At 68.5% G+C, this 57,421-nt stretch carries 57 protein-coding genes (1 of these 57 cut by a window edge); 20 read left to right on the top strand and 37 right to left on the bottom strand.

The genetic code is table 11. The features are described 5' to 3' along the window. From N4R40_RS06420 to nusA, 3 genes are all read right to left on the bottom strand, one after another. Nucleotides 1-249, bottom strand: a 249-nt coding sequence (locus N4R40_RS06420) for a translation initiation factor IF-2 N-terminal domain-containing protein (protein ID WP_261606725.1), incomplete at its 3' end; no start/stop codon positions are given. A 113-nt stretch (nt 250-362) separates the two neighbouring features. Then, entirely contained in the window at nt 363-614 is a 252-nt protein-coding gene (locus tag N4R40_RS06425) for a YlxR family protein (RefSeq protein ID WP_261606542.1), read from the bottom strand. Nucleotides 615-623: 9 nt separating this feature from the next. Beyond that, the gene (gene nusA / locus N4R40_RS06430) at nt 624-1,613 is read right to left on the bottom strand and encodes a transcription termination factor NusA (protein ID WP_261606543.1); all 990 of its coding nucleotides are present in this window, start codon (nt 1,611-1,613) and stop codon (nt 624-626) included. A 123-nt stretch (nt 1,614-1,736) separates the two neighbouring features. Between nusA and N4R40_RS06435 the strand changes: the two genes are divergently transcribed. Continuing rightward, nucleotides 1,737-2,378 (top strand): acetate uptake transporter family protein, encoded by a 642-nt coding sequence (locus N4R40_RS06435; protein WP_261606544.1) that lies wholly within the window; start codon nt 1,737-1,739, stop codon nt 2,376-2,378. 1 nt (nt 2,379) lies between these two features. Beyond that, nucleotides 2,380-3,186: a DUF1206 domain-containing protein gene (locus N4R40_RS06440; RefSeq protein ID WP_261606545.1), complete on the top strand. Its 807-nt coding sequence runs from the start codon at nt 2,380-2,382 to the stop codon at nt 3,184-3,186. A gap of 2 nt (nt 3,187-3,188) precedes the next feature. Here N4R40_RS06440 and N4R40_RS06445 read toward each other — a convergent pair whose 3' ends face one another. Then, nucleotides 3,189-4,253, bottom strand: a complete 1,065-nt coding sequence (locus N4R40_RS06445) for an LOG family protein (protein WP_261606546.1) — start codon at nt 4,251-4,253, stop codon at nt 3,189-3,191. A gap of 102 nt (nt 4,254-4,355) precedes the next feature. Between N4R40_RS06445 and N4R40_RS06450 the strand changes: the two genes are divergently transcribed. Continuing rightward, the gene (locus N4R40_RS06450) at nt 4,356-4,859 is read left to right on the top strand and encodes a pyridoxamine 5'-phosphate oxidase family protein (RefSeq protein ID WP_261606547.1); all 504 of its coding nucleotides are present in this window, start codon (nt 4,356-4,358) and stop codon (nt 4,857-4,859) included. A 236-nt stretch (nt 4,860-5,095) separates the two neighbouring features. Beyond that, nucleotides 5,096-5,713 (top strand): glycosyltransferase, encoded by a 618-nt coding sequence (locus N4R40_RS06455; RefSeq protein WP_261606548.1) that lies wholly within the window; start codon nt 5,096-5,098, stop codon nt 5,711-5,713. A 25-nt stretch (nt 5,714-5,738) separates the two neighbouring features. On the opposite strand, the gene N4R40_RS06460 is transcribed toward N4R40_RS06455, so the two are convergent. Further along, nucleotides 5,739-6,191, bottom strand: coding sequence for a DUF1622 domain-containing protein (locus N4R40_RS06460; RefSeq protein ID WP_261606549.1), 453 nt, complete (start codon nt 6,189-6,191; stop codon nt 5,739-5,741). 10 nt (nt 6,192-6,201) lie between these two features. After that, entirely contained in the window at nt 6,202-7,962 is a 1,761-nt protein-coding gene (locus N4R40_RS06465) for a proline--tRNA ligase (protein ID WP_261606550.1), read from the bottom strand. 61 nt (nt 7,963-8,023) lie between these two features. Between N4R40_RS06465 and N4R40_RS06470 the strand changes: the two genes are divergently transcribed. The 3 genes from N4R40_RS06470 (at nt 8,024) to N4R40_RS06480 (ending at nt 11,321) form a co-directional block, all read left to right on the top strand. Next, nucleotides 8,024-9,460: an RNB domain-containing ribonuclease gene (locus N4R40_RS06470; protein ID WP_261606551.1), complete on the top strand. Its 1,437-nt coding sequence runs from the start codon at nt 8,024-8,026 to the stop codon at nt 9,458-9,460. 167 nt (nt 9,461-9,627) lie between these two features. After that, nucleotides 9,628-10,305, top strand: coding sequence for a GntR family transcriptional regulator (locus N4R40_RS06475; protein ID WP_261606552.1), 678 nt, complete (start codon nt 9,628-9,630; stop codon nt 10,303-10,305). Beyond that, complete coding sequence (locus N4R40_RS06480) at nt 10,302-11,321, top strand: 1-aminocyclopropane-1-carboxylate deaminase (protein ID WP_261606553.1); 1,020 nt, start codon at nt 10,302-10,304, stop codon at nt 11,319-11,321. The genes N4R40_RS06475 and N4R40_RS06480 overlap by 4 nt, the downstream gene beginning before the upstream one ends. 55 nt (nt 11,322-11,376) lie before the next feature. On the opposite strand, the gene N4R40_RS06485 is transcribed toward N4R40_RS06480, so the two are convergent. Together N4R40_RS06485 and ispG are read right to left on the bottom strand one after the other, a co-directional pair. After that, the gene (locus tag N4R40_RS06485) at nt 11,377-11,763 is read right to left on the bottom strand and encodes a hypothetical protein (RefSeq protein ID WP_261606554.1); all 387 of its coding nucleotides are present in this window, start codon (nt 11,761-11,763) and stop codon (nt 11,377-11,379) included. A 426-nt stretch (nt 11,764-12,189) separates the two neighbouring features. Further along, nucleotides 12,190-13,341 (bottom strand): flavodoxin-dependent (E)-4-hydroxy-3-methylbut-2-enyl-diphosphate synthase, encoded by a 1,152-nt coding sequence (ispG, locus tag N4R40_RS06490; protein WP_261606555.1) that lies wholly within the window; start codon nt 13,339-13,341, stop codon nt 12,190-12,192. A 236-nt stretch (nt 13,342-13,577) separates the two neighbouring features. Between ispG and N4R40_RS06495 the strand changes: the two genes are divergently transcribed. Further along, complete coding sequence (locus N4R40_RS06495; protein WP_261606556.1) at nt 13,578-15,461, top strand: chorismate-binding protein; 1,884 nt, start codon at nt 13,578-13,580, stop codon at nt 15,459-15,461. A 10-nt stretch (nt 15,462-15,471) separates the two neighbouring features. Here N4R40_RS06495 and N4R40_RS06500 read toward each other — a convergent pair whose 3' ends face one another. Then, a complete protein-coding gene (locus N4R40_RS06500) occupies nt 15,472-16,776 on the bottom strand; it encodes a M50 family metallopeptidase (RefSeq protein ID WP_261606557.1) in 1,305 nt (434 codons plus the stop codon). Between the two features lie 75 nt (nt 16,777-16,851). Here N4R40_RS06500 and N4R40_RS06505 point away from each other — a divergent pair, with 75 nt between their 5' ends. The 5 genes from N4R40_RS06505 (at nt 16,852) to pflA (ending at nt 23,267) form a co-directional block, all read left to right on the top strand. Further along, the gene (locus N4R40_RS06505; RefSeq protein WP_261606558.1) at nt 16,852-17,424 is read left to right on the top strand and encodes a hypothetical protein; all 573 of its coding nucleotides are present in this window, start codon (nt 16,852-16,854) and stop codon (nt 17,422-17,424) included. A 49-nt stretch (nt 17,425-17,473) separates the two neighbouring features. Continuing rightward, nucleotides 17,474-18,166: a DUF1775 domain-containing protein gene (locus N4R40_RS06510; RefSeq protein ID WP_261606559.1), complete on the top strand. Its 693-nt coding sequence runs from the start codon at nt 17,474-17,476 to the stop codon at nt 18,164-18,166. Nucleotides 18,167-18,229: 63 nt separating this feature from the next. After that, nucleotides 18,230-19,873: a Mur ligase family protein gene (locus N4R40_RS06515; RefSeq protein ID WP_261606560.1), complete on the top strand. Its 1,644-nt coding sequence runs from the start codon at nt 18,230-18,232 to the stop codon at nt 19,871-19,873. 169 nt (nt 19,874-20,042) lie between these two features. Further along, nucleotides 20,043-22,304, top strand: a complete 2,262-nt coding sequence (gene pflB, locus N4R40_RS06520; RefSeq protein WP_261606561.1) for a formate C-acetyltransferase — start codon at nt 20,043-20,045, stop codon at nt 22,302-22,304. 30 nt (nt 22,305-22,334) lie between these two features. Then, nucleotides 22,335-23,267: a pyruvate formate-lyase-activating protein gene (gene pflA / locus N4R40_RS06525; protein ID WP_261606562.1), complete on the top strand. Its 933-nt coding sequence runs from the start codon at nt 22,335-22,337 to the stop codon at nt 23,265-23,267. A gap of 103 nt (nt 23,268-23,370) precedes the next feature. Here the strand turns inward: pflA and dxr are convergent, their stop codons facing one another. After that, nucleotides 23,371-24,453: a 1-deoxy-D-xylulose-5-phosphate reductoisomerase gene (gene dxr / locus N4R40_RS06530; protein ID WP_261606563.1), complete on the bottom strand. Its 1,083-nt coding sequence runs from the start codon at nt 24,451-24,453 to the stop codon at nt 23,371-23,373. 22 nt (nt 24,454-24,475) lie between these two features. Continuing rightward, nucleotides 24,476-25,459: an FKBP-type peptidyl-prolyl cis-trans isomerase gene (locus N4R40_RS06535; protein ID WP_261606564.1), complete on the bottom strand. Its 984-nt coding sequence runs from the start codon at nt 25,457-25,459 to the stop codon at nt 24,476-24,478. Nucleotides 25,460-25,563: 104 nt separating this feature from the next. Between N4R40_RS06535 and N4R40_RS06540 the strand changes: the two genes are divergently transcribed. Next, entirely contained in the window at nt 25,564-26,343 is a 780-nt protein-coding gene (locus tag N4R40_RS06540) for a lysophospholipid acyltransferase family protein (RefSeq protein ID WP_407665841.1), read from the top strand. Here the strand turns inward: N4R40_RS06540 and N4R40_RS06545 are convergent. Then, nucleotides 26,312-26,800, bottom strand: coding sequence for an OsmC family protein (locus N4R40_RS06545; RefSeq protein ID WP_261606565.1), 489 nt, complete (start codon nt 26,798-26,800; stop codon nt 26,312-26,314). The two genes, N4R40_RS06540 and N4R40_RS06545, sit on opposite strands and share 32 nt — an antisense overlap. Before the next feature lie 78 nt (nt 26,801-26,878). On the opposite strand from N4R40_RS06545, the gene N4R40_RS06550 reads away from it, so the two are divergent. Further along, a complete protein-coding gene (locus tag N4R40_RS06550) occupies nt 26,879-27,868 on the top strand; it encodes an asparaginase (RefSeq protein ID WP_261606727.1) in 990 nt (329 codons plus the stop codon). A 46-nt stretch (nt 27,869-27,914) separates the two neighbouring features. Next, nucleotides 27,915-29,030, top strand: coding sequence for an alanine dehydrogenase (gene ald / locus N4R40_RS06555; RefSeq protein ID WP_261606566.1), 1,116 nt, complete (start codon nt 27,915-27,917; stop codon nt 29,028-29,030). A 91-nt stretch (nt 29,031-29,121) separates the two neighbouring features. Here ald and N4R40_RS06560 read toward each other — a convergent pair whose 3' ends face one another. The 3 genes from N4R40_RS06560 to N4R40_RS06570 form a co-directional block, all read right to left on the bottom strand. Further along, nucleotides 29,122-31,848 carry an FtsK/SpoIIIE domain-containing protein gene (locus tag N4R40_RS06560; RefSeq protein WP_261606567.1) on the bottom strand — a complete coding sequence of 909 codons (2,727 nt, stop codon included), beginning with the start codon at nt 31,846-31,848 and terminating at the stop codon, nt 29,122-29,124. 66 nt (nt 31,849-31,914) lie between these two features. Next, entirely contained in the window at nt 31,915-32,703 is a 789-nt protein-coding gene (locus N4R40_RS06565; RefSeq protein ID WP_261606568.1) for a PP2C family protein-serine/threonine phosphatase, read from the bottom strand. A gap of 73 nt (nt 32,704-32,776) precedes the next feature. Further along, the gene (locus tag N4R40_RS06570) at nt 32,777-33,559 is read right to left on the bottom strand and encodes a large exoprotein (protein ID WP_261606569.1); all 783 of its coding nucleotides are present in this window, start codon (nt 33,557-33,559) and stop codon (nt 32,777-32,779) included. Nucleotides 33,560-33,737: 178 nt separating this feature from the next. Between N4R40_RS06570 and N4R40_RS06575 the strand changes: the two genes are divergently transcribed. Continuing rightward, nucleotides 33,738-34,193, top strand: coding sequence for a DUF4282 domain-containing protein (locus N4R40_RS06575; protein WP_261606570.1), 456 nt, complete (start codon nt 33,738-33,740; stop codon nt 34,191-34,193). 2 nt (nt 34,194-34,195) lie between these two features. Here N4R40_RS06575 and N4R40_RS06580 read toward each other — a convergent pair whose 3' ends face one another. The 13 genes from N4R40_RS06580 to prmC form a co-directional block, all read right to left on the bottom strand. Continuing rightward, nucleotides 34,196-34,945: a YaaA family protein gene (locus N4R40_RS06580; RefSeq protein ID WP_261606571.1), complete on the bottom strand. Its 750-nt coding sequence runs from the start codon at nt 34,943-34,945 to the stop codon at nt 34,196-34,198. A 96-nt stretch (nt 34,946-35,041) separates the two neighbouring features. Beyond that, entirely contained in the window at nt 35,042-35,302 is a 261-nt protein-coding gene (locus N4R40_RS06585; protein ID WP_261606572.1) for a F0F1 ATP synthase subunit epsilon, read from the bottom strand. A 1-nt stretch (nt 35,303) separates the two neighbouring features. Then, nucleotides 35,304-36,752 carry a F0F1 ATP synthase subunit beta gene (gene atpD / locus N4R40_RS06590; protein WP_261606573.1) on the bottom strand — a complete coding sequence of 483 codons (1,449 nt, stop codon included), beginning with the start codon at nt 36,750-36,752 and terminating at the stop codon, nt 35,304-35,306. Between the two features lie 22 nt (nt 36,753-36,774). Further along, nucleotides 36,775-37,689 (bottom strand): F0F1 ATP synthase subunit gamma, encoded by a 915-nt coding sequence (locus tag N4R40_RS06595; RefSeq protein WP_261606574.1) that lies wholly within the window; start codon nt 37,687-37,689, stop codon nt 36,775-36,777. A gap of 18 nt (nt 37,690-37,707) precedes the next feature. Then, a complete protein-coding gene (gene atpA, locus N4R40_RS06600) occupies nt 37,708-39,348 on the bottom strand; it encodes a F0F1 ATP synthase subunit alpha (RefSeq protein WP_261606575.1) in 1,641 nt (546 codons plus the stop codon). A gap of 74 nt (nt 39,349-39,422) precedes the next feature. Then, nucleotides 39,423-40,211: a F0F1 ATP synthase subunit delta gene (locus N4R40_RS06605; protein ID WP_261606576.1), complete on the bottom strand. Its 789-nt coding sequence runs from the start codon at nt 40,209-40,211 to the stop codon at nt 39,423-39,425. Beyond that, nucleotides 40,211-40,759 (bottom strand): F0F1 ATP synthase subunit B, encoded by a 549-nt coding sequence (locus N4R40_RS06610; protein ID WP_261606577.1) that lies wholly within the window; start codon nt 40,757-40,759, stop codon nt 40,211-40,213. Before N4R40_RS06610 ends, N4R40_RS06605 begins: the two co-directional genes overlap by 1 nt. A 28-nt stretch (nt 40,760-40,787) precedes the next feature. Continuing rightward, a complete protein-coding gene (gene atpE / locus N4R40_RS06615; protein ID WP_067226465.1) occupies nt 40,788-41,024 on the bottom strand; it encodes an ATP synthase F0 subunit C in 237 nt (78 codons plus the stop codon). A gap of 46 nt (nt 41,025-41,070) precedes the next feature. Further along, entirely contained in the window at nt 41,071-41,859 is a 789-nt protein-coding gene (gene atpB, locus N4R40_RS06620) for a F0F1 ATP synthase subunit A (RefSeq protein WP_315902489.1), read from the bottom strand. Nucleotides 41,860-41,987: 128 nt separating this feature from the next. Beyond that, nucleotides 41,988-42,491: a hypothetical protein gene (locus N4R40_RS06625; protein ID WP_261606578.1), complete on the bottom strand. Its 504-nt coding sequence runs from the start codon at nt 42,489-42,491 to the stop codon at nt 41,988-41,990. Then, nucleotides 42,491-43,663 carry an MraY family glycosyltransferase gene (locus N4R40_RS06630; RefSeq protein WP_261606579.1) on the bottom strand — a complete coding sequence of 391 codons (1,173 nt, stop codon included), beginning with the start codon at nt 43,661-43,663 and terminating at the stop codon, nt 42,491-42,493. The genes N4R40_RS06625 and N4R40_RS06630 overlap by 1 nt, the downstream gene beginning before the upstream one ends. Next, nucleotides 43,660-44,388, bottom strand: coding sequence for an L-threonylcarbamoyladenylate synthase (locus tag N4R40_RS06635; protein ID WP_261606580.1), 729 nt, complete (start codon nt 44,386-44,388; stop codon nt 43,660-43,662). Before N4R40_RS06635 ends, N4R40_RS06630 begins: the two co-directional genes overlap by 4 nt. 50 nt (nt 44,389-44,438) lie before the next feature. Continuing rightward, nucleotides 44,439-45,320: a peptide chain release factor N(5)-glutamine methyltransferase gene (prmC, locus tag N4R40_RS06640; protein ID WP_261606581.1), complete on the bottom strand. Its 882-nt coding sequence runs from the start codon at nt 45,318-45,320 to the stop codon at nt 44,439-44,441. Nucleotides 45,321-45,416: 96 nt separating this feature from the next. Between prmC and cysK (N4R40_RS06645) the strand changes: the two genes are divergently transcribed. The 3 genes from cysK (N4R40_RS06645) to epsC are packed head-to-tail and all read left to right on the top strand — an operon-like array spanning nt 45,417 to nt 47,870. Then, nucleotides 45,417-46,352, top strand: a complete 936-nt coding sequence (gene cysK / locus N4R40_RS06645; RefSeq protein ID WP_261606582.1) for a cysteine synthase A — start codon at nt 45,417-45,419, stop codon at nt 46,350-46,352. 1 nt (nt 46,353) lies between these two features. Next, nucleotides 46,354-47,304 carry a cysteine synthase A gene (gene cysK, locus N4R40_RS06650; RefSeq protein WP_261606583.1) on the top strand — a complete coding sequence of 317 codons (951 nt, stop codon included), beginning with the start codon at nt 46,354-46,356 and terminating at the stop codon, nt 47,302-47,304. Between the two features lie 14 nt (nt 47,305-47,318). Further along, on the top strand, nt 47,319-47,870 hold the full coding sequence (gene epsC, locus N4R40_RS06655; RefSeq protein WP_261606729.1) for a serine O-acetyltransferase EpsC: 552 nt from the start codon (nt 47,319-47,321) through the stop codon (nt 47,868-47,870). Nucleotides 47,871-47,954: 84 nt separating this feature from the next. Here the strand turns inward: epsC and N4R40_RS06660 are convergent, their stop codons facing one another. The 9 genes from N4R40_RS06660 to N4R40_RS06700 form a co-directional block, all read right to left on the bottom strand. Continuing rightward, the gene (locus N4R40_RS06660; protein WP_261606584.1) at nt 47,955-48,356 is read right to left on the bottom strand and encodes a hypothetical protein; all 402 of its coding nucleotides are present in this window, start codon (nt 48,354-48,356) and stop codon (nt 47,955-47,957) included. A gap of 42 nt (nt 48,357-48,398) precedes the next feature. Beyond that, complete coding sequence (gene prfA, locus N4R40_RS06665; protein WP_261606585.1) at nt 48,399-49,475, bottom strand: peptide chain release factor 1; 1,077 nt, start codon at nt 49,473-49,475, stop codon at nt 48,399-48,401. A gap of 5 nt (nt 49,476-49,480) precedes the next feature. Next, entirely contained in the window at nt 49,481-51,490 is a 2,010-nt protein-coding gene (gene rho / locus N4R40_RS06670) for a transcription termination factor Rho (RefSeq protein WP_261606586.1), read from the bottom strand. Nucleotides 51,491-51,650: 160 nt separating this feature from the next. Further along, complete coding sequence (thrB, locus tag N4R40_RS06675) at nt 51,651-52,583, bottom strand: homoserine kinase (RefSeq protein WP_261606587.1); 933 nt, start codon at nt 52,581-52,583, stop codon at nt 51,651-51,653. Nucleotides 52,584-52,603: 20 nt separating this feature from the next. Further along, nucleotides 52,604-53,683: a threonine synthase gene (gene thrC, locus N4R40_RS06680; protein ID WP_261606730.1), complete on the bottom strand. Its 1,080-nt coding sequence runs from the start codon at nt 53,681-53,683 to the stop codon at nt 52,604-52,606. 19 nt (nt 53,684-53,702) lie between these two features. Then, nucleotides 53,703-55,031 (bottom strand): homoserine dehydrogenase, encoded by a 1,329-nt coding sequence (locus N4R40_RS06685; RefSeq protein ID WP_261606588.1) that lies wholly within the window; start codon nt 55,029-55,031, stop codon nt 53,703-53,705. Next, nucleotides 55,028-56,437, bottom strand: coding sequence for a diaminopimelate decarboxylase (lysA, locus tag N4R40_RS06690; protein WP_261606731.1), 1,410 nt, complete (start codon nt 56,435-56,437; stop codon nt 55,028-55,030). The genes N4R40_RS06685 and lysA overlap by 4 nt, the downstream gene beginning before the upstream one ends. A 125-nt stretch (nt 56,438-56,562) precedes the next feature. After that, nucleotides 56,563-57,387: an LmeA family phospholipid-binding protein gene (locus tag N4R40_RS06695; RefSeq protein ID WP_261606589.1), complete on the bottom strand. Its 825-nt coding sequence runs from the start codon at nt 57,385-57,387 to the stop codon at nt 56,563-56,565. Between the two features lie 4 nt (nt 57,388-57,391). Beyond that, nucleotides 57,392-57,421, bottom strand: the end of a protein-coding gene (locus N4R40_RS06700; protein WP_261606590.1) for an arginine--tRNA ligase. It continues 1,638 nt past the right edge of the window; the window shows 30 of its 1,668 coding nt (coding positions 1,639-1,668); the start codon falls outside the window, past its right edge; it ends in the stop codon at nt 57,392-57,394.

Below are 57,421 nucleotides of genomic sequence, written 5' to 3' on the forward strand. Positions count from 1 at the left end.
TGCCGGAGCAGGCGCCGGACGCGCCGGGCCCGGGCGCGGACCCGAGGACGGGCGTGCCGCAGCGGCGGGCTTGGCGGGCGCCGACTCAGCGGGCTTGGCGGCGCCGTCTGCCTCGAGGGCAGCGCGGAGCTTGCGAGCCACGGGGGGCTCGATGGTGGATGAGGGGCTCTTGACGAATTCGCCGAGCTCCTTCAGCTTTGCAAGCGCGACCTTGCTGTCGACACCGAGTTCGGAAGCGATCTCGTGCACGCGCGGTTTGGCGTTAGCCACAATTCTCCTGTCTGAGGTCTCCCCCGGACAGGGCAGACCGTTATTGGCGGACGGGTCTCATTTCGAGCCGTTCACTGTGAGTCCATAGCCGTTCAGCCGTTTCGCTGGTGGGTGGTGGGAAAGGTCTGCGTGTCCAGCGGACCGGACACACGCAATGCACGTTCGAAAGCGCGACGCCGGATGGCGGTGTTCACGCAGTCATCCGTGGCATGCACCCACGCGCCTCGCCCGGGAAGGACGGCCTTCTCGTCACTGACGAGGACACCGGCCTGCTCCACAACCCGAAGAAGTGTGGAGCGGGGAGCGCGCGCGCGGCATCCCACGCACGTTCGAACAGGTTCCATCCTACCCCGTCACGCGTCTTCCAAGATGCTGTCGGGCTGGATGTCGATCTTGGCGCCCGTGAGCTTGGCCGCGAGGCGGGCGTTCTGACCCTCTTTGCCGATCGCGAGGGACAGCTGGTAGTCGGGCACGAGCGCGCGGACGGCCTTGATCGTCGCGTCGAGCACGAAGCTCGAGGTCACCTTGGCGGGCGACAGGGCGTTCGCGACGAACTTCGCCAGCTCCGGGTCGTAGTCGACGATGTCGATCTTCTCGCCACCGAGTTCTTCCGTGACGGCGCGGACGCGGCGTCCGAGTTCGCCGATGCACGCACCCTTCGCGTTGATGGCGGGATCGTTCGCCTTCACGGCGATCTTGGTGCGGTGCCCCGCCTCGCGTGCGAGCGAGACGATCTCGACGAGACCCGATGCGATCTCGGGAACTTCGAGCGCGAAGAGCTTGCGGACGAGCCCCGGGTGCGTGCGCGACACGGTGATCTGCGGGCCCTTCGTGCCCTTCGAGACGCCCGTGACGTAGACACGCAGACGCGCACCGTGGGGATACTCCTCGCCGGCGACCTGCTCTTCGGGCGGGAGGATGGCCTCGATCGTGCCGAGGTCGACGTGGACCATGCGGGGGTTCGGACCCTGCTGGATCACGCCGGCGACGATGTCGCCTTCCTTGCCCTTGAATTCGCCGAGAATCGCGTCGTCGGCGATGTCGCGCAAGCGCTGGCTGATGACCTGCTTCGCTGCGAAAGCAGCGATGCGGCCGAAATCGTCGGGCGTGGATTCTTCTTCGCCGACGACGATGTCGTCCTCGTCGAGAAGAGGCATGAAGATGGCGACGTGACCGGTTTTGCGGTCCAGCACCGCGCGGGCACCGGCCGGAAGGTCGTCGTCCGGGGAGGTGTGCTTCGCGTAGGCCGTCAGAATGGCCTGCTCGATGATGTGGACCAGTTCTTCGAAGGGAATCTCCTTCTCGCGCTCCACCGTGCGCAGCAGTCCCAGATCGATATCCACATTGGCCTCCCTATTCAGCTCTCGACGTCGGGTCACCCCGGCGCCATCCCATCAACGTTACCCGATCGCCGCTCCATCGGGCGGGGGATGCCGGAGGACTCCGACCCGGGCCATACTGGGCGAATGAGTTTGCGTAGCGCGAGTCGCGTCGCCCGTGAGAGCGGCCCCGCACCGATGTCCCCCGCCGATCCCGGCCTGATCGGGCTTCTCGGTTTCGTGATCGCCACTCTCACGGCCCAGCTTGCCCACCTCGGCGTGCAGAACGAGAGCGCCGTGTTCTGGGTCGGTGCGGTCTTCGGCGGAGTCGTTCAGGTGACGGCCGGGATGCTGTCGTACTTCATCGGCGACGACTTCCACTTCATGGTCTACAACGCGTTCGGCTGGTACTGGATCTGTATGCCGGGCTTCCTCCTCGGGGGCGAACTCGGGTTCTTCGAGGTCTCCGGGCCCGCTCGCCCACTGTTCGCGATGGTGTTCGCGATCCTGGCGTTCGGATTCATGTTCGCGGGGGCCTTGCACAACACGGTCCTTCCGCTCACGTTGCTGTGCGTCTCGATCGGACTCGGCCTCGAATCGATCGGGTACTTCGCCTCCTCGGATGCCCTGGGCGTCATCGGCGCATGGTTCTTGCTCGCGGCCTCCGCGTTGGCGGCGTACATGCTTGTCGAGAAGTTCTACTGGCGCACGATGCAACGCCGGATCGTCCCCCTCGGACCGCCGTGGTTGACGGCCGCAACCCGTGATCCGGTCGACCCGGAATCGTGACGTGAGCGAACACCCGGTCAAGGCCGCGGTACGCGACGCCGAAAGCAGCACCCCGCTGCGAGCGCTGGCTCGTGGCGGGTATGCGGCCAACGGGGTGGTGCATGCGCTCATCGGGGTGATCGTGCTCACGATCGCATCCGGGGCGCGCGGCGAGAGCGACCAGGCCGGCGCCTTCTTGGCGATCGCGGCCGCCCCGCTCGGCTTCGCCGCGCTGTGGATCCTTGCCGCGTTGCTGTGGGCACTCGGAATCTGGCACGTCCTGGAGGGCATCGTCGCCAGCCACGCCTCGGACGTGAAGAAGTGGGGCGTGCGCGTATCGGAGTGGGGTCAGGCGGTGGTGTTCGTTGCGCTCGGGACGATTGCCGCCTCCGTTGCCCTCGGCGCGAAACCCAGCGGCGACAGTGCCGCCAAAGCGGCGAGTCGCGGGGTGCTGAATCTCCCGGGCGGGTCGTGGCTGCTCGCACTCATCGGTGTCGGGATCGGAATCGGCGGGATCTCGTTCGTCGTGATGGGAGTGCGTCGGAGCTTCGAGAAGAAGATCTCCCTCCCGTCGGGGCCGACGGGCGCGGTCGTCGCAACCCTGGGTGTCGTGGGTTTCGTCGCGAAGGGCGTCGCGCTCACGATCGTCGGCGTGCTGCTGGTGGTCGCCGCTGTGAAAGTCGACGCCGAATCGGCCGGCGGCCTCGACGGGGCGATCCAAGCCCTGTTGGACGTCTTCCTCGGGCCGCTTCTGGTCGGCCTCGTCGGCGCGGGGTTCATCGCGTACGGCGTCTTCTGCTTTTTCCGCGCACGCTACGCGCGCCTCTGAGCTCAGGTTGCCGGATGGGGCGGAGCCGCTGGTTCCGGAGCGCTCCCGAGCGCGCTGACCGCTCGGATGAGGTGGAAGAGGGATCCGACCTGAACCTGCTCGTAGCGCATGACCAGGCGCGGCAGATGGATGCGGTCGTCATCGTCGCGCTCGACGCGCAACGGTCCACGGTGTTCGATCTCTCCGCTGGAAAGGAGATGACCGAACCGCGCGTTCAGAGCGGCGACCTCCTCCGCCGTCGGCTCTGCCCGCAGGCGCAGCACGAGCCGACCACCGACCCAGCGGAGCGAGTCGTAGTTGCGCCAGAACCCGGTGATCTCCGCCGCCGCCGCGTCGACCGAGTCGGTGATGAGGACCCGGTCGAGGTCATCGGGTGAGATCACGCCGGCGGGGATCAACTGCTCATCGACGTATCGCTTGAACCCCATCCAGAAGTCACCGCCGGGCGCATCGAGCAGCACGATCGGTGTCGGCTCGGCTTTTCCGGTCTGTTGCAGGGTGAGCAACTCGAACATCTCGTCGAGAGTGCCGAATCCGCCCGGCACGCAGATGAATCCGCTGGATTCCTTCACCAGCATGAGCTTGCGGGTGAAGAAGTACTTCATCGCGACGTTGTTCGCGGTCGAGGCGATCACGGCGTTCGGCTTCTCCTCGAACGGCAGCCGGATCGACACGCCCAGCGACCGGTGGGGACCGGCGCCCTCCGCGGCCGCCTGCATGATCCCGGGACCCGCTCCGGTGACGACCATCCACCCGCGCTCGGCGAGCACCGCGGCAACCGCCGACGCCTGCCGGTACAGCGCGTCATCAGGCCGGGTGCGGGCGGAGCCGAACACCGTGACCTTCGGGATGCCCCGATACGGCGCGAAGAGGCGGAAAGCGGCGCGCATCTCCGTCAACGCCGCCGACGTGATCTTCAGATCGAGGCGATCGGTGCCGTCGAGGCCCAGTCCGACGCCGGTCGCAAGGATGCGGGCGACCAAGTCGGGATCATGGGTCACCCCGGCATCCGTCAACAGGGCACGGATGTCATCGGTGGCTTCGGGCGGGATGGAGCTCTCCGTCATGCACCCAGCCTGGCACGTCGGACGAGCACCCGGTGTCCGCTGAGTGAACGGAGCGTTGTCAATCCCCTGCCCCGTTTCCGGAGTCAGTGACACCGTGAAACCATGACTGAGATCACTGGAACGGAAGCCCTCGCGCGCGTCAAGGAACTCGTCGAGGACATCGACTTCACGATGCTGACGACGGTCGACGACGACGGGCACCTCGTGAGCAGGCCCATGTCGACGCGCCAGATGGATGACGCGGGAGACATCTGGTTCTTCACCTCCGAAGACACGGAAAAGGTCGACGAGGCACGCGCCCATCGCGACGTCGGCCTCTCGTACTGCGACGCGAAGGGGATGCGGTACGTCTCGGTGGCAGGTGTGGCCAGCGTCGTGCACGACGCCGCGAAGATGGACGAGCTGTACACCGCTTCGCTCGACATCTGGTTCGAAGACGGACTCGACACCCCGGGGATCGTGCTGCTGAAGGTGACCCCGACCGTGACGGAGTTCTGGGAGCCGGCGAAGGGCAAGATCGCGATGGCGGCCGGGATGCTGCGCTCGCTCGTCACGAAAGACACGCCTGACGACGACATCGTGAACCACGGCAAGATCCAGTGCTGATAGCCGCACAGCGGGGCCCCGTGACAAGACCGACGCACCGCGCCACACTGAGGCCATGGCGCGGTTCTTCCTGACGGCGATGCCCTTCTCGGGCCACGTCGCACCCCTCGCGGCGGTGGCGGCGGCCCTCGTCGCGCGCGGGCACGAGGTGCGCGCGTGAGGCGGTCGGTCTGGCGAAAGCCCCCGTCGGGTTCGACCGTCAGGTGTGGTCCCCGGGGCTGATTCTCGCTTCCGGCGTGCCCGCGCTCGATTTCGACCTACCGGATCGGCCCGCCCGGCTGCACTGGGTCGGACGACTCGCCGTACCCGAGCCCGTTCCGCGCCCGTCCTGGTGGGGCGACCTCGAGGGGCGACGGGTGATCGCCGTCACGCAGGGCACGCAGAATGTCGATCCGACGGACCTGCTGCATCCGACGTGGGAGACGCTCGCCGACGTTGACGCGCTCGTCGTCGCGTCAACCGGTGTGCGCGGGGAGGATTCTCTCCCGTTCCCCGTGCCCGCGAACGCTCGGACCTCCGCGATGCTGCCGTTCGACGACCTGCTTCCCCGGGCGGACCTGCTCGTGACCAACGGTGGATGGGGTGGCGTGCTGACAGCGCTCTCCCACGGCGTGCCGCTCGTCGTCGGGGGTGGCGACCTCGACAAACCCGAAGTCGCCGGACGGGTGGATGCCGCCGGAGCCGGAATCAATCTCCGCACCGGGCGGCCCGAACCTCACGACATCCGCGCGGCGGTCGACCGCGTGCGCACAGACGCTCGCTACCGGGAACGTGCGCGGGAAATCTCGGAACAACTCACCGCGGCCGGCGGTGCTGTGCAAGCAGCGGAGGTGCTCGAGACCTTCACGAGATGACGTGCAAGGGCGCAGCAGTGGCTCATCAGAGCCGGCCCTCGCGCTCTGTGTCACCGGCCGACGTCGTACGGGTCGCGGCCGACGCCGTGCGGTCCCGAGCCACTGCGTCGCCGATGACCTGACCGCCGCTCGTAAGGAGCGCCCGACGCCACGGCAGGACGCCCTCGATCTCGATCTGGATCGACATCGACAGCACCGTCCGAATGAGGACGATGAGTCCGAGGATGACGGCATCCTCCAGCGACGGCTTCGAGGTGATCGTGCGGATCAGGTCGGCTGCGACGAGCACCTCCAAGCCCAGCAGGATCGCGGCGCCGAGCGTCGTGCGCAGGATCTGGAACGCGGCCTGCCCGCCGTCGCCGCGACGGAGCGCGCGGACGCCGAGGACCACGGCGACCACGAACCCGCTGGACATCGCGAGCGCGCCGATCATCTCGAAGACGAGGGCGACGGTCGCGAAGGCGGGCTCGATATCCATGTCTGTTCTTCTAGCGGGATGCCGTGAGCCGCGCGAGAGCGTCGGCGACCGACACGACATCGCGGTCGCCGGTACGGCGATCCCACAGCTCGACCTCACCGTCGGCGGCACCGCGGCCGACGATGACGATCAGCGGCACTCCGACCAGTTCGGCGTCGCCGAACTTGACCCCGGGCGAGACCTTCGGGCGGTCGTCGTAGAGCACGTCCAGCCCCGCGGACTCGAGCTGCGCCGACACCTGTTCGGCCAACGCGAACGCCGCGGCGTCTCGACCCGTCGCCACCACGTGAACATCGAACGGCGCGATCGACGCCGGCCAGACGAGACCCTTCGCGTCATTGTTGAGCTCGGCGAGGATCGCGAGGATGCGCGTGACCCCGATGCCGTACGAACCCATCGTCACGGTGACGAGCTTGCCGTTCTCATCGAGCACCTTGAGCCCCAGCGTCTCGGCGAAGAAGCGCCCGAGTGCGAACACATGGCCGATCTCCATACCGCGCGCGATCTCGACGGGACCCGAACCGTCCGGCGCGGGGTCACCGGCGCGGACGTTGGCGACCTCGACGAATCCGTCGCCGTCGAAGTCACGACCCGCGACGAGCGAGTGCACGTGCTTCTGATCGATGTTGGCACCCGTGATCCACGCCGTACCCTCCACGACCCGCGGGTCCAGGAGATAGCGGATGCCGGTGGCCGACTCCTCTCCGAGGATCGCACCCTCCGGTGACCAGGGACCGATGTAGCCCTTGACGAGCAGCGGGTGCTTCTCGAAGTCCTCGGGCGTCGCGGGCTCGACCGCCGCCGGAGCGAAGGCGACCTCGGCACGCTTGTCGTCGACCTCACGGTCGCCCGGAAGACCCACGACGACGAGCTCACGCGAACCGTCGAGATGAGTGAGGGCCAGGACCACATTCTTCAACGTGTCGGCGGCGGTGTACTCCCCCGCCAGCACCGCGTTGGAGTGCGCGACGAGCGTGTCGATCGTCGGCGTGTTCGGCGAGTCGAAGATCACCGCAGCGGGCAGGCCGTCGAGCGCAATCGGCGCCGGGGCGACCGTCGTGAACGCCTCGACGTTGGCGGCATAGCCGTTCGCCGAACGCACGAATGTGTCCTCGCCCACGGCGATCGGATGCAGGAACTCCTCGCTGCGCGCTCCGCCCATCAGGCCGTTGTCGGCGGCGACGATGACGTACTCGAGCCCGAGGCGCTGGAAGATGCGCTCGTAGGCATCGCGCTGCGACTGGTACGACGCATCCTGGCCTGCATCGGTGTAGTCGAAGGAGTACGCATCCTTCATCGTGAACTCGCGCCCGCGCAGGAGCCCGGCACGGGGACGGGCCTCGTCGCGATACTTGTCCTGGATCTGGTAGATCGTCAGGGGCAGATCCTTGTAGGACGAGTAGAGGTCCTTCACGAGAAGCGTGAACATCTCCTCGTGCGTCGGTGCGAGCAGATAGTCGGCGCCGCGACGGTCCTGCAGCCGGAAGATCCCATCGCCGTACGACGTCCACCGTCCCGACTGCTCGTACGGGTCGCGGGGAAGGAGCGCGGGGAAATGCACCTCGAATGCCCCCGCGGCCGTCATCTCGTCGCGGATGATGCCTTCGATCTTCGCCTTGACCTTCAGACCCAGTGGCAGCCAAGTGAAGATGCCGGGTGCAGCGCGGCGGATGTATCCGGCGCGCACGAGCAGCCGATGGCTGGTGACCTCGGCGTCGGCCGGGTCTTCGCGGAGCGTGCGGAGGAAGAATGTGCTGAGACGGGTGACCACGAGGACCAAGCTTAGCCAGCCGATCCCTCCCCGTCGGCGGGGCGCCGCCTACACTGACCCCGTGCTCCCTCGCCGCTCACACCTCGTCCCTCCGGGGGCACGCGGAGAACTCGCTGCCGCCCTGCAGGAGCTGCGCGACGAGCTCACCCTGCCCGCGGTCTTTCCGCCTGACGTCCAGGCCGCGGCCGAACGAGCGGCGAGCGCCGTATCGACCGATCCGGCCGCGGCCGGACTCGCCGATCTACGCGAGATCGAGTTCCTCACGATCGACCCGGTAGGGTCCACCGACCTCGACCAGGCCCTGCACCTGGAGCGGACGGCATCCGGTGCCGTCCTTCACTACGCGATCGCCGACGTCCCGGCGTACGTGGCGCCCGACGGTCCCGTCGATGCCGAGGCGCGCCGCCGCGGCCAGACACTGTACGCACCCGACGGGCGGATCCCCCTGCATCCGCCCGTCTTGAGCGAGGATGCCGCATCGCTGCTGCCCGGCTGCGACCGTCGCGCCTACGTCTGGCGGTTCGAGCTCGACGAGGGGGCACGTCCGCGGGCGACGATCCTGGTGCGCGGCATCGTGCGCTCGCGCGCGCAGTGGAGCTACGAGGACGCACAGCAAGCGATCGAGGCCGGCGCGGCGCCCGCGTCCCTCGCGGCCCTGGCGTGGTTCGGGCACCAGCGCGCCGAGCGGGAGCGGGAGCGCGGGGGTGCGAGCCTCAATATGCCCGAAACACGGGTGACCGCCGAGGGCGACGGGTACCGGATCGAGCAATCCGACGGCGTGCCCCTCGAAGACTGGAACGCGCATGTGTCTCTGCTGACGGGGATGACCGCCGCCGAGATCATGGTGCGTGGAAAGGTCGGCATCCTGCGGACCATGCCGCCGGCTGATCCCGCCGCCGTCGCGGCATTCCGCGCGCAGACCATCGCACTCGGGCGGCCCTGGGCCGAGGCGGTGCCCTACGGTGACTACCTGCGCAGCCTCGGGCGAGGTCCCCTCGAGCGCGCCGTGCGGGAGTACGCGGCCGGTCTCTTCCGCGGAGCGGGGTATGTCACTTTCGACGGCGCCGTGCCCGACGAGATCATGCAGGCGGCGATCGGCGCGCCCTACGCCCACACGACGGCGCCGCTGCGCCGACTCGTCGACCGGTGGTCGCTCGTGATCTGCGAAGCGCTGGCGAACGGACGGGAGGTCCCCGCGTGGGCCCGCGGGAGCCTCGGCGCCCTCCCGGATCTGATGGCGCGGAGTTCGCAGAAGGCGAGCCAGCTCGCCGCAGGCGCCCTGGACCGCGTCGAAGCGGCTCTGCTGCACGGACGCGAGGGCCAGGAGTTCACCGGGATCGTGCTCCGCCAGGCCGGGGACGGCGCGCGCGTGCAGCTGCACGACCCGCCCGTCGTCGCCAAGATCAAAGAGCTCACCGCCGCGCCCGGGACCGCGGTGCGCCTCCGGCTCACGTCGGCATCGGTGGCCGACGGAGTCGTCACTCTCGTTCCCGCCTGAGCGCGGTCCTGGCGTCGTCCTCGTCACCCCACCCGTGCGAGTTGCAGGCTGAATCGACCTCTTCGGCCGCTCTTGGCCCGGCGCGACACGATCCAGCCTGCTTTCGGCACGCGTCGCACGCTGACCCTCATTCACGGCCTGGTGGATTATGCGATATATTGCATATCATGCCTATTCCGTCCGAGACCCTGCCGCCGCGCGGACTCCTCCGCGACGATGTCTTCGCGCGGCTCCGCGACGCGATCGTGGACGGCACGCTTGCTCCCGACGAGCAACTCCGCGACGGCGAGCTCGCCACATGGCTCGGCGTCAGCCGCACTCCGGTCCGTGAAGCGCTGCTCGAGCTCGGCCGAGCCGGGCTCGTCCGCGCGATCCCCGGTCGTTCGACGGTCGTCACACCGATCGACGAACGCAGTGTCCGCGATGCCCGGGCCGTCGTGGCGGCCATGCACGCGCTCGCGGTGCGCCACGCCGTGCCCCTCTTGAGCGACCGCGATCTGGATCGCATGCGGCACGCGAACGTCGCCTTCGCCGCCGCGCGGTCCGCCGGCGACATTGACGGCGCCCTCCGCGCCGACGCCGACTTCCACGCTGTGGCGCTCGAGGTCTCGGACAACGCTGCTGTCCGCTCGGTCATCGCGCAGTACGAGCCGGTGCTCCACCGCGCCGAGCGGTTGCGGTTCGCCTCCCACGAGGGCGCCGAATCGGTCGAGCGCCACGAGAGGCTCACCGCGCTGTGCGCCGCAGGCGACGCCGACGGCGCAGCCCGACTCGCCGAGCAGACCTGGCAGACGCTCGGCCCCCTCACCGACCCCGACCCCCACACAAAAGGACCGCACGCATGAAGCTGCACGAGTTCCCCCGCCACCCACTCACGTTCGGCCCGAGCCCGCTGCAGCACCTGAAGCGCCTCACACAGCACCTCGGCGGCGCGCAGGTCTGGGCCAAGCGCGAAGACGTCAACAGCGGCCTGGCCTTCGGCGGCAACAAGGTGCGCAAGCTCGAATACATCGTTCCCGATGCGCTCGCCGCGGGCGCCGACACGCTCGTCTCGATCGGCGGGTACCAGTCCAACCACACACGTGCGGTGGCCGCGGTCGCCGCACACCTCGGGCTCAAGGCTCGGCTGGTGCAGGAGAAGTGGGTGCCGTGGGACGACGACACCAACGACAAGGTGGGCAACATCCTGCTCTCGCGCATGATGGGCGCCGACTCGCGGCTCGATGACGCCGGCTTCGACATCGGTATCCGGGATTCGTGGAAGCAGGCGCTCGAAGAGGTCGAGATGGCCGGCGGCACGCCGTACCCGATCCCCGCGGGCGCGTCGGAGCACCCGCTCGGCGGACTCGGCTTCGCGAACTGGGCCTTCGAAGTCGCCGAGCAGGAGAAGCAGCTCGGGGTGTTCTTCGACACGATCGTCGTCTGCACGGTGACCGGTTCGACCCACGCCGGGATGATTGCGGGCTTCGCCGCGCTCGAAGACCTCACGGGAGTCAAACGCCGCGTGATCGGCATCGACGCTTCCGCCACGCTTCAGAAGACCCGCGACCAGGTCGGGCGCATCGCCCGGAACACCGCCGCGCTCATCGAGCTCGGCCGCGATCTCCGCGACGACGAGATCCAGGTTCTCGAGGGGTGGGCGGGCGACCTGTACGGCATCCCCGTCGACTCGACGATGAACGCGATCGCGCTCGGCGCGCAGCTGGAAGCGATGATCACCGACCCCGTCTACGAGGGGAAGTCCCTCGCGGGCCTCATCGATCTCGTCGGCTCACGCGACATCCCGAAGGACTCCACCGTCCTCTACGCCCACCTGGGTGGCCAGCCCGCGATCAACGCCTACCACTCCCTCTGGAGCTGAGTACTCGGGAGTCTCTCGAGACGGCAGAATCCGTCTCCGCCTCAGGCGGTGGCGATCAGCCAGCCGCGAGTGCGGAGAGTGCGCGGCCGGCGATGTCGGCGACCTGGGCGATGTCGTCCCCCGCGGAGACCGAGATCACGTTCACGCCGTCGGTTGCGTAGACGATCCCGAACGTCGTCGCGACGACAGCATCCTCAGCACCGGCGACCGAGATGGGTTCCATTCCCGGTGTGGCGAGGATCGCGGGCCAATTCCATGCGGCGCCGGGTGCGATCGTGGTGTTGCCGATGTGGAACGGGGCGTCGGACCCTGTCGCATCGCCATCCGTGTACCACGGGCAGTATTGCTCTACGTCGGCCGATCTCAGAAGCGCCATCTCGGGCTGCTCCGAACCCTCCCACCAGCCGTCGACGTACGGCCCGGCGGCGGCTTCCAACGACATGCTCTCGTGCAGATCTGCGCACGCGTCGAGCGTCCACCACGTGGGCGCGACATCGGCGCGCTGCGCGTCCCACGTGGAACGCGCGTTGGTGACAGCCGCGTCGATCGTGGCGGCGAGAATATCGGTCGGCGGTTCAGGCGACGGAGAGGATGCGATGGATCCTCACGCCTTCATCCTCACATCCGGAACCTGCCTCACGGGCAACGGGGGTGTGACGATCTAGCTCATCGCATGTCGGTCGCAGCATGCGATGAGCTCAGGAGGTGCGGCGGGAGGCAGCGGAGACCGCTATCAACGCGCTCGCAAGGCTGCGGGGACAGCCTCTGCGGCAGCGACAGGGGCGACGTGACGCGGAGAGGTAGCCCTTGCACACCGGAGCGATGTGGCGCTGGCCGCAGCGCATAACGATCACGGCATGCATTGAGATCAGGCGGTGATGACCTGCGCCGTGCCGATCTGGGCGTCGGGGCCCATCTCATCGGCGATGCGGCGCGCTTCCTCGATGAGGGTCGCGACGATGTCGGCCTCGGGGACGGTCTTGACGACCTCGCCCTTAACGAAGATCTGGCCCTTGCCGTTACCGGAGGCGACGCCCAGGTCGGCCTCACGTGCTTCACCCGGACCGTTCACGACGCAGCCCATGACCGCGACGCGGAGCGGGACGGTGACGTCTTTGAGGCCCTCGGTGACGTTGTCAGCCAGCGAGTAGACATCGACCTGCGCGCGCCCACACGAGGGGCACGACACGATCTCGAGTTTGCGTTCGCGGAGGTTCAGCGACTGCAGGATCTGGTGGCCGACCTTGACCTCTTCGGCCGGCGGCGCAGAGAGCGAGACGCGGATCGTGTCGCCGATGCCCTCCGACAGCAGAATGCCGAAGGCCGTCGCGGACTTGATCGTGCCCTGGAACGCCGGGCCGGCCTCGGTGACGCCGAGGTGCAGCGGCCAGTCACCCATCTCGGCGAGCAGGCGGTAGGCCTTCACCATCACGATCGGGTCATTGTGCTTCACCGAGATCTTGAAGTCGTGGAAGTCATGCTCCTCGAAGAGGGATGCTTCCCATCGCGCGCTCTCGGCGAGCGCCTCGGGCGTCGCCTTGCCGTACTTCTGCAACAGACGCGGGTCGAGCGATCCGGCGTTCACGCCGATGCGGAGGGACACCCCGGCATCCTTCGCGGCCTTCGCGATCGATCCGACCTGGTCGTCGAACTTGCGGATGTTCCCGGGGTTGACGCGGACGGCGGCGCAGCCGGCGTCGATCGCCTGGAAGACATACTTCGGCTGGAAGTGGATGTCGGCGATGACCGGGATCTGACTCTTCTTCGCGATGATGTGCAGCACATCCGCGTCGTCCTGACTGGGGACGGCCACACGCACGATCTCGCAGCCGGATGCCGTGAGCTCGGCGATCTGCTGGAGCGTTCCGTTGATGTTGGTCGTCGGCGTCGTGCACATCGACTGGACGCTGATGGGAGCGTCACCGCCGACGAGGACTTTTCCGACCTTGATCTGACGGCTCTTGCGGCGGGGGGACAAAACGTCCGGCACGCGCGGCATCCCGAGATTGACTGCTGGCACGCCTCCCAGCCTACGACCCCGAGACGCCCGTCGGCCGGTGTTCACCTGAGCGGATGCCGCGAACCGGCGCCGGATCGCCGTCTCCGCCGCGTGCTAGTGTGACCGCATGTTCGCACGCGCATCGTGGTGGCCCACCCGCTGAAGCGGTGTGTGCGTTCGAACAAGCAGACCGCCCGCTGAGGCGGTCTTTTCGTTCCCGCGACGATGGCCCGCCCGATGATACGAAAGGCCCGGCGATGATCCCGAGCCCCGCTCACCTGGACGCGCTCCGGCGCTCCGGTCGCCCGTTCGCCTTGATCGCGCGCGACGGCGCGACGGTGGAGGTCCTCACCGGCGCTGTCGTCGACGTCGCTCTGCTGGCCGACATTCCGCTGACGGATGCCGTCGGCGCCCCGCGTGAAGTGCTTGCCCTTGTACCGTTCCGCCAGGTCATCGAGCGCGGATTCGAGTGCCACGACGACCACGCCCCGCTGCGGTGTCTCGTCGTCGATGAGCACACCCACCTCCCGCTCGAGGAGGCGCTCGGTGCATTGCCGACCGCCCCCGTGCCGCTCCACGCCGCAGGCTTCGACATCGCCGATGACGAATACGCCGACATCGTCCGCCGCGTGATCGCCGACGAGATCGGTCGCGGCGAGGGCGCGAACTTCGTCATCCGACGTGATTTCACGGCATCCATCGACGAAGACCCGGTCACGGCCGGACTCACCTGGTTCCGCGCTCTCCTCGAACACGAACGCGGCGCCTACTGGACCTTCCTCATCGTCACCGACGGGCACGTCGCGGTGGGCGCGAGCCCGGAGGCGCACGTCAGCGCGCAGGCCGGCGTCGTCACGATGAACCCGATTTCGGGGACTTTCCGTCATCCGGCGGGAGGGGCGACCGCGGCGACCCTCACCGAGTTCCTCTCCTCGACGAAGGAGACCGAAGAGCTCTTCATGGTCGTCGACGAAGAGCTGAAGATGATGTCGGCAGTCTGCAGCGACGGCGGCCGGATCACCGGGCCGCACCTCAAGGAGATGTCCCGCCTCACGCACACGGAGTACATGCTCCGTGGCCAGAGCACGATGGATCCGCGCGACATCCTCCGCGAGACGATGTTCGCCCCGACCGTGACCGGTTCGCCCATGCAGAATGCCTGCACCGTCATCCGGCGGCACGAGCGCGCCCCGCGCGGGTACTACTCCGGTGTCGCGGCACTGTTCACGCCACGCGCCGACGGCACCCACGATCTGGATGCGCCGATCCTCATCCGGACGGCCTATCTCCAGGACGGCACTCTGCGTGTGCCGGTCGGCGCGACTCTCGTGCGCCACTCCGACCCGGACGGCGAGGTCGGCGAGACCCACGGCAAGGCCGCCGGTGTTCTGGGAGCGATCGGCGCCGTCCCCCGCGACGCCGTCGCGGAATCCGCCGTCGATCTCGATGCGCCGACCGCGCCGGCGCGGGCCCTCGCGGATGACCCGGCGATCGCCGAACTGCTCGCGTCGCGCAATGCGCGCCTTGCGGCTTTCTGGCTCAACCCCCAGGGTGGCGAAGCCCCCGCGTCGGGACGCACCGCCGTCGTCGTCGACGCCGAGGACCGCTTCACCACGATGCTCGCGCACCAGCTGCGCCACCTGGGCTTCACGGTCACGATCACTCCGTGGACCGAGGTCGACCCGCTGACGCTCGACGACGTCGATCTCGTCGTCGCGGGCCCCGGCCCCGGTGACCCGCGCGACGACGACAACGCGCGCATCGCGGCAATGCGCGCCGTCGTCCACGCACGACTGACCGCAGAGCGGCCGCTGTTGGCGGTCTGCCTCAGCCATCAGATCCTCGCCGACCGGCTCGGGATCGCACTCGCGCCGCTCGATGCCCCGCATCAGGGACTGCAGAAGACCGTCGACCTCTTCGGGGTCCCGGCTTCCATCGGCTTCTACAACACGTTCACGGCGCGGGTCCCCGCGGGCACGGAGACGATCGGTGAGACGGCGGTCTCGGCCGATCCGTCATCCGGCGATGTGTACGCGCTCCGCGGCCCCGGCTACGCGTCGGTGCAGGGCCACCTGGAGTCGATCCTGTCGCGCGACGGTCTGACGACGCTCGAGCGCCTGGTCACCCACGCGCTCAGCTGAGCCCCGCCGCTCAGCCGAGGAGCGAAATCGGATTGACGACGTCCGCCAGGATCAGGATGCCGCCCATCACGATCAGGCCGATCACCACGACGAACGTGACCGGGACGAGCTTGGTCGCGTCGACCGGTTTCGGCGCCGGGCGACCGAACAGTTTCGCCCAGGCGCGCTTGATGCCGTCCCACAACGCGACCACCACGTGGCCGCCGTCGAGCGGCAGCAAGGGGATCAGGTTGAAGACGAACAGCGCGATGTTGAGCGATGCGAGAAGTCCCAGGAGCCCTGACACGCGGTTCAGGATCGGGGCATCGACCGACGCCACTTCCCCCGCCAGGCGCCCGGCACCGACGACGGACAACGGGCCGTTCGGGTCGCGCTCCTGACCGGTGACCATGTCGGCGGCGGTCTGGTAGATCTTGGCCGGCAGTTGCCAGATGATCCCGGCGACCTGCTGCGTCTGCTCGAGCGCCGCCTCGGGGCCCGACCAGATCGATTGACGGACATAATCGACCGTCGCGGTCATCCCGACGAAGCCGACCTCGGCGGTGGTCACCTGGCCGTCGGCGCCCTGCACCTGACGTTCGGCGAGCATCGGCATCACCTGCAGGCTCTGCGTGGTGCCATCTCGCAGGACGACGACCTCGAGTGCCGTGTCGGGCGAGGCTTGGATGATCGCCGACGCCTCGGCGAACGTGTCGACCGGGGTGCCGTCGACCGAGACGAGAATGTCGCCCGGCAGGATGCCGGCCTCCGCCGCCGGTGATGCCGGATCGGCATCGGTGCACGCACGGTCGGGGTCGTCAGCGGCGGTCAGCACACATTCGTTCACCGACGCGATCGTCGTGGTCGCGGTCTGCACACCGATTCCGCTGAAGATGATCGCGAACAGCACGAACGCCAGGAGGAGATTCATGACGGGGCCGCCGAGCATGATGACGACGCGCTTCCAGACCGACAGTTCGTAGAAGTTGCGGTGAGTGTCGTCGGCGGCGAGCGTGTCGTCGTTGGCGGAACGGGCATCCTGCACCATCGTCGCGAAGAAGCCGCCGCCCGCCTTGCCTTCTCCGTTCGCCGACGGCGAGGGCGGGTACATGCCGGCCATCGAGATGTAGCCGCCGAGCGGGATCGCTTTGACGCCGTACTCGGTCTCGCCGAAGCGACGCGAGAACAGGGTCGGTCCGAAACCGATCATGTACTGCCCCACGCGCACGCCGAATTTCTTCGCCGGCAGCAGGTGCCCCATCTCGTGCAGCGCGATCGAGACGGCGAGCCCCACGACGAGCAGGGCGACACCGATGATGAAGGCAATGACGGTCACGAGCGATCACGCTACCTGCCGACGCTTGGAATTGGCCCAGCCGTGGCTGCCCCGTCGGGCCGGTAGGCTTCAGGCGTGCAGAAAGAGCGGATGCGAGCACGCCGACTGCGGGTTCTCCGCGGCTCGGCCGCGGCGTTCGTGGCGACGATCCTCGCCTCCACGGCACACACGCTCTCCGGCGGCGGCGCACCCCCGCTCTGGCTCCTGCTCGCCGTGACCGTGCTCGCGGTGCCGATCGCCGTCGCGCTCATCGGCCGGCGTCCCTCGCTTCCCCGGCTCGCAGGCACCGTCGCCGTCGCGCAGATCATGTTGCACACCGCCTTCGCTGCGGTCGGCACCGATGCTCCCGCGACTCTCCACGGCCACATGCACACTCTTGCGTCCTTCGATGTAGCGCTGTCCCCGACGGACGCCGGGATGACCGCCGGGCATGCCGTCGCGGCGGTCGTCACGACGTTCCTGCTCGCGACCGGCGAGCGGATGCTGGCGGCCACCGCCCGCGGCATCCGGCGCGTGCTGCGTGCGCCCGATCCCCGCGCACTTCCGGTCGCCGCACCCCCACGTCCGGTGTCCTGGCGACCGCGCCTGCACGCCGTCCTGATCCTCACTTCTATGTCACGACGGGGGCCGCCGGCGTTCGCTCACTGAGCAACGCCGCTCCGGCGGCATCCCTTCTTCACAGACACAGAGAGATCGCATGAACACCACAACCCCTGCACGCCGTCGCGCGCGCCTTTTCGCCGGCGTCCTCGCCGGTGCCGCCCTGGTCGTCGCTGCCCCGCTGGCCGCGTCGGCACACGTCCACGTGACGCCGGAAGACTCGGCCGCCGGAGCGTCGACGCGCTTGGCTTTCAGCTTCAGCCACGGGTGCGAGGATTCCCCGACCACGGCGCTCGTGTTCGATCTGCCCGAGGGCATCGACGGCGCAACCCCCGTTCTCGACGGGGCGTGGACCATCACCCGCGTCGCCGGCGACGACGGCATTCCGACGCAGCTGACCTACACCGCCGTCACCCCGGTCGAGAACGGGATCGCGGCGAGCGTCGAAATGGACGTCATCTTCGCGTCGTCCGTTTCGGACTCCGACGTCGCCTTCCCGATCCTTCAGGAGTGCGTCACCGGCGAAACCGATTGGGCGGAGGTCGTGACCGACGGCCAGACCGCGGATGACCTCGAGGCGCCGGCACCCGTCGTCGCCGTCGGTGAGGTCGCCGCCACGGACGGCCACGGCCACGCCGAGGCCGAGGCCGACACGGATGAGCACGCCGAGGCGACCGACCACGCCGAGGCCGCTCCCGCCGCCGACCCGACGGCTCTGTGGCTGTCCGGCGGTGCGCTGGTCGTCGCGCTCGCGGCGCTCGGCGTCGCGCTCTTCCGCCGCCGCGCGTGAGCACGGCGAGGCGGGGATTCGCGTCCCCGCCTCGCCGCCCCCGGGTGAGAGGATGGACGGGATATGCCCAGCGATTCGACTCCCGCCCAGTTGCCTCCCGTCCTCCGGCCCTCCCGCCCGCCGGAGCGATTCCTCGTGGAGCTCGCCGAGCGGTTCGACGGCCGCATCGAGGGTGACGGATCAGGCGTCATCCTCACCGGCCTCACCCTCGCCACCGCCGACCTCCGCGCCGGCGAGGCGTTCGTCGCGATCCAGGGCGTCAACCGTCACGGCGCCGAATTCGCGATGACCGCAGCCGAGAAGGGTGCCGTCGCGATCGTGACGGATGGCGCCGGCGCCGCCATCGCCGCCCCGGCCGGGCTGCCGATCGTCGTCGTAGCGAACCCGCGCGCGATCCTCGGCGACCTGTCGGCCTGGGTCTACGCAACGTCCGAAGACCTGCCGGTGCTCCTCGCGACGACCGGCACCAACGGCAAGACGAGTGTCTCGCATCTCCTCGAGGGCATCCTCGGCCAGCTCGATGTCGTCACCGGGTTGTCTTCCACCGCCGAACGACACATCGCCGGCGAGGTCATCGTCTCGCGCTTGACGACCCCCGAAGCGAGCGAATTCCACGCACTTCTCGCGCTCATGCGCGAGCGCGGAGTCGAGGCTGTGGCGGTCGAGGTGAGTGCACAGGCCCTCAGCCGTCACCGTGTCGACGGCATCGTCTTCGATGTCGCGGGCTTCACGAACCTCACCCACGATCACCTCGACGACTACGCCGACATGCGCGAGTACTTCGAGGCGAAACTCCCGCTCTTCCGCCCCGATCGCGCGCGTCGCGGTGTCGTGTGCCTCGATTCGAGCTACGGAGCCGAGGTCGCCGCTCGCAGCGATGTGCCCGTCGTGACCATCATCACGCCGGACATCGCCACCGATCCCGAGACTCCCGCCGACTGGACCGTGCACATCGTCGCCGAGCGCCAGGACGGCACCGAGTTCACCCTCACAGGTCCCGCCGGGACGCTGACGACCACGGTCCCGGTGATCGGTCGGCACATGGCCGCCAATGCCGGGCTCGCAATCGTCATGTTGCTCGAGGCCGGCTACGACTGGTCGCGGCTTGTCGCGGCTCTCGGCGGTCGCCGAATCGACGCCCATCTCCCGGGACGCACACAACGGGTCTCGGGCGATGACGGTCCTGCCGTCTACGTCGATTTCGGCCACTCTCCGGATGCGTTCGAGAAGACGCTCGCCGCCGTCCGGCGCGTGACACCGGGACGCGTCGTCATGCTGTTCGGCGCCGATGGCGACCGTGACAAGACCAAACGCCACGACATGGGGCGCACGGGCGTGCTCGGCAGCGACGTCCTGATCGTCACCGACCACCACCCTCGCCACGAGGATCCGGATGAGATCCGGCGCGCCCTCATCGAAGGCGCTCGGCGCGCGCAGCCGGATGCCGAGATCTACGAGTACTCACCCCCGGAGCGCGCGATCCTCGAAGCGGTGAAGCTCGTCGGTGACGGTGATGCCGTCCTATGGGCCGGTCCCGGCCATCAGGACTACCGCGACATCCGCGGCGTCCGCACGCCCTACTCGGCGCGAGAGCTTGCGCGGCGCGCGCTGCGCGATGCGGGCTGGGCCGTCCCGGAGCCCTCGTGGCATGTTCCGTACCCGGATGAGTCGACCCCGCTTTCGGACCCCACGCGCCCGCTGTCCTGACACCATTCCGAGAGCGGGATGCTTGTGGACTGACTACGAGAATCTTGCCGTCATCGACGTTTTCATTGTCGATTCCGTGCACCTTCCGGTGTGGTCGGACCACAAGGTTTAACCTGAGAGCACGACTCCCTTGAAGAGCCGATCCCACGAGGATAAGGAAGCGATCCCGATGACTACTCTCACCCCCGCCGCACAAGATGTGCAGCCCGCCGCCTGGACCGGATTCACCACCGGACCGTGGCAGGACGACATCGACGTCCGCGACTTCATCCAGCGCAACTACACGCCCTACACCGGTAGCGCGACGTTCCTGGCCGGCCCCACGGACCGCACGACGCGTGTGTGGTCGACGCTGAGCGACATGTTCCCGGAAGAGCGCGAAAAGGGCATCTACGATGTCGACACCCACACTCCCGCGAGCATCGTTGCGCACGCGCCCGGCTACATCAGTGACGATGACAACCTCATCGTCGGTCTGCAGACCGACGCGCCGCTCAAGCGAGCGATCATGCCCAACGGCGGCTGGCGCATGGTCGAAGGCGCGCTCAACACGTATGGCTACGAGGTTGACGAGAGCCTGAAAGAGGTCTTCACGAAGTACCGCAAGACCCACAACGAGGGTGTCTTCGACGCGTACTCCCCCAACGTCCGTGCCGCGCGCAGCTCGCACATCATCACGGGTCTTCCCGACGCTTACGGCCGTGGCCGCATCATCGGCGACTACCGCCGCGTCGCGCTCTACGGCGTCGACGCGCTGATCGCCGCCAAGAAGGTCGACAAGCTCGGCCTCGACACGACGCCGTTCACGGAAGAAGTCGTGCGGATGCGCGAAGAGCACGCAGAGCAGATCCGCGCGCTCGGCGAGCTCAAGCAGATGGCTGCCTCCTACGGCGTCGACATCTCCGGCCCCGCCAAGACGGCCCGTGAAGCCGTCCAGTGGCTGTACTTCGCATATCTCGGTGCCGTCAAGGAGCAGAACGGCGCGGCGATGTCGCTCGGCCGCACCTCGACCTTCCTCGACATCTTCATCGAGCGCGATCTCGCCGCCGGCCTCATCACCGAGTCCGAGGCCCAGGAGATCATCGACGACTTCGTCATCAAGCTCCGCATCGTCCGCTTCCTGCGTACTCCCGAGTACGACGCCCTCTTCTCCGGCGACCCGACGTGGGTCACCGAGACGATCGGCGGTATGGGCGAAGACGGTCGTCCCCTCGTCACAAAGAACTCGTTCCGCTACCTGCAGACGCTCTACAACCTCGGCCCGGCCCCCGAGCCCAACATGACGGTGTTCTGGAGCCCCAACCTTCCGCAGGGCTTCAAGGACTTCTGCGCTCAGGTCTCGATCGACACGTCCGCCGTCCAGTACGAGTCGGATGAGATCATCCGGCCGGCGTGGGGTGATGACGCGGCGATCGCGTGCTGCGTGAGCCCGATGCGCGTCGGCAAGCAGATGCAGTTCTTCGGCGCTCGCGTCAACCTCGCCAAGACCCTCCTCTACGCCATCAACGGCGGCCGCGACGAGGTCTCGGGCAAGCAGATCTCCCCCGTTGCGGCGCCCGTCGCCGAGGGACGACTCGACTTCGATGACGTCATGGCCCGGTTCGACCTCACGATGGACTGGCTCGCGGAGACCTACGTCGAGGCGCTCAACTGCATCCACTGGTCGCACGACAAGTACGCCTACGAACGCCTCGAGATGGCGCTCCACGACAAGGACGTGCTGCGTACGATGGCCTGCGGCATCGCCGGCCTCTCGGTCGCGACCGACTCGCTGTCGGCGATCAAGTACGCCTCGGTCACCCCGGTGTTCGACGATCGCGGTGTCGTGGTCGACTACATCACCGAGGGCGAGTATCCGACCTACGGCAACGACGATGACCGCGCCGACGACATCGCCGTTGACCTGGTCGAGCGTTTCATGGCGAAGATCCGTCGTCACCCGATGTATCGCAACGCCATGCCGACCCAGTCGGTGCTGACGATCACGTCGAACGTCGTCTACGGCAAGGCCACCGGCAACACGCCCGACGGCCGCCGCGCCGGAGAGCCCTTCGCTCCGGGTGCCAACCCGATGAACGGCCGCGACACCCACGGGATGCTGGCTTCGGCGCTGTCGGTCGCCAAGTTGCCGTACGACCAGTCTCAGGACGGCATCTCGCTGACCAACACGGTGGTCCCCTCTGGTCTCGGCCGGACGAAGGACGAGCAGATCGCCAACCTGGCGGGTCTTCTCGACGCCTACGTCGGTTCTCAGGGCTACCACATGAACGTCAACGTCCTCAACCGGGACACTCTCGAAGACGCCATGGAGCACCCCGAGAACTACCCGCAGCTGACGATCCGTGTGTCCGGCTACGCCGTGAACTTCGTGCGACTGACGCGCGAGCAGCAGCTCGATGTCCTGTCGCGCACATTCCACGGCGCGATCTGACGCGCGGGATCAACAGAGAGAGTCGATGACATGGCTGCGACGATCCTGCGTCGCCCCGAGTGTGACGTCGCGGTGAAGAGCGACGTCCCCGCCGACGCGGTGCGCCTGGAGGTCCCCCTCCAGGCGCCCGCGCTGCGGCGCGCGGGCGCCGGTCTCGATGGGCTCACCACCTCGGACGCTTCACACCACGACCGCCTCACGGCGATGCGCGAAGGACGCCTCGGATCGGTCCATTCGTGGGAGCTGGTGACCGCGGTCGATGGTCCCGGGACCCGCCTGACGACGTTCCTCAGCGGTTGCCCGCTTCAGTGCCTGTACTGCCACAACCCCGACACGATGGCCATGAAGAACGGGCGGAGCGTCACCAGCGACGAGCTGCTGACCCGCATCCGCCGCTATCTCGCGGTCTTCCGCGCGACCGGCGGCGGCATCACGCTCTCCGGCGGCGAGGTGCTCATGCAGCCCGCGTTCGCCGCGCGCATCCTTCGCGGAGCGAAAGAACTCGGCGTGCACACGGCGTTGGACACGTCGGGCTATCTCGGCGCTGCGGCGACGGATGCGATGCTCGACGACGTCGATCTCGTGCTCCTCGATGTCAAGAGCGGCAACCCCGACACGTATCGGAAAGTCACCGGGCGTGAACTCGAACCCACGCTGCAGTTCGGACGCCGACTCGCCAAGCGCGCGGACGGACCCGAGGTCTGGATCCGTTTCGTGCTGGTGCCGGGCCTCACCGACGACGTCGACAACGTGGAGAAGGTCGCGGAGTACGCAGCCTCGCTCGCCCTCATCCGGCCCGGCATGGTGACACGGGTCGAGGTCCTGCCGTTCCACCAGATGGGTCGTGACAAGTGGGATGCGTTGGGCCGTCGCTATGAGCTCGACGGAACGCCGGCGCCCGCACCCGAGCTGACCGAGCGCGTGCGGGCACAATTCCGCGCGCACGGCCTGCCGACGTACTGATCGCGGTTCCCCCGACACCGATCAGTCGCACGACGACGTGCAGCGATCGGCCTGCCGCCCCCCGGCGGGCCGATCCGCGTCGTCGACACTCGGGTCCGCGGCCTCAGGCGCGCGCGATGCGCGCGTCGGCCGCGCGGCGCGCCCAGCTCTCCGCATCGACGAGCGCCTCTCGAGACAGCACCGCGGGCGCGTCGTGGGCGTCCACGGTCGCGGAGACCGTGTCGACGATGCCGGTGAAGCTCAATCGTCCCTCGTGGAAGGCATCGACGGCTTGCTCGTTCGCCGCGTTGAAGACTGCCGGGTAGGTGCTGCCGGCGCGACCGACCTGACCCGCCAGTGCAACCGCGGGGAACGCCGTCTCGTCGAGCGGCTCGAACGTCCACGTCTGCGCACGGGTCCAGTCCAGCGGCACGCCGACCCCCCCCACCCGATGCGGCCAGTCCAGTCCGAGCGAGATCGGTAGCCGCATATCCGGCGGTGAGGCCTGGGCGATGGTCGAACCGTCGACGAACTCGACCATCGAGTGGACGATCGACTGCGGGTGCACGACGACGTCGATCGCGTCGTAGTCCACGCCGAACAGCAGGTGGGCCTCGATCACTTCGAGACCCTTGTTCACGAGCGTCGCGGAGTTCGTCGTGACGACCCGACCCATGTCCCACGTGGGATGAGCGAGCGCTTCCGCAGGTGTGACAGCCGACAGCTCGTCGCGCGTACTCCCCCGGAAGGGCCCCCCGGATGCCGTCAGCACGAGCCGGCGCACCTCCGCAGGTGCGCCGGCGCGTAGCGCCTGCGCGATCGCCGAGTGCTCCGAATCGACGGGCACGATCTGCCCCGGTGCGGCGAGCCGACTGACCAGCTCCCCGCCGACGATGAGCGACTCCTTGTTCGCCAGGGCGAGCGTGCGTCCGCACTCGAGTGCCGCGAGCGTCGGGCCGAGTCCGACGGAGCCGGTGATGCCGTTGAGGACGACGTCGGCATCCACATCGCGCACGAGCTGTTCGGCCTCATCGGCGCCGACAGCCGTGTGCACGACACCGAACTCGGCGGCCTGGGCAGCCAGGGTTTCCGTGTCGTGACCGACGGCGAGACCCACGACCTCGAACCGCTCACGCCGCGAGCGGATGACGTCGAGGGCTTGCGTGCCGATCGAGCCGGTCGAACCGAGGATCAGGATGCGGCGCATGCCGTCAGCCTACCCAGGAGCTCTACTGAGCTGCGGCGGGAGCCGGCGTCGCGGTACCGAGGATGTCCACCACGAAGACGAGCGTGTCACCCTTCAGATCCGTGGTGTTGATCTCACCCTCGCCGTAGCCGTCGGCAGGAGTCATACTGACCAACACCTGCGAGCCGACCGTCTGACCCTCCAACGCCTGGCGGAAGCCGTCCACGACCTGGGTCGTGCCGAGCGGGATGGGCACGCCGCCCTTGGACCACGTCGAGTCGAATTCTTCACCGTTCGACCACCGCACACCCCGGTACTGCAGCAACACCTGGTCGCCCGGCGCGACGGTCGCGCCGTCGCCCTTCTTGAGGTCGACGACCGTCGTCTGGGCGAGCGGTTCGGCATCCGGGATCGTGATCGTAGGCGCCCCGGACTCATCGAGAGTGACCGTCGGCAGGCCCGCGACGGGATCCTGCGCCTCACCCCAGGCGGCCGTGGGCGTGACACCGAGCACATCGATGACGTAGAGGAGCGAGGGGTTGGCCTCATCGGAGGTGGCCGCCGCGAGCGCCAATCGGGAGCCCACCGTGGCGCACCCGAAGATCTGTCCGCCGCTTTCCGGCGAGACCTGCTCGGGGAGAACCTCCCCCGCCGTGTAGCCGGTCTGTGACAGCACGTCGCCGGTCACCCCGTCCACGATCGTGGCGGCATAGTTCACGAAGTCGCCTGCAACGAGCGGCTCACCGTCTCCTTCGACCATGACCGTGCGCTCGATCGTCAGGCCGTCGATGTCGATCGGCTTCGCGAAGTCCAACGTCGGCACGGACCCGATATCGCCGGACGCGGAAATGCCGTCCGAGATGTCTCCACTCGGCGCCGCGGCAGAACACAGATCGCCGGCAACCCCTCCGGTGGCGCTCGGCGTGGCCGAGTCCTCACCTCCGCCGGCGCAACCGGCGAGCAGAACAGCCGCAACGGCGGCGACGGACAGGGCGGCGAACGGGCGCAGACGCACGAGAAACCTCACGGGTGGATTGACGGGGGTGCTTTTCCATCCTGTCGTAGTTTCTTCTGTCGGGGCTGTGAGGCTCCCATACCGGGCGCGGCATGAATCGGGAGTAACCTCTTGTAGTGACTGAAGAGCAGGAGACTCCGCCCGACGAGGCCGCGCCCGCTCCCGAACGCGTATCCGGTGTCGGAGCGACCTACTACGTCATCCGCTGGTTGCTCGCCCCGCTGGCCCGGATGATCTACCGCCCCCGCATCGAGGGACGGCGCAACGTCCCCCGCACGGGCCCGGTGATTCTCGCGAGCAACCACCTGTCGTTCATCGACTCCTTCCTCATCCCGGCGTTCGCGCCCCGCCCCGTGTACTTCCTGGCCAAATCGACCTATTTCGAGGGCTCGGGACTGTCCGGGTGGTTCAGCCGGAACTTCTTCACCGCGATCGGCGCGACTCCCGTCGAACGCGGCGCCGGCCAGGCAGCCCTCGAAGCCCTCGACCAGCAGCGCCGCATCCTGGCGTCGGGACGCGCGATCGCCCTCTATCCGGAAGGGACGCGGTCCCTCGACGGGCGCCTGTACAAGGGGCGCACCGGCGTGGCGTTCCTCGCTCTGGAGACCGGCGCGCAGGTCGTCCCCGTGGGTCTCGTGGGAACGAACGAGGCCATGCCCGTCGGCGCGAAGTGGCCGCGAATGTCCCCCCGCGTCACGGTCCGCTACGGCGAGCCCATCGACCTCTCCGCGCACGGCCCGGCGACATCCGGTCGCGCGCGCCGGCTCGCGACCGACGAGATCATGGCGGCGATCCACGCCCTGTCAGGCCAAGAACTCGCGGACGCCTACAACGAGGCCCCCGCGGCCAATCCGGTCCAGCGACTCAAGCAGGTGCTTCCGCACGAGCGGCGGTGACCGTCGCCTCGTGGCGCACGGGGAAGTTCACACTGTTGGCGATGAAGCACTGCGCATGCGCCTGCACGTGCGCCGCGTGCGCCGCCTCGATCATGGATGCTTCGGCCACCACGACGGTGGGCTGCAACAGCACGTCGGTGAAGGCGCCCCCGCCTCGCCCGTCTTCGACCATCGTTCCGGTCGCGGCATCCTCGTAGGACACGACGACCACGCCGGCCTGCACGCAGGCATAGAGGTAGGAGAGCAGGTGGCACTCGCTGAGGGCCGCCAGGAGCAGATCCTCGGGGTTCCACTTGGCGGCGTCGCCGCGGAACGGACGGTCGGCGGAGGCGGCGAGAGGCGGCTTTCCCTCGATCTCGACAGTCACCGAACGGTCGTAGTCCCGATACCCGCTCGTCCCCGTGCCCCGGTTGCCGTCCCAGCGGCTGCGCAGGCGATAGTTGTGCTGCCCGATCATGCGGCCAGTCTGCCACGCCGCACACAGGCTCTCTCCGGCAGGGCCGAACCCGGGCGGTAGGCTGGCGCGGTGGCAGTCGTGAGCGGAACCGTGAGTGTGGCGTCGTCGGTGGAGCTTGCCGTGGTCGAGCGCAACGGATTCGTCGAATCGCGCCATGCGGGGGCCGCCATCGTCTTCGGCCCGGACGGCGTGCCCGTCCTCACGCTCGGCGACGTCGAGACACCGGTGTTGCCCCGGTCGAGCCTCAAGCCGCTGCAAGCCCTGGCGTGCGCCTCCGCGGGTGCGGGTCTGGACGGCGAGCGCCTCGCCCTGTCGACCGCGAGCCACTCGGGAACCGATCGTCACGTGGCCGTCGTCCGCAGCATCCTCGAGACAGCCGGTCTCGGCGAAGACGATCTGCAGTGCCCGGCCGCCTGGCCCACCGACCGCGGGACGCGTGACGAACTCGTGCGCGAACTCAGCCAACCGTCCCGCATCCGCATGAACTGCTCCGGCAAGCATGCCGCCATGCTCCTCACGTGCGTCGCGAACGGCTGGGACACCGCGACTTATCTTGCGCCCACCCATCCGCTCCAGGCCCACATCCGCGAAGTGATCGAACGCCTCACCGGGTCGCGGATCACGACCACGGCGATCGACGGATGCGGCGCTCCCGTCCACGCGATGAGCCTGTCCGCACTCGGACGCGCCATCCACCGCATCGGCACCTCGTCGGAACGCTCACCGTTCGCGCTGCACCGCACTGCCGGGACACTCGTACGCGCCGTCCGCGACCACCCGTGGGCGATCGACGGCCCGGGCGGGCAGGACACGATCATGATCGAACGCCTCGGTGTCTTCGCGAAGGGCGGCGCCGAGGGCGTCCAGGTCATGGTGGCCCCGAACGGCACCACCGTGGCCCTCAAACTGCTCGACGGCGGTGACCGTGCGAAGGCGGCGATCGCCCTCGCGCTCCTCGCCCGCGTCGGCGCCGTGCCGGCTGCCGAGATCGCCGCCACCATGGCAGAGCTTCCGCTGACCGTTTCGGGCGGCGGACAGGGCGTCGGGTCCATCCGGCCGACGGTGTAGCCGCGTCGCCCTCCCAGAAGGAGGCAGGGGCGCAGAAAGGGTAGTCATGCGCATCTGTGTTCCCACCGAGATCAAGAACAACGAGTACCGAGTCGCCCTCACACCGGCGGGCGTGCACGACCTCGTCGCCGCCGGACACGACGTGCTGGTCCAGAGCGGTGCGGGCGCCGGGTCGTCGATGACGGATGCCGAGTATTCCGCCGCCGGCGCCGTGCTCGTCGATGATGCCGCTGAGGTCTGGGCGCGCGCCGAACTGCTCCTCAAGGTCAAGGAGCCGATCGAGAGCGAGTACGGCTATTTCCGCGACGACCTCGTGCTGTTCACGTATCTGCATTTGGCGGCCGACCGCCCGTTGACCGAGCGCCTCGTTGCCTCCGGGATCACCGCGATCGCGTACGAGACCGTCGAACTTCCGGGCGGCGGCTTGCCCCTGCTGGCTCCGATGAGCGAGGTTGCGGGCCGCCTGGCGCCGACCGTCGGCGCGGCGACGCTCATGCGCTCAGCGGGAGGCCTCGGGCTTCTCATGTCCGGTGTGCCCGGTACCCGACCGGCGGCCGTCACCGTGATCGGCGGCGGGGTCGCGGGCGCCAACGCAGCCCTGATCGCGGCAGGTCTCGGCGCGGATGTCACGATCTTCGACACCAACATCCAGCGGTTGCGCTTCCTCGACGATCACTTCCAGGGGCGGGTGAAGACGGCGGCATCGAACCCGCTCGATCTCGATCGTGCCGTCGTCGGCAGCGACCTCGTGATCGGCTCAGTCCTCATTCCGGGCGCGAAAGCCCCGAAGCTCGTCACGAACGACATGGTCGCGCGGATGCGGCCGGGCTCGGTGCTCGTGGACATCGCGGTCGATCAGGGCGGATGCTTCGCCGATACGCGTCCGACGACCCATGCAGAGCCGACCTTCCCGGTGCACGGAAGCGTCTTCTATTGCGTGGCGAACATGCCCGGCGCCGTGCCGAACACCTCGACCTCAGCGCTGACGAATGCGACGCTCCCCTACATCCGCCGTCTCGCGGGGAGCGGCTGGCGCGCAGCGCTCGCCGCCGACACGGCGTTGGCCGCCGGCCTCAACGTCGCGAGTGGTCGGGTCGTGAACCCCGGCGTCGCATCGGCGCACGGACTCGAGCCCGCACCTCTGGCTGAGATCCTGGGCTGAGCCGCCGCGCCGTGCGCTCAAAAATGGCCGCATGTTGCCCCTTCGGCGGGCGGACGCATCCATGTGCGCCCACTGTTCCGGGCGAACCGGCTCAGACAAGGCGCACGCGGGACACAGGGGCCTCCGGGCTCAGTCGCCACGCGCGGTCGACGCCAGGCGCTGCGAAAGGCGGGAGCTCGCGCCGCCCCGTGAGCGTGCGGTATTCGGCTGCGCAGGCGGAGTCGACGATCAGCTCACCTTCGGCGCGGCACGCCGCGAGCACCGCCCACCGCCCGAGCCAGACTTCGGGACTCCCCCACAGCAGCACGCCCGGCACGGGCGTCGCTCCCGGTTCGTCGACGGGACGGGTGGGGATGCCGACGCTCGCGCACCACGCGAGAAATCCGCGCGTGCGGGCCCCCGCCGGGGCGACGATCCCGAGCGGGTGCGGCCCCGGGATCCACGCCGGGACCGGCGGGACGGTGACTGCGACGGCCGGGGCGTCGACGAACTGCACGAGTCGGCGCGCCCACCGGCCGCGTCCCGGCGGGAGATCCACCAGGAAGTCCCCCGCGTCGCCGCCCGCCGCGACATGGTCGGCCCGGGAGGGGAGCATCAGCAGCGCGCGCTGCGGAAGGAGATCCGCCGCGCGGGCGACGGCGCCGCTGAGTCGCGCCGTCGAGAACACCAGTCGGATGTCGCGGCCGCGCGCCTCGCGGGAAGTGCGCTCGAGCATCCCCAGCCATTCCGCCGCGTACTCCAGACCGAGGCGCGCCGCGACCACATCGGCGTCGTCGACGATCACGGTCGTACCACGCTCGACATCGTCGATCCCGGCGAGCGCATCCCACGCGTGTTCGAGGTCCGCGGACACCCACACCACCGAGCCCGCCTGAGCGGCGACGGCACGCAGGAGCGTGGTCTTGCCCGATCCGGCGCTCCCGACGACCGCGAATCCGCCACCGTCGGCGCCGAGTCGCAGCAGCGGCTGCCGCTGCGCCGAGGGGTCGTCCACGCGGCCGAGGATGATCTCCCCCGCCCTGCTCACCCCTGCCAGCGGCACGCGTTCCGGGAGCGCGGGGAGCCACGGCGCACGCGCACGCTGCGGCGCGGATGCCGTGATGAGGTCGGCGATGGTCTCGGGCGCACAGAGCGCCACGCGTACCGTGAGCGGTGCGAGGTCGGCGGCGCGCCGCACGAGCGCCAGGCCACGGGCGTGCGCGAGACCGGACAGGTGCGCGGCGTCATCGGTACCGAGCACCGCGCGCGAGTCCGCGGCATCCGTCACCCGCATCGCGATGCGCAGCGGCGCATTGGCCAGAACCCCCTCGCGAAACGATCCGGCCGCACGCTGCGAGGCCAGGATGAGGTGCATGCCCAGCGCCCTCCCGCGCGCGGCGATGTCGCCGAAGAGATCATGCAGGCCGGGATGCGCCCCGACGAGGGCGGCGTACTCGTCGACGACGATCACGAGGCGGGGCAGAACTCCGGCGACGCCAGCGATATCGCGCGCGTCGTGCTCGGCCAGCGTCCGTTCGCGGTGACGGATCTCGGCGTGCAGACTCTCGACCGCGCGAACCGCCTGCGCGTCGTCGAGATCGGTCAGCACACCCGTGACGTGCGGAAGACCGACGAGCGAATCGAAAGTCCGGCCGCCCTTGAAGTCCACGAGGAGCAAGCTCACCTCCTGCGCGGATCGTCCACGGCAGAGCCCCGCGATCCACGTGGTGAGCAGTTCGCTCTTTCCCGAGCCGGTCACGCCGATGACGACGGCGTGCGGTCCGTCCTCGACCAGATCGATCACGACCGGCTCGCCCGCGGCCACCCCGATCGGCGCCGACAAAAGCCCGCCGGATGACGGCGCCGCCTGGAACACCTCGGCGAGCGCCGTCGCCGCATCCGCCCGCTGCCCCAGTGATCGCTGAGCGCGCTCGGCGAGAATCTCCACCAGCCTTTCGGCCTGCTCGATCGACACCGCCTCGACCTCGACGCTCTGCGAGCGCCCGGCGTGATCGAGCCGGGCACTCCGCGGTGAGAGCACGGTCAGCACCGCGGCGCACCGCGGGGGCGGGGGCGCGCCCTCCTCGAGGCGGATCACCGGGATGTCGACACCCGCCGGCAGCGCCCGCCCACCATCGCCGACGTAGAGGAGTGCGCCTCTCGTCGCCTCGGCGTGCGGAAGCCCTTCCGGAAGCCCCGGTCCCGCGACGCGCACCTCGCCCGGTGCCTGCGCGAGGCAGATCTGCAACGCGAGCGCGCGGACGACCGCGGCGGCGAGCACGGGAGGCCCGGCCACGGCGATCCCCGCTCTCAGGGGAATGACGATCGGCGCATCGGCGAGCGCACGTGCCGCCTGCCGTATGGCACGCTCACGCTCGGTGTGCGGCGCCCCCTCGAGGCGCAGATCGCTCGCTCCGAGGCCGCGTCCGATCACCACCGCGTCGGCTCGTCCGGGTACGGGGCGCCAGATCTCCGCGGGATCACTCGCGTACCCCAGAGTGTCGGGATGCCGCGCCCACCGCGCACGCCGCTCCCCCGCGTGACGCTGATCCACCGCGGCCGACACGGCGTCCGCGAGCCGCTCCGCATCGCGCCGCGCGGTCCGCCGGCTCTTCCGCCGTCCGCGCAGACCGTCACCGAGCGCTGCGAGCGCGAGCAATGGTCCGAGCGCCGCGAACCACAGCGCGTAGATCGAACCGGTCAGCATCCACAGCGCGACGGCGCCGATCACCGGAACCACGGCGGAGAGCAGCGGAAGAGGCGGTCGCGGTGCCTCCGGCGGGGGATCAGGCAGTCGCAGGGGTCCGTCGGTGTCGAGGTCGATGTCGTCTGAGCGCACCGCCGCAGTCAAGCGTGTCGGTGTCCGCCGCGGGGAGGCGGGAGACAGATCGGTGGATGACGTGCGTCAGTCGGTCGTTGGGGAGGAGACTGTGCGCTGCACATTCAGCACGACGATCGTGACGTTGTCGCGGCCGCCGTTCTCGAGTGCGGCCTCGAGCATGGCATCAGCCGCGTCGGTCGGATCCGCGTGCTGCAAGAGGAAGTGCAGAATGCCGTAATCCGTGAGTTCTTTCGTCAGCCCGTCGCTGCAGACGACGAACCGGTCACCGTCGACCACGTCGAGGCGGACGTAATCGGGCGCGACGCCGTCGCTCGGGCCTACCGCGCGGGTGATCACGTTGCCGTACGGGTGATTCTCCGCCTCTTCGGGAGTGAGACGCCCGGCCGCCATGAGCTCTTGCACCACCGAGTGGTCCGTCGTCACCTGGGCGAGCCCACCGTCGCGGAAGAGATAAACGCGGGAGTCGCCGATGTTCAGGGTGACCCAGGTGGGTTCGGGTGTCGTGGTGTCGAGGTAGACACCTGTCACGGTGGTCCCGGTGCCCTCGTCGGTCGCTTCGGGGTGGCCCGCGATGTCTGCGACGGCCCGGGCCAGGGCCTTCTCGATCGTCTTCGGCGAGACATCGCCCTTCTCAGCGACGGCGCGGAGGCGATCGACTGCGCTGGCGCTCGCGATCTCCCCACCGATGTGTCCACCCATGCCATCGGCCACGACGAACAGCGGGTACAGGGTCAGGACGGCGTCCTGGTTGATCTCGCGACGCCGGCCGCGATGTGTGAGCTCGGACCACTGCAGAGACAGCTCACCGTCCGCAAGGGGGACGCTGCGCGAGACAGTGGCGGATTCGGACACGGTCACACTCTAGTGGACGCCTCCCCCGCGCCTGCCTTCCGGCACGGAGGGGCGCGCCCCGGTGCATGGCCGATCAGAGCTTGGGGTCACCCGTGGGCGCGGGAGGCGGCTCGTCCGCGGCGGGCGGCGGTGTGACCCCGGTCGGCGGCGCCGGAGGGGTCGCGCCAGCGGGCGGCGCGGGCGGCGGCTCGTATCCGACCGGCGGGGCTGGCGGCGTGGTCCCGGCAGGCGGCGCGGGCGGCGGCGTGTAGCCAGCCGGCGGCGCGGGAGGCGCGTGGCCGACGGGCGGAGCGGGAGGCGTGTAGCCGGGTGCGGGAGCAGAGCCGGCGGGCGGCACCGATCCGGGGGCCGGCTGCGGCTGAACCGGCACACCCGCCCAGACCGTCGAGTCGGCCAGCAACGAGTTACCCGCCCACGGCGCCGGACCGACGACGGGGTTCCAGCGTGAGCGGTCGAAGGCGTTGATGCCGAGCCAGACGAGCGCGAGGAACACGTACAGCACGACCCAGGGGGTCTGCTTCTGCAACTTCAGTCCGACGCGCCACGCCGCGATGGCGCTGACGGCGAGCGGGAGGAGAGCCACGATCCCGCCGATCACCGGGACCTGGTTCAACACGGCCGCAGCGCCGATGGCGATCAGCATGGCCCACGGGCTCACATCGCCGAGCTTCGCGAAGACCATGAAGTTGTAGACCGGCACCCACGCCCGCCATTTGCCCTCGACGCCGGCCTTCTCGAAGACCTTCATGAGGAAGAACGAGCCGATCACATACGCGGCGATCGCGACGATGAACAGAAAGAATCCGAAGATCAGAAGTGCCGCCGCAGCAGCCGTAGACCCTGTGTTGTCGAGCATGTGAAACATCCTCCCCGAGGCGACATGCGTCGCCTGCTGCGCACCGCCCCAATGGCCGCGCTGAGTCACATCGTAGTGAGCGCGCGTGACGGCGCGCTGCCATGTTTCGGCCGCGTCGGATGCGCGTGGTGTCCTCGGCTCGCTAGCCTGGCCAGAGCACCCATCGAAAGGACCCGCCATGAGCGACTCCACGCCTCCCCCGCTGCCCCACCAGCCTGCCGCTGAGGCCGCCGCGGCGCCCGCGCCCGGCGTGGCCGGCGTCGATGACACCGGAGTACGTCGCCTGGACGGCGAGATCGACTCGATCGGCCGCGGATTCCTCTCGGCACTGTTCGACATCAGCTTCACGCACTTCATCACGCGACGGCTCGCCAGCGTCTTCTACCTCGTCGGACTCGTCGCGATCGGGATCGGCTTCGTTTCGGCGTTCTTCGGCGGCATCATCTCGGGCATCAGCGCGCTGTGGTGGAACCCGGGCGGCGGCATCGCCCTGATCATCTCGACCCTGATCGTCGTACCGGTGCTGGCGTTCCTCGCGATCGTCGTCGTGCGCTTCGTGATTGAAGCGGGCGTCGCCCTCGTCGCCATCGCTGAGAACACGGAGCGAACTGCCGCGCACACGCAGCGCGACTGACGTCAGACCACGAGGTCGAGTTCTCCGGGGCGACCGCCTCGCAGCATCCATCCGCGCGCCTGCGCCCACCGGCACAGACCCGCGGCCGTGTGCACGGTCGGTCTTCCCTCCGCCAGGGCGCGGACGAACGCACCCTTCGCGTGCTTGTTGAAGTGGTTGAGCGCGCGCACAGCTGCACCCTCCTCCTCGGTCACGACACGGACGTAGACCGACGGGACGCCGGCGGGTACCGGCCCGAGCGCGACGTACGCCTCCGATCGCAGATCGATCACAAACGGCGGCGCCGCGTGCGCGAGGGCCGAACTCACGGCATCCGCCCACACACGACGCAAAGGAGCGACCCCGGGCAGTGACGCGCCCGCGGCGAGGCGATAGGTCGGAAGGCGGTCGAGCGCGCCGACGGGGCCGAACGGCGCGGAGTGGATCATCACGTGTGCACCCAGCCACCGCCGTCCGGCGGAGGTGAGAGTCGCAGCGTCCACCGCGTCGAAGAGCACACCGGTGTAGCGGTCGATCGCCGGCATCGTCGGAGAGCTGCGGAGGGCGGCGTTGTCGGCGATCTCACCCCGCTGACGATCGGAAAGCTTCAGCACCCGCGCGGCAGCATCTGGCTCGGCGCTGAGCGCGACGAGCGCGTCGGTCACCGCCGCACGCTGCGCGAAGAGCGAGGGGAAAGCGAGCGCATCGAGATCGAGCGGGGAGTTGTCACCGCCTGACCGTTTGGTCTCACTCGGGGGCAGCAGCACGAGCATGGGGTCTCCCGGGAAATGCGAGAAACCACCCCCGCGCCCGGCACCACGTCAACCGTGATGTCGGGCGCGAGAAGTGGTTTCTCGGGCGATGCGAGCTCAGGACGCGAGCGAGGCGTGACCGGCGACGATCGTCAGCTGGTCGGCTTCCATCGACAGGAAGCCGTCTTCAGCCGTCGCGACGACCTTGGTTCCGTCGGCCTGGGTGATGCGCACCTGACCTTCGGCGAGGATCGCGAGCACGGGCTCGTGGCCGGACATGAAGCCGATCTCGCCCTCGACGGTCTTGGCGACGACGAGGCTCGCCTCGCCGTGCCAGACCTCCTCCTCGGCGGAGACGAGGGTGACGGTCAGCGCCATGTCAGCCGTTCTCCTTCTGGATCTGCGCCCACTTCTCTTCGACGTCAGCGATGCCGCCGACGTTGAAGAAGGCCTGCTCGGCCACGTGGTCGAAGTCACCCTTGACGATCGCGTCGAACGACTCGATGGTCTCCTTGATCGGGACCGTGGAGCCCTCGACACCGGTGAACTTCTTCGCCATGTAGGTGTTCTGCGACAGGAACTGCTGGATGCGACGGGCACGCGAGACGACGATCTTGTCCTCTTCGGACAGCTCGTCGACACCGAGGATCGCGATGATCTCCTGCAGTTCCTTGTTCTTCTGAAGGATCTGCTTGACCGCAGTCGCGACGCGGTAGTGGTCGGCGCCGATGTAGCGCGGGTCGAGGATCCGGCTCGTCGAGGTGAGCGGGTCGATCGCGGGGTACAGACCCTTGGATGCGATCTCACGGCTGAGCTCGGTGGTCGCGTCGAGGTGCGCGAACGTGGTGGCCGGGGCCGGGTCGGTGTAGTCGTCGGCGGGGACGTAGATCGCCTGGAGCGAGGTGATCGAGTGTCCACGCGTCGAGGTGATGCGCTCCTGGAGCACACCCATCTCGTCGGCGAGGTTCGGCTGATAACCCACGGCGGAGGGCATGCGGCCCAGCAGCGTGGAGACCTCGGAACCGGCCTGCGTGAAGCGGAAGATGTTGTCGATGAAGAGCAGCACATCCTGCTTCTGCACGTCGCGGAAGTATTCCGCCATCGTCAGTGCGGAGAGGGCCACGCGCAGACGCGTTCCCGGCGGCTCATCCATCTGACCGAAGACGAGGGCGGTCTTGTCGAAGACACCGGCCTCTTCCATCTCGGCGATCAGGTCGTTGCCCTCACGGGTACGTTCACCGACACCAGCGAACACCGACACACCGCCGTGGTCCTGCGCGACGCGCTGGATCATCTCCTGGATGAGCACGGTCTTGCCGACACCGGCACCACCGAAGAGACCGATCTTTCCACCCTGCACGTACGGGGTGAGCAGGTCGATGGACTTGATGCCGGTCTCGAACATCTCGGTCTTCGACTCGAGCTGGTCGAAGTTCGGCGCCTGGCGGTGGATGCCCCAGCGCTCGGTGATCTCGACGGTCTCACCGGGCTCGAGGTTGAGGATGTCACCGGTGACGTTGAAGACCTTGCCCTTGGTGACGTCGCCGACGGGAACCGTGATCGGGCCGCCGGTGTCGCGCACTTCCTGGCCGCGGACCATACCGTCGGTGGGCTTGAGCGAGATGGCGCGCACGAGGTCGTCACCGAGGTGCTGGGCGACCTCGAGCGTGATCTCGGTCGATTCGCCGGAGATGGTGATCGTGGTCTTCAGCGCGTTGTAGATGCCGGGAATCGAGTCGTGCGGGAACTCGATGTCGACGACAGGGCCGGTGACGCGCGCGACCCGGCCGACGACCGTGGTCGCTTCGGCGGTGGCGGTGGTGGTCATTGGTGTCTCTTTCGGTTGGGTATTACTTGCTGCTCGACAGAGCGTCGGCGCCGCCGACGATCTCCGCGATCTGCTGAGTGATCTCCGCCTGGCGCGCGTTGTTGCGCAGACGCGTGTAATCGGTGATGAGGTTGTCCGCGTTGTCGCTGGCCGACTTCATGGCCTTCTGCGTCGCGGCGTGCTTGGCGGCGGAGGACTGCAGGAGGGCGTTGAACACCCGGCTCTGCACGTACACCGGCAGCAACGCGTCGAGGACGACCTCGGGGCTCGGCTCGAACTCGTACAGCGGGTACACCTGCTGAGGCGCGGCCTGTTCGTTCGAGATCTCCTCGGCCTCGACGACCTCGAGCGGCAGCAGCCGGACGGTCTCGGGCTCCTGCGTCATCATGCTGACGAAGCGGTTGAACACGAGGTGGATCTCGTCCACGCCGCCCTCTTGATCGCCGCCACGGTCGTAGGCGTCCAGAAGGGCACCCGCGATCTGCTCGGCCGTGTTGAAGTGCGGCGTGTCGGTGTCACCGCTCCACTCGCCCGCCCACGGCATCTGCCGGAACTGGAAGTAGCCGACGGCACGGCGACCGACGAGGAAGTACACCGGCTCGCGGCCCTCGCTGCGCAGGAGTTCGCCCAGCTGCAGACCCTCACGGAGGATCTGCGAGTTGAAGGCACCGGCCAAGCCTCGGTCCGACGCGAAGATCACGACGGCCGAGCGCTTGATGTCCTCGCGCTCCGTGGTCAGCGGGTGGTGGATGTTGGAGTGGGTGGCGACGGCTGAGACGGCACGCGTCACGGCCCGCGCGAAAGGAGAGGATGCGCGAACGCGCGTCATCGCCTTCTGAATGCGCGAAGCCGCGATGAGTTCCATCGCCTTCGTGATCTTCTTGGTCGTCTGAGCAGAAGAGATCTTCTGCTTGTAGACCCGGAGTTGTGCGCCCATGGCTGAAGAACCCCGGCGTCAGCCGCGGCGACCCTTGACGATCTTCTCCTGGTTCACGTCATCCACGTTCGCTGCGGCGATCTCCTCGTGACCCGGCGCATTGATCGCCTGTCCCGAGCCGGCCTGGAACTCCAGGACGAAATCATCCGTGCGCTTCTCGAGCTCGGCGAGGGTGGCGTCGTCGAGGACGTTGGTCTCGCGGAGCGTGTCGAGAATCGACGTGTTGCGCTTCAGGTAGTCCAGAAGGTCACGCTCGAAGCGGAGCACGTCTTCCACGGCGATCGTGTCGAGCTTGCCATTCGTGCCGGCCCAGATCGAGACGACCTGCTCCTCGACCGGGTACGGGTCGTACTGGGGCTGCTTGAGCAGCTCGGTCAGACGCGCACCACGCTCGAGCTGACGGCGCGATGCCGCGTCGAGGTCGGAGGCGAACATCGCGAACGCCTCGAGCGAGCGGTACTGGGCGAGCTCGAGCTTGAGCGTTCCCGAAACCTTCTTGATCGACTTGACCTGAGCGTCACCACCGACACGCGACACCGAGATACCCACGTCGACCGCGGGACGCTGGTTGGCGTTGAAGAGGTCGGACTGGAGGAAGATCTGGCCGTCCGTGATCGAGATCACGTTGGTGGGGATGTACGCCGACACATCGTTGGCCTTCGTCTCGATGATCGGGAGCCCGGTCATCGATCCCGCGCCCAGCTCGTCGGAGAGCTTCGCGCAACGCTCGAGCAGACGCGAGTGCAGGTAGAAGACGTCACCCGGGTAGGCCTCACGGCCCGGCGGACGACGAAGAAGCAGCGACACGGCACGGTAGGCCTCGGCCTGCTTCGACAGGTCATCGAAAATGATCAGGACGTGCTTGCCGCCGTACATCCAGTGCTGACCGATGGCCGAGCCGGTGTAAGGGGCGAGGTACTTGAAGCCGGCGGGGTCGGAAGCCGGAGCCGCGACGATCGTCGTGTACTCCATGGCACCGGCATCCTCGAGCGCACCCTTGACGGAGGCGATCGTGGAGCCCTTCTGGCCGATGGCGACGTAGATGCAGCGGACCTGCTTGTTGACGTCGCCGGACTCCCAGTTGGCACGCTGGTTGATGATCGTGTCGATCGCGATCGCCGTCTTGCCGGTCTGGCGGTCACCGATGATGAGCTGGCGCTGGCCGCGGCCGACGGGGATCATGGCGTCGATCGCCTTGATACCGGTCTGCATCGGCTCGTGAACGCTCTTGCGGCTCATGACGCCGGGCGCCTGGAGCTCGAGGGCGCGACGGCCTTCGTTCGCGATCTCGCCGAGACCGTCGATCGGGTTGCCGAGCGGGTCGACGACACGGCCGAGGTATCCGTCGCCGACGGCGACCGAGAGCACCTCACCGGTACGCGTGACCTTCTGGCCCGCAACGATGCCGGAGAACTCGCCGAGGACGACGACACCGATCTCGTCTTCGTCGAGGTTCAGCGCGAGGCCCTCTACGCCGTTGTCGAAGCGAACGAGCTCGTTCGCCATCACGCCGGGCAGGCCCTCGACGTGCGCGATGCCGTCGGCGGCGTCGACGACCGTGCCGACCTCCGTCGCGGCTGCGCCGGCGGGCTCGTACGCCGCGACGAAGTCTTTCAGCGCGTCACGGATGACATCGGGGCTGATGGACAGTTCTGCCATGGTGTTCCTTTACGTGAATGATCTGGAGGCTGGGCGAGAACCCGGCCGTGTCCGCTCCGGTGGAGCGGGAAGTTCTAGCCCGCGAGCCGCTGCCGCAGGTCACCCAGTCGGGACGAGACGGTGGCGTCGATCACGTCGTCGCCGATCTCGACCCGGAGACCGCCGACGACCGTGGGGTCGACGACGACATTGAGTTCGACCTGACCGCCGTAGCGCTGGCCGAGCGATGCACCCAGACGCGACAGCTGGGCGTCGCTGAGCGCAACGGCCGAGTACACCGTGCCGACGATCCGGCCGCGCTGCTCGGCGACAAGCTCCTTGGCCCAGGTCAGCAACGCGCGCACACGACGATCCCGCGGCTGCCGCACGAGCGATGACGCGATCAGCACCGTCGCCGCACCGGCACGGCCGGACAACAATGCCTCGATGAGCGTGCCCTTCGCCGCGGCATCACCGAGACGGCTGCCGAGCGCCAGCTCGAGCTCGGGATTCGCCGCGACCGTGCGCGAGACCTCGAACAGCTCCCCCGCGACATCGGTCGCAGGTTCGGCGATCGATGCGGCGCGGATGGCCAGTTCTTCGATGCCCTCGACGAGGTCGGCCGAAGAAGACCAGCGCTGGGCGGCGATCGCGTTCAGCAGGGTCACCGTGACCGGCGCCGAGCCTCCGAAGACGTCGGCGACGACCTTCTGCCGCGCGGCGACCGGAGCCGCCGCGGCAGCCAGCGCGCCGCTCAGCTGGGGGGTGTCCCCGAGGGCGCGCGCGGCCGCGAACAGCTCGCGTGCGACGTCGAGGTCGACACCGGTCGCGGCGTCCAACGCCGCGGTCACTGCCGCCCGTGCCTGAGTGGTCGCGCTGCCCATTACTTGGCCGCCTCGGACGCTTCGAGCTCGGCGAGGAAGCGGTCGACGACGGCCTGAGCCTTCGCGTCGTCGGAGAGAGTCTCCCCGATGACGCCGCCGGCCAGGTCGAGCGCGAGCGTGCCGACCTCGCTGCGCAGCGAGACGAGAGCGGACTGCCGCTCGGCCTCAATCTGCGTGTGCGCGGCTGCCGTCAGACGCGACGCCTCGGTGGAGGCGGCATCCTTGGCTTCGGCGACGATCTTCTTGCCGTCCTCACGGGCGGCATCGCGGATCTCGCCGGCTTCCTTGCGCGCCTCAGCGAGCTGGGAGGTGTACTCCACGAGTGCCGCTTCGGCCTTGCGCTGGGCCTCGTCGGCCTTGGCGATGTTGCCCTCGATGGCGGCAGCGCGCTGGTCGAGCATGTCCTTCATCTTCGGAAGAGCGATCTTCCAGAAGACGAACAGGATGATGACGAAGCACACGGCCGACCAGATGATGTCGTACCACGCGGGGATGAGCGGGTTGGGTGCCGCTCCCTCCTCCGCCGCATACGCGACAAGATTCAGCATCCTGTCTCCTTAAGACTGGTGGGCGAGATCAGAAGCCGAAGATGAAGGCGGTGGCGATACCGATGAAGGCGAGCGCCTCGGTGAAGGCGATACCGATCCACATCAGGACCTGCAGGCGACCGGCCAGCTCGGGCTGGCGGGCGACGCCCTCGATCGTCTTGCCGACGACGATGCCCACACCGATGGCGGGACCGATGGCGGCGAGGCCGTAACCGACCGTCGCGATCGAGCCGGTGATGTCAGCGAGAACCGTAGTTGCGTCCACGGGTGTTTCCTTTCGGGGTTGGGTGGGAGGGCATGCGCCCTCCCGCTCAGTGCTCTTCTGCTACCGCGAGCTGGATGTAGACCGCGGTGAGGATGGTGAAGACATACGCCTGGAGGACAGCTACCAGGATCTCGAACAGGGTGAAGGCGAAACCGAACGCGAGCGAACCCGCGGCCAGTGCCGACCACCAACCACCCAGATCGAGCAGGAAGAACTGCGTGGCCGCGAAGAACAGCACCAGCAGCAGGTGACCGACCATCATGTTCATGAGGAGTCGGAGCGTGAGGGTGACCGGGCGGATCACGAAGGTCGAGATCAGTTCGATCGGCGTGACGATGATGTAGATCGGCCACGGCACACCGGAGGGGAAGAGCGAGTTCTTGAAGAAGTTCTTCGGGCTCTTCTTGATGCCGGCGTAGATGAAGGTGACGTAGCTGACGAGTGCCAGCAACAACGGAACGGCGATGATGCTCGTGCCGGCGAGGTTCAGGAACGGGATGACTCCCGTGATGTTCATGAACAGGATCATGAAGAAGATCGTCGTCAGGATCGGCAGGAACCGGCGGCCGTCCTTCTTGCCCAGCAGGTCTTCGGCGATGTTGACGCGGACGAAGTCCAAGCCCATCTCGACGATCGACTGGAAGGGCTTCGGAACGATCCGCATGCGGCGCGTGCCGAGCACGAAGATCACCACGATCGCGATCGTCGAGAGGAACTGGATCAGATGGATCCGGGTGACGGGGATGCCGACGATGTCGAAGAGAACTTCCGGGAAGAACTCATTGATCGACGGTCCGTGGAATTCGGGTCCGTCTTCGGCAGTCTGTGCGATCAAAGTCGCGGCTAGATTGAACAGCGCTGGCTCCAGCTTCGGGGCGTCGGCGTGAACCGATGCGACGATGGTCGGTGTGAGCGTCACTGCGCACGCACATCGCGGGTGCGAGCGGGCGCAGGGATAGCGTATCAGCCCCGGGGCGGGTTATCGTCCGCCGCGGGACCCTTCCCCTCTTCCGGGAGGTCGGCGAGGGTCGGGAGTGTCACGTCACTCGCGTGCGGGATCCGCATCCGCGACATGACCACGACGTCGATCACGAGCGAGACGATGACGCTGATCACGAGCGCGACGAAAAAGACGCCCTGATTCAGCCACGGCTGGCCGCGCAGCACGAACAGCACGACGATCAGCAGGACGAACTTCACCAGCCACGCGCCCATCACCGACCCGAAGAAGATCGGGATGTACAGCGGGTCGCCGAACCAGCGATTGGCGAAGAGGATGCTGCCCCCGGTGAGGCCGAGGAACACCGCCGTGAGCATGACGGCGATCAACGCACTCCAGAGACCCTCCGGTCCCCCGACGAGATAGCCCACGACGGCGCCCATCACGGCGAGGGTCCCCGTGGCCACGGCGGACCACATCAGTGTCGTGCGCAAAACGGGCGTGCTGGAGACGGTCGGTCGGGACATCAGACTCTCTGTTCGATCGAAGGGGGGACGGCGGCCGGCGAAGGCGGCGTCGCCGTGGAGGGAAGGAGTGTGACGACCACGCAGGCCACCGCACCGAGGACGAGATAGGCGACGCCCGGCCAGTAGTCGCCGGGCCAATCGACGGTCGTGCCGATGTACATGAGAAGCACACCCAGGCTCACAACAGCTGTCCAGGCGTAGAAGATCAGGACCGCGTCGCGGTCACTGTGACCCATGTCGAGCATGCGGTGGTGCAGATGCTTGCGGTCGGGCGAGAACGGCGACTTGCCTCGGGCCATGCGCCGGACGATCGCCATGCCGAAATCGAGCAACGGCAGGAGCACGACGACGACGGGCAGCAGGATCGGGATGAAGGCACCGAGCAACTGCGAGCGGCCGAACACATCGTTGTCACCGAGAAGTCCGGGATCGAGGCTGCCCGTGACCGCAATGGCCGAGGCCCCCATGAGCAAACCGATCAACAGCGCCCCCGAGTCACCCATGAAGAGCTTCGCGGGGTTCCAATTGAGCGGCAGGAAGCCGACGCAGACGCCGATCAGCACGATCGCGATGAACGACGCGAGATTCGAGTAGCTCGACGACCCGAGGTCGCGCGAGACGAGGTAGGTGTAGACGAAGAAGACACCGTTGGCGATGAGCGCGACGCCCGCGACGAGGCCGTCGAGCCCGTCGATGAAGTTGACGGCGTTCATCACGATCACGATCGCCAGGACCGACAGTGCGAAGCTCACCCAACTCGACACGATGACCTGGACGCCGAGCGGGATGGCGTAGATCTGAATGCCGCCGAACCCCACGACGATGCCCGCCGCCAGGAACTGCGCGCCGAGTTTGATCATCCAGTCCAAGTCCCAGAGGTCATCCGCGACACCGACGATCACGATCAGCAGCGCCGCCCCGATGATCGACCAGTTGACGGCCGGATCGGTCCAGATGATGTCGAAATACGGCACGTGCGAAGACAGCGCGAAGGCCGCGACGACGCCGAGGAACATGCCGACACCGCCGATACGCGGCTTCGGCGTCGTGTGCACGTCGCGTTCGCGGATCTCGGGGTAGATCTTGTACCGCATGCCCACGCGCCACACGATCCACGTGAAGGCGAGGGTCGCGGCAGCCGTCAAGATGACGGTGAAGAGATAGAAGGTCACGCCGGTCCGCCGGTGACGCCCGGCGCCGCACCGTGACCCTCGTGGAGGTGCTCCGGGTCCGGCTCGAGGAGATCGCCGAGGACGGTGCGCAAGGCTGCCCGCGAGACGACGCCGTCGCGGAGCACCCGAACCGGGCGCGCCTCATCCTGGGGACCGACCAGTCCGGTCGCATCGATGATCGTCGAGGCGATGCCCGTCGTCGACATGCCGCCGTCGAGGTACACGGCGACACTGTCGCCGAGCATGTCGCGCGCACCGTCGATGTCGATCGCCGCCGATTGTCCCGTGAGATTCGCGCTGGAGACCGCGAGCGGCCCGCACTCTTCGAGCAATTCGAGAGCGATGCGCTCGGCCGGCATCCGGATGGCGACGGTGCCGTTCGTGTCGCCGAGATCCCAGGAGAGAGAAGGCTGAGCGGGGAGCACGATCGTGAGTCCCCCGGGCCAGAACTCGTCGACGAGCCGCTCGATCGGTTCGGGGACCTCGGCCACGAGGGCCCGTGCGGTCGCGAGCCCCGCGACGAGTACCGGTGGCGGCGACTGCCGTCCGCGCCCCTTCGCCGCGAGCAAGCGGGCGACGGCGGACGCGCTGAACGCGTCGGCAGCGACACCGTAGACGGTGTCGGTGGGCATCACGATCAGCTCGCCACGACCGATGGCCTGGCGGGCCCGGCGCATTCCCGGCAACAGCTGCTCGGGATCGCGACAATCGAAGAGGGGTGACATGGCGCATCCATTCTACGGCGGAGCGCCACCGGCACCCACGACGGGCCGCGTCAGGCCCGGATGGCCGTGGTCGCGCGGTCGCGGGTGGTCAAGTCCGGATGGGTCGCCGCGGCGCGCCATCCGTCGCTCGTGAGCAGTTCGCGGATCGGCGTGCCCTGCCATTCGCCGTGCTCGATGATCAGCGTCCCGCCGGGGTGGAGGAGCCGACGCGCGACGCCGGAAAGAATGCGGACGACGTCGAGCCCGTCTGCACCTCCGTAGAGTGCGGTCGGGGGGTCCCAGAACCGCACCTCCGGGTCACGCGGGATGGCGGCATCCGGAACGTACGGCGGGTTCGACACGACGACCGAGACCCTGCCGTCGAGCTCGGGGAACGCGGCCGCGAGGTCGACGAAGGCGAGACGTGCGTGCGGCGCATGCTCGGCGAAGTTCTCTTTCGCCCAGACGAAGGCATCCACCGCGTTTTCTGCGGCATGGATCTCGGCGTGCGGCACTTCCGTCGCCATCGCGAGCGCGAGGGCACCCGACCCCGTGCCGAGGTCGACGCCGATCGGGGCATCCCCCGGCATCGCCCGCAACGCATCGATCGCGAGCTGGGCGACCATTTCCGTCTCGGGCCGCGGGACGAAGACCCCGGGGCCCACCCGCAGTTCCAGGTGGCGGAACGGCGCCAGGCCGGTCAGGTGCTGCAGGGGTTCGCGCGCCGCACGGCGAGCGATCAACGCGTCGAACACCGGCGTCTGCGCCGGTGCGGCGTCGCCACGGAAGGCCGCCGCGGCGAGCGCACCCCGGCTGAGCCCGAACACGTGCGCCGCGAGGAGTTCCGCATCGGCATCCGGAGTGGGCACCCCGGCGTCGGCGAGGGTCGCGGAAGCACGGCGCAGCAACTCGGAGAGAGCCTCGGGCGCGCGGGATTCGTGCACAGCAGTCATGGGTGCGACCAGCCTAGCCGTGAAGATTCGTCACATTCGGCCGGGGTGGGGCAGGCCGAATTAGGCTGGACCGACTCCCGTATGAAAGGCAGACCCATGTCCGGCATCCACTCCGACATCACGAGCGCGTTCGGCAACACCCCCCTGGTACGTCTGAATCGCATCAGCGAAGGACTGCCCGGCACGGTGCTCGCCAAGCTCGAGTTCTACAACCCCGCTTCCTCCGTCAAGGACCGCCTCGGGATCGCGATCGTCGACGCCGCCGAAGCGTCCGGTGCACTGCAGCCCGGCGGCACGATCGTCGAGGGCACGAGCGGCAACACCGGCATCGCGCTCGCCATGGTGGGAGCTGCCCGAGGCTACAAGGTCATCTTGACGATGCCGTCCTCGATGTCGATCGAGCGTCGCCTGCTGCTGAAGGCCTACGGTGCGGAGCTCATCCTCACCGAACCTGCGCTCGGCATGAAGGGCGCCGTCGCGAAGGCCGAAGAGATCGCCGCGGCCACGCCGGGCGCCGTCCTGGCGCAGCAGTTCGCCAACGAAGCCAATCCTGCGATCCACCGCACGACCACGGCGGAGGAGATCCTCCGCGACACCGACGGCGAAGTCGGCTACTTCGTGGCGGGTATCGGCACCGGCGGCACCATCACCGGCGTCGGCCAGGTCCTGAAGGAGCGCGTCCCGGGCGTGCAGATCGTCGCCGTCGAGCCGGCCGACTCCCCGCTGCTGACGACGGGCACGCCGGGACCGCACAAGATCCAGGGCATCGGCCCGAACTTCATCCCGCCGATCCTCGACCAGTCGGTCATCGACGAGGTCCAGGACGTGTCCTTCGACGATTCGATCCGCGTCGCCCGCGACGTCGCGACGAAGGAGGGAATCCTGGTGGGAATCTCCTCGGGTGCCGCCATCTGGGCTGCGCTCGAAGTCGCGGCCCGCCCCGAGGCCGAAGGCAAGAACATCGTCGTGATCGTGCCGTCCTTCGGCGAGCGGTACCTGTCGACGGCGCTGTACGAGCACCTCCGCGACTGACGTGCCCGGCATCCACCCCGACATCACCACGGCGTTCGGCGACACCCCGCTGGTTCGCATCCACGCCCTGACCGAGGGGCTGGATGCCGAGGTCCTCGCCAAGCTCGAGTTCTACAACCCGGGCGCGTCAGTGAAAGATCGTCTCGGATTCGCGCTCATCGAGGCGGCCGAGCAGTCCGGACAGCTCCAGCCGGGCGGCACGATCGTCGAATCCACGAGCGGGAACACGGGCATTGCCCTGGCCCTGATCGGGGCAGCGCGCGGGTATCGCGTGATCCTCACGATGCCGGCGTCGATGTCGAAGGAGCGCCGGACGATCCTCAAGGCCTACGGCGCAGAACTCGTCCTCACCAATCCGCACAAGGGCATGACCGAAGCGGTGGATGCCGCCGCACAGATCGTCGCCGAGACGCCCGGCGCGATCCTCGCGCGTCAGTTCGAGCACGAGGCGAACGCCGCGATCCACCGCCGGACCACGGCGGAGGAGATCTGGCGTGACACGGACGGCCGCATCGACTGGTTCGTCGCGGGCTCCGGGACGGGCGGGACGATCACCGGTGTCGGACAGGCGCTGAAGGCCAAGAATCCCGCGCTCAAGGTCGCCCTCGTCGAGCCGAAGGACTCCCCCGTCCTGACCGAGGGGCGGGCCGGTGGGCACCGGATTCAGGGCATCGGGCCGAACTTCGTCCCGGAGGTGCTCGACCGCACGGTCGTCGACGAGATCTTCGACGTGGAGTTCGACGACGCGATCCGCGTCGCGCGCGAGCTCGCGACGCGCGAAGGGATTCTCGCGGGGATGTCGGCGGGCGCGGCGGTCTGGGCGGCGCTCGAGATCGCGGCACGCCCCGACGCGGCCGGGCAGCGGATCGTCGTGATCGTGCCGGATGCCGGTGAACGCTACCTGTCGACCGCGCTGTATGCGCATCTCCGCGACGAGGAGGGGGCAGCGTGAGCGCGTTCGCCCGTATGCGCGAAGACCTCGCCGCCGCGAAACTCCGTGACCCCGCCGCCCGCAGCGGCCTGGAGATCGCGGTGCTCTACTCGGGCCTGCACGCGATCTGGTCGTACCGGGTGGCCCACGTGCTGTGGGAGCGCGGCCTGCGCTTTCCCGCGCGGGCGCTGTCGCAGCTGACCCGGTGGCTCACCGGTGTCGAGATCCATCCGGGCGCACAGGTCGGCCGACGGTTCTTCATCGACCACGGGATGGGTGTCGTCATCGGCGAAACCGCCGAAATCGGCGACGACGTCATGCTGTACCACGGGGTCACCCTGGGCGGACGCACCCGCGAGGGTGGGAAGAGGCATCCGACCCTCGGTGACGGCGTCGCGGTCGGCTCGGGTGCGAAGATCCTCGGGCCCATCACGATCGGCGCGGGCTCGGTCATCGGCGCCAACGCCGTCGTCACGCGCGATGCGCCGGAAGACTCGGTGCTCGTGGGCGTCCCCGCCAAGGCGCGCCCCCGCTCGACCGGCGAGGAGACCCGGGGCATCCTGACGGCGCCCGAGTATTTCATCTGACCGTGTCCCACTTATGGTCGGTTCACGCCGGTCAGAGCGACCGAATGTGGGACATACTCCGCCGCAAGTGGGACATGCAGAGGGTCAGGCGGCGCGGCGCTCCTGCACCTGCTTCTTGATGAAGAGCGGTGGCAGCAGCCAGGTTGCGAGCGCGGTGACGACCCAGACGATCACGGGCGCGAGCAACCACGCGACCGGTTGGGAAATCGATAGCCCCGCCTGCGGGATCAGGACGACGATCAGGATCGCGACGAATGTCGAGATGATCCCGATACCCCCGAGCATGGCCGGCGCGTGACGCCGGGTGATCGTGAACACCCAAGGGGCGAGGACACTCTGGATCACCGCGAAGATCAGGACCGCCAGAACGAACCCCCACCAGTTGCTCCAGTCGATGTGGAACCCCTCGAGGATGAGGTCGGCGGCGATGAGGCCGATGGCGGCAGAGACGACGAAGATCGCCGCGCGGATGAGGAACGTGATCATGGCTCGAACCTAGCGCTTCCCGCCCGGACCATCGCGCAGATGTCAGTCTGCGGCGAGTGCGGCCAGTTGTGCCTCTTCGTCGGCGCTGATCGCGGACTGGATGAGCGGCTCGAGCGCGCCGTCCATCACCTGATCGAGGTTGTACGCCTTGTACCCGGTGCGGTGGTCGGCAATGCGGTTCTCGGGGAAGTTGTAGGTGCGGATCCGCTCGGAGCGGTCCATCCCGCGGATCTGCGAACGCCGGGCGTCGGATGCCGCGGCATCCAACTCTTCCTGCTGCTTGGCGAGGATGCGGGCGCGGAGGACGCGCATCCCGGCCTCGCGGTTCTGCAGCTGGCTCTTCTCGTTCTGCATCGACACGACGATCCCGGTGGGCAGGTGGGTGATGCGCACGGCCGAATCGGTCGTGTTGACGGACTGCCCGCCCGGCCCGGAGGAACGGAACACATCGATCTTCAGATCGTTCGGGTCGATCTGGACCTCTTCCGGCTCGTCGACCTCCGGGAAGACGAGCACGCCGGTCGTCGACGTGTGGATGCGGCCCTGCGACTCGGTCGCCGGCACCCGCTGGACGCGGTGCACACCACCCTCGTACTTCAGATGCGCCCAGACGCCCTGCGCGGGGTCGGTGGAGGACCCCTTGATGGCAACCTGGACGTCTTTGTAGCCGCCGAGATCTGACTCGTTGCGCTCGAGGAGCTCCGTCTTCCAGCCCTTCGACGCCGCGTACTGCAGATACATCCGGAGCAAGTCAGCGGCGAACAGTGCCGATTCGGCACCGCCCTCGCCGCCCTTGATCTCCATGATCACGTCGCGGGCGTCATCCGGGTCGCGCGGGATCAGCAGGCGACGGAGGCGCTCCTGCGCCGCGGCGCGCTGCTCGTCGAGCGCGGGGACTTCCGCCGCGAAGGCGTCGTCCTCGCGGGCGAGCTCGCGTGCCGCGTCGAGGTCGCCGTCCGCCGCCACCCACGCATCGTAGGCGGCGACGATCCGACTGAGCTCGGCATAGCGGCGGTTGACGCGCTTGGCGCGCCGCGCATCGGCGTGCAGCGCCGGATCGGAGAGTTCCTCCTGAACGGCGCGATGCTCGTCGATCAGTCCCTTGACGGACTCGAACACGTCGATCAGCGGATGCTGTTCTCGTGCCCGTGGCTGTTCCCACCGGCGGCGGGTGCGGGCATCGACTTCTGCATCTGGACGAGGAACTCGACGTTGCTCGAGGTCTCCTTCAGCTTGCCGAGGACGACCTCGAGAGCCTGCTGCGGGTCGAGACCGGCGAGGGCGCGACGCAGCTTCCAGGTGATCTTGACCTCATCGGCGCTGAGCAACATCTCCTCACGGCGCGTGGACGATGCGTTGACGTCGACGGCGGGGAAGATGCGCTTGTCGGCGAGCTGACGCGAGAGGCGCAGCTCGCTGTTGCCGGTGCCCTTGAACTCTTCGAAGATCACGTCGTCCATCTTGGAACCGGTCTCCACGAGTGCCGTGGCGAGGATCGTGAGCGATCCACCGTTCTCGATGTTGCGCGCGGCGCCGAAGAAGCGCTTGGGCGGGTAGAGCGCCGACGCGTCGACGCCACCGGTGAGCACGCGGCCCGACGTCGGCGCCGTGATGTTGTAGGCGCGGCCGAGGCGGGTGATCGAGTCGAGCAGCACGACGACGTCGCGACCGAGCTCGACGAGACGCTTGGCGCGCTCGATGGCGAGTTCGGCGACCGTCGTGTGGTCCTCGGCGGGACGGTCGAAGGTCGACGCGATGACCTCACCCTTGACGGTGCGCTGCATGTCGGTGACCTCTTCGGGCCGCTCGTCGACGAGCACGACCATGAGGTGGACCTCGGGGTTGTTCGTCGCGATCGCGTTTGCGATCTGCTGCAGGACGATCGTCTTGCCGGCCTTCGGCGGCGCGACGATGAGTCCGCGCTGGCCCTTGCCGATCGGGGCGACCAGGTCGATGATGCGCTGGGTCAGCTTCTCCGAACCCGTCTCCAGGCGCAGCCGCTCCTGGGGGTAGAGCGGGGTGAGGTCGCCGAACTCGACGCGTCCCGCGGCATCCTCGACGGACAGTCCGTTGACGGAATCGACCTTGACGAGCGCGTTGTACTTCTGGCGGCTGGACTGCTCGCCCTCGCGCGGCTGCTTGATCGCACCGACGACGGCGTCGCCCTTGCGCAGGTTGTACTTCTTGACCTGGCCGAGCGACACGTAGACGTCGCTCGTTCCGGGGAGGTAGCCGGTCGTCCGCACGAACGCGTAGTTGTCGAGCACATCCAGAATGCCGGCGATCGGAATGAGGACGTCGTCCTCGCCGATCTCGGTGTCGAACTCGTCGGTCGGACCGCTCTGACCGCGACGCTTGGTCGGACGCTGACGACCGCGACCGCCGCTCTGCGGCTGGTCGTCCTCGTCGGCCTTGTCCTCGGCGGGCGCGGCCGGCTGGTTCTGGGTGGCCGGCGCGTTCTGCGCGTTGCCGTTCTGGCCGTTCTGCGCGTTGCCGTTGCGGTTGCGGCTCCGGCTCCGGCTGCGACCCCGCGAGCGACCGCTGGTCTCGCCGTCAGCGGGTGCCTGGCCGTCCGTCGCGGTCTCGCCCTCGGTGGCGGACTGAGCATCGTTCGAGGGCGTGCTGTCTGCGGCGGGCGCCACGTCAGCGGACGTGGCCTCTTCTGCAGGCGCGGCGTCGGCAGCGGGTGCCTCGTCGGCGGCTGGCGCGGCGTCGGCAGCGGGCTGGTCGGATGCCGGCGCATCGGCAGCGGCTGCCTCGGCGGGCGCGGCGTCCGCGGCGGGGACATCGGAGCTCTTCGCGCGGCGCGGGGCGCGCTTGCGGGGCGCCTTCGCAGCCGCGGCGGGCTTCTCGGCGGGAGCCTCGTCCGCGGCGGGAGCCTCGTCCGCAGGCGCCTCGACGGGAGCTTCCTGGACGGCTGCGTCGGCCGCGGGAGCCTCGTCAGCAGCGGGAGCCTCGTCAGCAGCGGGAGCCTCCTCAGCGGGGGCTTCCTGGACGGCTGCGTCGGCGACGGGGGCCTCCTCGACAGGGGTTTCCTCAGCGACGGCGGGGGCTTCGGCGGCGACGTTCTGGGCCGCGGCATCCTCGTCGGCGATCTGGTTTTCTTCGGTCTGGGTCTCGGAGAGGGACTCCACGAGTTCTCCTTCAGTAGCACGTGGACAGGGCAACTGCATCGTGCGCCGTCCACGACAGGCGCGTAGTCCCGTGCGGACATCGTGAATCCGAACCGGATATCGGATGGCGGTGCAACGGGGGTGTGATGCAGGGGTTCGCAGATTGCGACGGAGGCCAGATTCACGCGCGAGGCGTGGAACCCTCCGGATTGTCCCTCACTGTACCACCCCGGACGTCGACAGCCAGCATGCGGGCCTCCCACGGGGTGTCGGTGACGGATGCGGCGAGCTCCGCCGCAGCCAAGCGCTGACCGGGGCCATCGGCGAGGACGAGGACGCTCGGACCCGCGCCCGAGACGACGGCCGCGAAGCCCTCGGCGCGAAGTGTACGGACGAGCCGATCGGTCGCCGGCATGGCGTGCGCACGGTAGGACTGATGCAGCTTGTCCTCGGTCGCCGCCATCAGCAGCTCAGGGCTCTGGGTGAGTGCCGCGATCAGCAGCGCCGACCGTGACACGTTGAACACGGCATCCTCCCGCGGCACCTGGAGCGGCGCCAGTCCACGTGCGACCGAGGTCGACATCGTGAAATCCGGGACGAAGACGACGGGCGAGACACCCCGGTGCACGAGAAGCTTCTTGTGCTGCGGGCCGGATTCATCCATCCAGGCGATCGTGAGTCCGCCGAACAACGCCGGAGCGACGTTGTCGGGGTGACCTTCCAGCTCCGTCGCGAGACGCAGCAGGGTGGCATCGTCGAAGTCGACCTCGCCGGCCAACAGGCCCTTCGCCGCCAACAGGCCCGCCACGACCGCTGCACCGGACGATCCCATTCCCCGCCCGTGCGGGATCGTGTTGTGCGCCTCCAGACGGATGCCCGGGAGCGTACGCCCGACCGATTCGAAGGCGTACGCCATCGCGCGTACGACGAGGTGCGACGCGTCGGTGGGAACATCGGCCGCGCCCTCACCGGAGACGACGATCTCCAGCCCCGGTTGCGGAAGCTGTGTGACCGTCACATCGTCGTACGCGCTGAGCGCGAGGCCCAGCGTGTCGAAGCCGGGGCCGAGGTTCGCACTCGTCGCGGGCACGCGGACGGTGACAGGCGCAGGCATGCCACCCGCCTCGCTCGTGGTCATGCCTGGGGGGCGAGCTCGAGCACGGCGGCGACCTCGCTGGTCGACGCGTCGACGACCGTGGGGGCAACTTCGGAACCATCCGCGTTGCGGAGGGCCCACTGGGGGTCCTTGAGTCCGTGCCCGGTGACGGTCAGCACGACCTTGGAGCCGGCGGGGATCACACCCGCGTCAGCGCGGTCGAGGAGCCCTGCGACGCTGATCGCCGAGGCGGGCTCGACGAAGACACCGACGGTGCCGGCCAGGAGCTTCTGGGCGGCGAGGATGCGGGCGTCATCGATCGCGCCGAACCAGCCGTCGGTCGCGTCGCGCGCCTCGAGGGCGAGCTCCCACGATGCCGGGTTGCCGATGCGGATCGCCGAAGCGATCGTCTCGGGGTTGCGCACGATCTCCCCACGGACGAGCGGCGCGGAGCCTTCGGCCTGGAAGCCGAACATCCGCGGCACCGTGGTCGACACCCCACGGGCGGCCTCTTCGCGGTAGCCACGCGAGTACGCCGTGTAGTTGCCGGCGTTGCCGACCGGGATGAAGTGGAAGTCCGGCGCATCGCCGAGTTGGGAGACGACCTCGTAGGCCGCGGTCTTCTGACCCTCGATGCGGTCCGGGTTGACCGAGTTCACGAGGTGGACCGGATAGTGCTCGGCCAGCTCGCGCGCGATCTCGAGGCAGTCATCGAAGTTGCCACGCACCTGGATCAAGCGCCCGCCGTGGATGACGGCCTGGCTGAGCTTGCCCATCGCGATCTTGCCCTCGGGGACCAGAACAGCAGCCGTGATCCCGGCGTGTGCTGCATAGGCCGCAGCCGACGCGGACGTGTTGCCGGTCGACGCGCAGATGACGGCCTTCGCGCCGTGCTCGACGGCGCGCGAAAGCGCGACGGTCATCCCGCGGTCCTTGAAGGAGCCGGTCGGGTTCATTCCCTCGAACTTGATGTAGACGTCAGCGCCGGTCATCTGCGAGAGCGATGCTGCCGGAATCAGCGGGGTGCCGCCCTCTCCCAGCGTGACGACCGTCGATGCGCCCGTGACGCCCAGCCGATCGGCGTACTCGCGCATGACGCCCTGCCACACATGAACCATCTTCGTGTTCTCCGCCATGTCAGTCTCCTTCTACTCGCAGAACCGAAACAACCCGCTCCACGACGCCGCTCGCGGCGAGGTGATCGACCGTTTCGCTGAGATCTTGCTCGAGCGCTCGGTGGGTTCCGATGACGATGCGGGCCACTCCCGGATCGCCGTTCTTTTCTGTCAACACGGTCTGCTCGACCGTCGCGATCGACACGCGACCCTCGCTCAGGATGCCGGCGACCGTCGCAAGGACCCCCTGCTCGTCCGACACCTCAAGCGTGATCTGGTAGCGGGTGGTGACCCGCCCTATCGGCAGCACAGGCAGGTTGGCACGGGTGGACTCGCCCACCCCGACGCCGCCGGCGATGTGCCGGCGCGCCGCAGAGACGACGTCGCCGAGCACGGCCGACGCGGTCTGCACGCCACCGGCACCCGCGCCGTAGAACATGAGATTGCCGGCGGCTTCGGCCTGCACGAACACCGCATTGTTGGCGCCGTGGACGCTGGCCAACGGGTGCTCACGGGGAACGAGAGCGGGATACACGCGCACCGAGATCGCGTCGCCGGTCGGCTCCGCCGCGTCATCGCCGACGATCCGCTCACACACGGCCAGGAGTTTGATGACGAACCCGGCGTGACGGGCAGCATCCATCACGTTCTTGTCGATCTGGGTGATGCCCTCGCGGTGGACGGCCTCGAGCGGAACGGCCGTGTGGAAGGCGAGAGAGGCGAGGATGGCCGCCTTCTGCGCGGCGTCGTAGCCTTCGATGTCGGCCGTGGGGTCGGATTCGGCGTAACCGAGCGCCTGGGCATCGGCGAGGACATCGGCGAAGTCGCTGCCCTCGCGGTCCATCCGGTCGAGGATGTAGTTCGTCGTGCCGTTGACGATGCCCATGATGCGCTGCACGCGGTCGCCCGCGAGCGAATCGCGCAGCGGCCGGATGATGGGGATCGCGCCGGCGGCCGCCGCCTCGTAGTACACCGAAGCGCCCACTTGATCGGCCGCGTCGAAGATCTCCGGGCCGTGTGTGGCCAGGAGGGCTTTGTTGGCGGTGACGACGTCGGCGCCGGAGTTCAGGGCCTGCAGGATGTACTCGCGGGCCGGCTCGATGCCACCCATCAGCTCGATCACGATGTCTGCACCGAGGATCAATTCCGCGGCATCCGTCGTGAACAGTTCCCGCGGCAGGTCCGTCTCGCGCGGCGCATCGAGATCGCGGACGGCGATCCCCACGATGTCCAGGGCCGCACCGGCCCGGTCGGCCAGTTCATCTCCGTGCTTGCGCAGCAGATCGGCGACCTGCGAGCCGACGGCTCCGGCACCCAGCAGCGCCACGCGTAGGCGGCGGTAATCGGTCACTTCGACTCCTCGGTGTTGATGCCGGCATCGCGCACCAGCAGATCGTCGATCGTCTCGCCCCGCACGATCACGCGCGCCGCGCCGCCTCGCACAGCGACGACGGGCGGACGGGGGACGAAGTTGTAGTTACTGGCGAGCGAGTAGCAATAGGCGCCGGTGGCAGGCACCGCCAGCAGATCGCCGGGGGTGATGTCTCCCGGCAGATACTCGGCATCCACGACGATGTCGCCGGACTCGCAGTGGCGCCCGACGACGCGCGCGAGCGCGGCGGGTGCGGCGGATGTCCGCGACGCGATGCGTGCGGAATACTGCGCGCCGTAGAGGGATGGGCGCGCGTTGTCGCTCATTCCGCCATCGACACTCACGTACAGGCGGGTGAGGTCGTCGCTCACCTGCACGGGCTTGACCGTGCCGGTCTCGTACAGGGTGATGCCGGCGCGGCCGATGATCGTGCGACCGGGTTCGAACGCGAGCGTCGGCAGCGGGATGCCGCGGACATCGCACTCGCGGGCGACCGCGTCGACGATGCCGTCGGCGAGTTGTTCGATCGGAGTCGGGGTATCGACGGAGGTATAGGCGATACCGAACCCGCCACCGAGGTTGAGAACCGGGATCTCTCCCCCGGCCGACAGCTCGGCGTGGAGCTCGACGAGACGCCCCGCGGATTCCTGGAAGCCGGAAGTTCCGAAGATCTGCGAGCCGATGTGGCAGTGCAGGCCCAGGAAGTTCAGAGACGGCAGGTCGCGGATGCGGGCGACGAAAGCCGCAGCATCCGTCAACGCGAACCCGAACTTCTGGTCTTCGTGAGCCGTCGCGAGGAAGTCATGGGTCTCGGCGTGGACGCCGCTGTTGACCCGGACGAGAACCGACTGCACGACGCCGCGCCGCTCGGCGATCGCGGCGAGACGTTCGAGCTCGATCTCGCTGTCGAGGACGACGGACCCGATGCCGATCTCGACGGCCTGCGTGAGCTCGGCCACGGACTTGTTGTTGCCGTGCAGAGCGATCCGCGCCGGATCGGCGCCGGCGGCGAGCGCCACGGCGAGTTCACCGGCCGTGGCGACATCGACGGCGAGCCCTTCGCCGGTCACCCAGCGCACGACCTCGGTCGACAGGAACGCCTTGCTTGCGTAGTAGACGCGCGCCTGCGTGCCGTGGCGGGCGGCTGCGGTCTCAAACGCCTCGCGCACCTGCCGGGCGCGGGAGTGGACAGCATCCTCGTCCAGCACATAGAGCGGCGTGCCGAACTCTTCGCGGAGGTGCGTCACCGAGGCTCCGGCGATCTGCAGCACACCGTGCGCATCACGGGCGGCGGATGCCGGCCAGACCGCGGCCGCGAGCGCGTTCGCGTCATCCGGGACGGCGAGCCAGTCGGGCACGAGCGGGCGGTCGGGGGCGACAGACACGAGGGGCACCAATCGGATGGGATGCAGACGGCGGGCGGCGTGTTCACGCTCCGGCCATCCGGGCAGACGGTTCTTGCAGTCTAGGGCACCGGCGCGCGACGGCCCGTCGTGTGACGCCGCGCGAGTCAGGAGCAGGTTCCGCGCGAGGCGGCGCCGCTCTCCTGCAGGATCGCGCTGTCGATCTCGAAGTCGGCGACGACCTCGTCCCGCTCGACGGCGATCGCGGTCAGCGTGAGCGCGCTGGGCAACTGATCGGCGATGCAGACATCCCAGTCGCGGAGGACGGTGGACGCGATCGCGCCGAACTGCTGTGTGAGCGCCTCTGCGGAGAGCTCCGCGCCGCCGACCTGGAGCGACGAGGGGGTGAGCACGATGTCGCCGCCCTCGGCGCGCGGGGTGAGCGACACGCCCACCGGCACGCTGAGCGCGAAGAGCCGGAGCTCGAAGCTTGCCGCCACATCCGGGGAATCGAGCGTGACCGAATCAGCGGGGAAGCCGTCGACCTGCGCGAGGAGGGAGCGGAGCTGGTCCTCGTCGAGGGTGACCCTCGCGAATGCGCCGCTCCAGTCACCGCCCCGCAGCGGGACGTCCTGTGCGGTGACGCTGACGTCGGCGGTGATTCCCTCGAGCGGCACATCCTCTGACGAGATCGACAGGTCGGCGAAGCTCCCCACGATCAGCTGCGGGATCATGGGCCCGGGCACGTCGATGTCGATCTGTTGATCGGCCGGGAGGGAGAGCTGCGTGACCACCTGGTCGCGGATCGTCTTCATGACGATGCCTCGCGCGATGTACTCCCCCGCGAACCAGGCACCGATGATGAGCGCCACGACGGCGAGCACCGCGACCAGCCATGGCCAGCGGCGGCGTGTCGCGGGCGCCGCGTCGCTGGAGAGCACCCAGCGCGCATCCGGGTCCGGAAGTGGCTGCGTCGGATGCTCGTCGGTCACGTCGTCACATCCGTTCGGGCGCACTCACGCCGAG

The sequence above is a fragment of the Microbacterium memoriense genome, from assembly GCF_025398275.1.
GTDB classification, from domain to species: domain Bacteria; phylum Actinomycetota; class Actinomycetes; order Actinomycetales; family Microbacteriaceae; genus Microbacterium; species Microbacterium memoriense.

Excerpts from the sequence above, each read along its gene's own strand:
- N4R40_RS06425 (WP_261606542.1), bottom strand. The coding sequence starts at position 614 with ATGGAACCTGTTCGAACGTGCGTGGGATGCCGCGCGCGCGCTCCCCGC.
- N4R40_RS06435 (WP_261606544.1), top strand. The coding sequence starts at position 1,737 with ATGAGTTTGCGTAGCGCGAGTCGCGTCGCCCGTGAGAGCGGCCCCGCA.
- N4R40_RS06445 (WP_261606546.1), bottom strand. The coding sequence starts at position 4,253 with ATGACGGAGAGCTCCATCCCGCCCGAAGCCACCGATGACATCCGTGCC.
- N4R40_RS06450 (WP_261606547.1), top strand. The coding sequence starts at position 4,356 with ATGACTGAGATCACTGGAACGGAAGCCCTCGCGCGCGTCAAGGAACTC.
- N4R40_RS06460 (WP_261606549.1), bottom strand. The coding sequence starts at position 6,191 with ATGGATATCGAGCCCGCCTTCGCGACCGTCGCCCTCGTCTTCGAGATG.
- N4R40_RS06475 (WP_261606552.1), top strand. The coding sequence starts at position 9,628 with ATGCCTATTCCGTCCGAGACCCTGCCGCCGCGCGGACTCCTCCGCGAC.
- N4R40_RS06480 (WP_261606553.1), top strand. The coding sequence starts at position 10,302 with ATGAAGCTGCACGAGTTCCCCCGCCACCCACTCACGTTCGGCCCGAGC.
- N4R40_RS06485 (WP_261606554.1), bottom strand. The coding sequence starts at position 11,763 with ATGTCGTTGGAAGCCGCCGCCGGGCCGTACGTCGACGGCTGGTGGGAG.
- N4R40_RS06495 (WP_261606556.1), top strand. The coding sequence starts at position 13,578 with ATGATCCCGAGCCCCGCTCACCTGGACGCGCTCCGGCGCTCCGGTCGC.
- N4R40_RS06510 (WP_261606559.1), top strand. The coding sequence starts at position 17,474 with ATGAACACCACAACCCCTGCACGCCGTCGCGCGCGCCTTTTCGCCGGC.
- N4R40_RS06515 (WP_261606560.1), top strand. The coding sequence starts at position 18,230 with ATGCCCAGCGATTCGACTCCCGCCCAGTTGCCTCCCGTCCTCCGGCCC.
- pflB (WP_261606561.1), top strand. The coding sequence starts at position 20,043 with ATGACTACTCTCACCCCCGCCGCACAAGATGTGCAGCCCGCCGCCTGG.
- pflA (WP_261606562.1), top strand. The coding sequence starts at position 22,335 with ATGGCTGCGACGATCCTGCGTCGCCCCGAGTGTGACGTCGCGGTGAAG.
- dxr (WP_261606563.1), bottom strand. The coding sequence starts at position 24,453 with ATGCGCCGCATCCTGATCCTCGGTTCGACCGGCTCGATCGGCACGCAA.
- N4R40_RS06545 (WP_261606565.1), bottom strand. The coding sequence starts at position 26,800 with ATGATCGGGCAGCACAACTATCGCCTGCGCAGCCGCTGGGACGGCAAC.
- ald (WP_261606566.1), top strand. The coding sequence starts at position 27,915 with ATGCGCATCTGTGTTCCCACCGAGATCAAGAACAACGAGTACCGAGTC.
- N4R40_RS06570 (WP_261606569.1), bottom strand. The coding sequence starts at position 33,559 with ATGCTCGACAACACAGGGTCTACGGCTGCTGCGGCGGCACTTCTGATC.
- N4R40_RS06575 (WP_261606570.1), top strand. The coding sequence starts at position 33,738 with ATGAGCGACTCCACGCCTCCCCCGCTGCCCCACCAGCCTGCCGCTGAG.
- N4R40_RS06580 (WP_261606571.1), bottom strand. The coding sequence starts at position 34,945 with ATGCTCGTGCTGCTGCCCCCGAGTGAGACCAAACGGTCAGGCGGTGAC.
- N4R40_RS06585 (WP_261606572.1), bottom strand. The coding sequence starts at position 35,302 with ATGGCGCTGACCGTCACCCTCGTCTCCGCCGAGGAGGAGGTCTGGCAC.
- atpD (WP_261606573.1), bottom strand. The coding sequence starts at position 36,752 with ATGACCACCACCGCCACCGCCGAAGCGACCACGGTCGTCGGCCGGGTC.
- N4R40_RS06595 (WP_261606574.1), bottom strand. The coding sequence starts at position 37,689 with ATGGGCGCACAACTCCGGGTCTACAAGCAGAAGATCTCTTCTGCTCAG.
- atpA (WP_261606575.1), bottom strand. The coding sequence starts at position 39,348 with ATGGCAGAACTGTCCATCAGCCCCGATGTCATCCGTGACGCGCTGAAA.
- N4R40_RS06605 (WP_261606576.1), bottom strand. The coding sequence starts at position 40,211 with ATGGGCAGCGCGACCACTCAGGCACGGGCGGCAGTGACCGCGGCGTTG.
- N4R40_RS06610 (WP_261606577.1), bottom strand. The coding sequence starts at position 40,759 with ATGCTGAATCTTGTCGCGTATGCGGCGGAGGAGGGAGCGGCACCCAAC.
- N4R40_RS06625 (WP_261606578.1), bottom strand. The coding sequence starts at position 42,491 with ATGTCCCGACCGACCGTCTCCAGCACGCCCGTTTTGCGCACGACACTG.
- N4R40_RS06635 (WP_261606580.1), bottom strand. The coding sequence starts at position 44,388 with ATGTCACCCCTCTTCGATTGTCGCGATCCCGAGCAGCTGTTGCCGGGA.
- prmC (WP_261606581.1), bottom strand. The coding sequence starts at position 45,320 with ATGACTGCTGTGCACGAATCCCGCGCGCCCGAGGCTCTCTCCGAGTTG.
- cysK (WP_261606582.1), top strand. The coding sequence starts at position 45,417 with ATGTCCGGCATCCACTCCGACATCACGAGCGCGTTCGGCAACACCCCC.
- epsC (WP_261606729.1), top strand. The coding sequence starts at position 47,319 with ATGCGCGAAGACCTCGCCGCCGCGAAACTCCGTGACCCCGCCGCCCGC.
- N4R40_RS06660 (WP_261606584.1), bottom strand. The coding sequence starts at position 48,356 with ATGATCACGTTCCTCATCCGCGCGGCGATCTTCGTCGTCTCTGCCGCC.
- thrB (WP_261606587.1), bottom strand. The coding sequence starts at position 52,583 with ATGCCTGCGCCTGTCACCGTCCGCGTGCCCGCGACGAGTGCGAACCTC.
- thrC (WP_261606730.1), bottom strand. The coding sequence starts at position 53,683 with ATGGTTCATGTGTGGCAGGGCGTCATGCGCGAGTACGCCGATCGGCTG.